Annotated in this window: 54 protein-coding genes and 1 riboswitch (1 of these 55 running past the window's edge); of the genes, 32 read left to right on the top strand and 22 right to left on the bottom strand. The window is 73.8% G+C overall.

Going from position 1 to position 54,823, the window contains the following annotated elements; translation table 11 throughout:
• Positions 1 to 80: 80 nt before the first annotated feature.
• Positions 81 to 1,313, bottom strand: coding sequence for a DUF6397 family protein (locus ACIQVI_RS06075; protein WP_403592286.1), 1,233 nt, complete (start codon positions 1,311 to 1,313; stop codon positions 81 to 83).
• Between the two features lie 175 nt (positions 1,314 to 1,488).
• On the bottom strand, positions 1,489 to 1,902 hold the full coding sequence (locus tag ACIQVI_RS06070; RefSeq protein WP_121828504.1) for a roadblock/LC7 domain-containing protein: 414 nt from the start codon (positions 1,900 to 1,902) through the stop codon (positions 1,489 to 1,491).
• Positions 1,903 to 2,054: 152 nt separating this feature from the next.
• Between ACIQVI_RS06070 and ACIQVI_RS06065 the strand changes: the two genes are divergently transcribed.
• The gene (locus ACIQVI_RS06065) at positions 2,055 to 2,480 is read left to right on the top strand and encodes a PPOX class F420-dependent oxidoreductase (protein ID WP_403591603.1); all 426 of its coding nucleotides are present in this window, start codon (positions 2,055 to 2,057) and stop codon (positions 2,478 to 2,480) included.
• Positions 2,481 to 2,510: 30 nt separating this feature from the next.
• Here ACIQVI_RS06065 and ACIQVI_RS06060 read toward each other — a convergent pair whose 3' ends face one another.
• From ACIQVI_RS06060 to ACIQVI_RS06040, 5 genes are all read right to left on the bottom strand, one after another.
• The gene (locus ACIQVI_RS06060; protein WP_351972387.1) at positions 2,511 to 3,128 is read right to left on the bottom strand and encodes an ATP/GTP-binding protein; all 618 of its coding nucleotides are present in this window, start codon (positions 3,126 to 3,128) and stop codon (positions 2,511 to 2,513) included.
• Complete coding sequence (locus tag ACIQVI_RS06055) at positions 3,109 to 3,525, bottom strand: DUF742 domain-containing protein (RefSeq protein WP_403591600.1); 417 nt, start codon at positions 3,523 to 3,525, stop codon at positions 3,109 to 3,111. The genes ACIQVI_RS06060 and ACIQVI_RS06055 overlap by 20 nt, the downstream gene beginning before the upstream one ends.
• Before the next feature lie 13 nt (positions 3,526 to 3,538).
• Positions 3,539 to 3,973 (bottom strand): roadblock/LC7 domain-containing protein, encoded by a 435-nt coding sequence (locus ACIQVI_RS06050; RefSeq protein ID WP_403591597.1) that lies wholly within the window; start codon positions 3,971 to 3,973, stop codon positions 3,539 to 3,541.
• The gene (locus ACIQVI_RS06045; RefSeq protein WP_403591594.1) at positions 3,970 to 6,657 is read right to left on the bottom strand and encodes a nitrate- and nitrite sensing domain-containing protein; all 2,688 of its coding nucleotides are present in this window, start codon (positions 6,655 to 6,657) and stop codon (positions 3,970 to 3,972) included. Before ACIQVI_RS06045 ends, ACIQVI_RS06050 begins: the two co-directional genes overlap by 4 nt.
• Positions 6,658 to 7,049: 392 nt before the next feature.
• Positions 7,050 to 7,889 carry an MHYT domain-containing protein gene (locus ACIQVI_RS06040; protein WP_403591591.1) on the bottom strand — a complete coding sequence of 280 codons (840 nt, stop codon included), beginning with the start codon at positions 7,887 to 7,889 and terminating at the stop codon, positions 7,050 to 7,052.
• Between the two features lie 196 nt (positions 7,890 to 8,085).
• Between ACIQVI_RS06040 and ACIQVI_RS06035 the strand changes: the two genes are divergently transcribed.
• The 3 genes from ACIQVI_RS06035 (at position 8,086) to ACIQVI_RS06025 (ending at position 10,130) form a co-directional block, all read left to right on the top strand.
• The gene (locus ACIQVI_RS06035) at positions 8,086 to 8,691 is read left to right on the top strand and encodes a class I SAM-dependent methyltransferase (protein ID WP_403591588.1); all 606 of its coding nucleotides are present in this window, start codon (positions 8,086 to 8,088) and stop codon (positions 8,689 to 8,691) included.
• Between the two features lie 118 nt (positions 8,692 to 8,809).
• Positions 8,810 to 9,121: a hypothetical protein gene (locus ACIQVI_RS06030; protein WP_351972381.1), complete on the top strand. Its 312-nt coding sequence runs from the start codon at positions 8,810 to 8,812 to the stop codon at positions 9,119 to 9,121.
• 172 nt (positions 9,122 to 9,293) lie between these two features.
• Positions 9,294 to 10,130 carry a hypothetical protein gene (locus tag ACIQVI_RS06025; RefSeq protein ID WP_403591586.1) on the top strand — a complete coding sequence of 279 codons (837 nt, stop codon included), beginning with the start codon at positions 9,294 to 9,296 and terminating at the stop codon, positions 10,128 to 10,130.
• 31 nt (positions 10,131 to 10,161) lie between these two features.
• Here ACIQVI_RS06025 and ACIQVI_RS06020 read toward each other — a convergent pair whose 3' ends face one another.
• Positions 10,162 to 10,758: an HD domain-containing protein gene (locus ACIQVI_RS06020; RefSeq protein WP_403591583.1), complete on the bottom strand. Its 597-nt coding sequence runs from the start codon at positions 10,756 to 10,758 to the stop codon at positions 10,162 to 10,164.
• A gap of 159 nt (positions 10,759 to 10,917) precedes the next feature.
• Here ACIQVI_RS06020 and ACIQVI_RS06015 point away from each other — a divergent pair, with 159 nt between their 5' ends.
• Positions 10,918 to 12,294 carry a tannase/feruloyl esterase family alpha/beta hydrolase gene (locus tag ACIQVI_RS06015; RefSeq protein WP_403591580.1) on the top strand — a complete coding sequence of 459 codons (1,377 nt, stop codon included), beginning with the start codon at positions 10,918 to 10,920 and terminating at the stop codon, positions 12,292 to 12,294.
• A 55-nt stretch (positions 12,295 to 12,349) separates the two neighbouring features.
• Here the strand turns inward: ACIQVI_RS06015 and ACIQVI_RS06010 are convergent, their stop codons facing one another.
• Complete coding sequence (locus ACIQVI_RS06010; RefSeq protein ID WP_403591578.1) at positions 12,350 to 13,426, bottom strand: acyl-CoA desaturase; 1,077 nt, start codon at positions 13,424 to 13,426, stop codon at positions 12,350 to 12,352.
• A gap of 246 nt (positions 13,427 to 13,672) precedes the next feature.
• Here ACIQVI_RS06010 and ACIQVI_RS06005 point away from each other — a divergent pair, with 246 nt between their 5' ends.
• Both ACIQVI_RS06005 and ACIQVI_RS06000 read left to right on the top strand, forming a co-directional pair.
• Positions 13,673 to 16,702, top strand: a complete 3,030-nt coding sequence (locus ACIQVI_RS06005) for an SNF2-related protein (protein ID WP_403591574.1) — start codon at positions 13,673 to 13,675, stop codon at positions 16,700 to 16,702.
• On the top strand, positions 16,699 to 18,024 hold the full coding sequence (locus tag ACIQVI_RS06000; protein WP_403591571.1) for an SWF or SNF family helicase: 1,326 nt from the start codon (positions 16,699 to 16,701) through the stop codon (positions 18,022 to 18,024). The genes ACIQVI_RS06005 and ACIQVI_RS06000 overlap by 4 nt, the downstream gene beginning before the upstream one ends.
• 49 nt (positions 18,025 to 18,073) lie before the next feature.
• Here the strand turns inward: ACIQVI_RS06000 and ACIQVI_RS05995 are convergent, their stop codons facing one another.
• Positions 18,074 to 18,946 (bottom strand): hypothetical protein, encoded by an 873-nt coding sequence (locus ACIQVI_RS05995; RefSeq protein WP_403591568.1) that lies wholly within the window; start codon positions 18,944 to 18,946, stop codon positions 18,074 to 18,076.
• Between the two features lie 7 nt (positions 18,947 to 18,953).
• Positions 18,954 to 19,808: a bifunctional 5,10-methylenetetrahydrofolate dehydrogenase/5,10-methenyltetrahydrofolate cyclohydrolase gene (locus ACIQVI_RS05990; RefSeq protein WP_403591565.1), complete on the bottom strand. Its 855-nt coding sequence runs from the start codon at positions 19,806 to 19,808 to the stop codon at positions 18,954 to 18,956.
• Between the two features lie 28 nt (positions 19,809 to 19,836).
• Positions 19,837 to 19,944: riboswitch (ZMP/ZTP riboswitch) on the bottom strand.
• A 271-nt stretch (positions 19,945 to 20,215) separates the two neighbouring features.
• Between ACIQVI_RS05990 and ACIQVI_RS05985 the strand changes: the two genes are divergently transcribed.
• Positions 20,216 to 21,154, top strand: a complete 939-nt coding sequence (locus tag ACIQVI_RS05985; RefSeq protein WP_403591563.1) for a terpene synthase family protein — start codon at positions 20,216 to 20,218, stop codon at positions 21,152 to 21,154.
• Between the two features lie 48 nt (positions 21,155 to 21,202).
• On the opposite strand, the gene ACIQVI_RS05980 is transcribed toward ACIQVI_RS05985, so the two are convergent.
• On the bottom strand, positions 21,203 to 22,033 hold the full coding sequence (locus tag ACIQVI_RS05980; protein WP_403591559.1) for a DUF1206 domain-containing protein: 831 nt from the start codon (positions 22,031 to 22,033) through the stop codon (positions 21,203 to 21,205).
• Between the two features lie 186 nt (positions 22,034 to 22,219).
• Between ACIQVI_RS05980 and ACIQVI_RS05975 the strand changes: the two genes are divergently transcribed.
• Complete coding sequence (locus tag ACIQVI_RS05975; protein WP_403591556.1) at positions 22,220 to 23,029, top strand: alpha/beta fold hydrolase; 810 nt, start codon at positions 22,220 to 22,222, stop codon at positions 23,027 to 23,029.
• A 40-nt stretch (positions 23,030 to 23,069) separates the two neighbouring features.
• The gene (locus ACIQVI_RS05970) at positions 23,070 to 24,062 is read left to right on the top strand and encodes a glutathione S-transferase C-terminal domain-containing protein (protein WP_351973003.1); all 993 of its coding nucleotides are present in this window, start codon (positions 23,070 to 23,072) and stop codon (positions 24,060 to 24,062) included.
• 516 nt (positions 24,063 to 24,578) lie between these two features.
• Here the strand turns inward: ACIQVI_RS05970 and ACIQVI_RS05965 are convergent.
• Positions 24,579 to 25,787: a PP2C family protein-serine/threonine phosphatase gene (locus ACIQVI_RS05965; protein ID WP_403591552.1), complete on the bottom strand. Its 1,209-nt coding sequence runs from the start codon at positions 25,785 to 25,787 to the stop codon at positions 24,579 to 24,581.
• A 248-nt stretch (positions 25,788 to 26,035) separates the two neighbouring features.
• On the opposite strand from ACIQVI_RS05965, the gene ACIQVI_RS05960 reads away from it, so the two are divergent.
• The 7 genes from ACIQVI_RS05960 (at position 26,036) to ACIQVI_RS05930 (ending at position 31,838) form a co-directional block, all read left to right on the top strand.
• On the top strand, positions 26,036 to 26,569 hold the full coding sequence (locus ACIQVI_RS05960; protein WP_351973001.1) for a DUF6328 family protein: 534 nt from the start codon (positions 26,036 to 26,038) through the stop codon (positions 26,567 to 26,569).
• A gap of 121 nt (positions 26,570 to 26,690) precedes the next feature.
• Complete coding sequence (locus tag ACIQVI_RS05955) at positions 26,691 to 27,485, top strand: PepSY domain-containing protein (protein WP_403591549.1); 795 nt, start codon at positions 26,691 to 26,693, stop codon at positions 27,483 to 27,485.
• A gap of 329 nt (positions 27,486 to 27,814) precedes the next feature.
• Positions 27,815 to 28,351 (top strand): EF-hand domain-containing protein, encoded by a 537-nt coding sequence (locus ACIQVI_RS05950; RefSeq protein ID WP_403591546.1) that lies wholly within the window; start codon positions 27,815 to 27,817, stop codon positions 28,349 to 28,351.
• Complete coding sequence (locus ACIQVI_RS05945) at positions 28,348 to 29,511, top strand: isocitrate/isopropylmalate family dehydrogenase (protein ID WP_403591543.1); 1,164 nt, start codon at positions 28,348 to 28,350, stop codon at positions 29,509 to 29,511. The genes ACIQVI_RS05950 and ACIQVI_RS05945 overlap by 4 nt, the downstream gene beginning before the upstream one ends.
• Entirely contained in the window at positions 29,508 to 30,182 is a 675-nt protein-coding gene (locus ACIQVI_RS05940) for a cysteine hydrolase family protein (RefSeq protein WP_403591540.1), read from the top strand. Before ACIQVI_RS05945 ends, ACIQVI_RS05940 begins: the two co-directional genes overlap by 4 nt.
• The gene (locus ACIQVI_RS05935) at positions 30,149 to 31,102 is read left to right on the top strand and encodes an SAM-dependent methyltransferase (protein ID WP_403591537.1); all 954 of its coding nucleotides are present in this window, start codon (positions 30,149 to 30,151) and stop codon (positions 31,100 to 31,102) included. Before ACIQVI_RS05940 ends, ACIQVI_RS05935 begins: the two co-directional genes overlap by 34 nt.
• Before the next feature lie 76 nt (positions 31,103 to 31,178).
• A complete protein-coding gene (locus tag ACIQVI_RS05930; RefSeq protein WP_403591534.1) occupies positions 31,179 to 31,838 on the top strand; it encodes a hypothetical protein in 660 nt (219 codons plus the stop codon).
• A gap of 23 nt (positions 31,839 to 31,861) precedes the next feature.
• On the opposite strand, the gene ACIQVI_RS05925 is transcribed toward ACIQVI_RS05930, so the two are convergent.
• From ACIQVI_RS05925 to ACIQVI_RS05890, 8 genes are all read right to left on the bottom strand, one after another.
• On the bottom strand, positions 31,862 to 32,293 hold the full coding sequence (locus ACIQVI_RS05925; protein ID WP_403591531.1) for a gas vesicle protein K: 432 nt from the start codon (positions 32,291 to 32,293) through the stop codon (positions 31,862 to 31,864).
• Positions 32,290 to 32,505, bottom strand: coding sequence for a gas vesicle protein (locus ACIQVI_RS05920; protein ID WP_053648488.1), 216 nt, complete (start codon positions 32,503 to 32,505; stop codon positions 32,290 to 32,292). The genes ACIQVI_RS05925 and ACIQVI_RS05920 overlap by 4 nt, the downstream gene beginning before the upstream one ends.
• Positions 32,502 to 33,416: a GvpL/GvpF family gas vesicle protein gene (locus ACIQVI_RS05915; protein WP_403591528.1), complete on the bottom strand. Its 915-nt coding sequence runs from the start codon at positions 33,414 to 33,416 to the stop codon at positions 32,502 to 32,504. Before ACIQVI_RS05915 ends, ACIQVI_RS05920 begins: the two co-directional genes overlap by 4 nt.
• The gene (locus ACIQVI_RS05910) at positions 33,413 to 33,868 is read right to left on the bottom strand and encodes a gas vesicle protein (protein WP_403591525.1); all 456 of its coding nucleotides are present in this window, start codon (positions 33,866 to 33,868) and stop codon (positions 33,413 to 33,415) included. The genes ACIQVI_RS05915 and ACIQVI_RS05910 overlap by 4 nt, the downstream gene beginning before the upstream one ends.
• A gap of 18 nt (positions 33,869 to 33,886) precedes the next feature.
• Positions 33,887 to 34,135: a gas vesicle protein GvpG gene (locus ACIQVI_RS05905; RefSeq protein ID WP_121830905.1), complete on the bottom strand. Its 249-nt coding sequence runs from the start codon at positions 34,133 to 34,135 to the stop codon at positions 33,887 to 33,889.
• 99 nt (positions 34,136 to 34,234) lie between these two features.
• Positions 34,235 to 34,951 (bottom strand): GvpL/GvpF family gas vesicle protein, encoded by a 717-nt coding sequence (locus ACIQVI_RS05900; RefSeq protein ID WP_403591522.1) that lies wholly within the window; start codon positions 34,949 to 34,951, stop codon positions 34,235 to 34,237.
• Positions 34,952 to 34,954: 3 nt separating this feature from the next.
• Complete coding sequence (locus ACIQVI_RS05895) at positions 34,955 to 35,428, bottom strand: gas vesicle structural protein GvpA (RefSeq protein ID WP_121830907.1); 474 nt, start codon at positions 35,426 to 35,428, stop codon at positions 34,955 to 34,957.
• 28 nt (positions 35,429 to 35,456) lie between these two features.
• The gene (locus ACIQVI_RS05890; protein WP_403591519.1) at positions 35,457 to 35,825 is read right to left on the bottom strand and encodes a gas vesicle protein; all 369 of its coding nucleotides are present in this window, start codon (positions 35,823 to 35,825) and stop codon (positions 35,457 to 35,459) included.
• Between the two features lie 206 nt (positions 35,826 to 36,031).
• Here ACIQVI_RS05890 and ACIQVI_RS05885 point away from each other — a divergent pair, with 206 nt between their 5' ends.
• Both ACIQVI_RS05885 and ACIQVI_RS05880 read left to right on the top strand, forming a co-directional pair.
• Positions 36,032 to 36,904: a histone protein gene (locus ACIQVI_RS05885; RefSeq protein ID WP_403591516.1), complete on the top strand. Its 873-nt coding sequence runs from the start codon at positions 36,032 to 36,034 to the stop codon at positions 36,902 to 36,904.
• A 3-nt stretch (positions 36,905 to 36,907) separates the two neighbouring features.
• Positions 36,908 to 37,981 (top strand): SRPBCC family protein, encoded by a 1,074-nt coding sequence (locus ACIQVI_RS05880; RefSeq protein ID WP_403591513.1) that lies wholly within the window; start codon positions 36,908 to 36,910, stop codon positions 37,979 to 37,981.
• A gap of 82 nt (positions 37,982 to 38,063) precedes the next feature.
• Here the strand turns inward: ACIQVI_RS05880 and ACIQVI_RS05875 are convergent, their stop codons facing one another.
• Entirely contained in the window at positions 38,064 to 39,275 is a 1,212-nt protein-coding gene (locus ACIQVI_RS05875; RefSeq protein ID WP_403591510.1) for a S8 family serine peptidase, read from the bottom strand.
• Between the two features lie 637 nt (positions 39,276 to 39,912).
• On the opposite strand from ACIQVI_RS05875, the gene ACIQVI_RS05870 reads away from it, so the two are divergent.
• The 13 genes from ACIQVI_RS05870 to ACIQVI_RS05810 all read left to right on the top strand — a co-directional run.
• A complete protein-coding gene (locus tag ACIQVI_RS05870; RefSeq protein ID WP_403591507.1) occupies positions 39,913 to 41,934 on the top strand; it encodes an ABC transporter ATP-binding protein in 2,022 nt (673 codons plus the stop codon).
• Positions 41,931 to 43,001, top strand: a complete 1,071-nt coding sequence (locus ACIQVI_RS05865; protein ID WP_403591504.1) for an aminoglycoside phosphotransferase family protein — start codon at positions 41,931 to 41,933, stop codon at positions 42,999 to 43,001. Before ACIQVI_RS05870 ends, ACIQVI_RS05865 begins: the two co-directional genes overlap by 4 nt.
• A 42-nt stretch (positions 43,002 to 43,043) precedes the next feature.
• Entirely contained in the window at positions 43,044 to 44,090 is a 1,047-nt protein-coding gene (locus ACIQVI_RS05860) for an NUDIX domain-containing protein (RefSeq protein ID WP_403591501.1), read from the top strand.
• 210 nt (positions 44,091 to 44,300) lie between these two features.
• The gene (locus ACIQVI_RS05855; protein WP_351974091.1) at positions 44,301 to 45,293 is read left to right on the top strand and encodes a sporulation protein; all 993 of its coding nucleotides are present in this window, start codon (positions 44,301 to 44,303) and stop codon (positions 45,291 to 45,293) included.
• 226 nt (positions 45,294 to 45,519) lie between these two features.
• Complete coding sequence (locus tag ACIQVI_RS05850; protein WP_351974092.1) at positions 45,520 to 46,095, top strand: TerD family protein; 576 nt, start codon at positions 45,520 to 45,522, stop codon at positions 46,093 to 46,095.
• 64 nt (positions 46,096 to 46,159) lie between these two features.
• Entirely contained in the window at positions 46,160 to 46,420 is a 261-nt protein-coding gene (tatA, locus tag ACIQVI_RS05845) for a Sec-independent protein translocase subunit TatA (RefSeq protein WP_121830917.1), read from the top strand.
• A gap of 59 nt (positions 46,421 to 46,479) precedes the next feature.
• Positions 46,480 to 46,746, top strand: a complete 267-nt coding sequence (locus ACIQVI_RS05840) for a GlsB/YeaQ/YmgE family stress response membrane protein (RefSeq protein WP_351974093.1) — start codon at positions 46,480 to 46,482, stop codon at positions 46,744 to 46,746.
• Between the two features lie 63 nt (positions 46,747 to 46,809).
• Positions 46,810 to 47,205: a hypothetical protein gene (locus ACIQVI_RS05835; RefSeq protein ID WP_403591496.1), complete on the top strand. Its 396-nt coding sequence runs from the start codon at positions 46,810 to 46,812 to the stop codon at positions 47,203 to 47,205.
• 153 nt (positions 47,206 to 47,358) lie between these two features.
• On the top strand, positions 47,359 to 47,529 hold the full coding sequence (locus ACIQVI_RS05830) for a thiazolylpeptide-type bacteriocin (RefSeq protein ID WP_031128743.1): 171 nt from the start codon (positions 47,359 to 47,361) through the stop codon (positions 47,527 to 47,529).
• A 480-nt stretch (positions 47,530 to 48,009) separates the two neighbouring features.
• On the top strand, positions 48,010 to 49,929 hold the full coding sequence (locus tag ACIQVI_RS05825; protein ID WP_403591492.1) for a BTAD domain-containing putative transcriptional regulator: 1,920 nt from the start codon (positions 48,010 to 48,012) through the stop codon (positions 49,927 to 49,929).
• A gap of 125 nt (positions 49,930 to 50,054) precedes the next feature.
• Positions 50,055 to 52,385: a TOMM precursor leader peptide-binding protein gene (locus tag ACIQVI_RS05820; RefSeq protein ID WP_403591489.1), complete on the top strand. Its 2,331-nt coding sequence runs from the start codon at positions 50,055 to 50,057 to the stop codon at positions 52,383 to 52,385.
• Positions 52,375 to 54,327 (top strand): TOMM precursor leader peptide-binding protein, encoded by a 1,953-nt coding sequence (locus ACIQVI_RS05815; RefSeq protein WP_403591486.1) that lies wholly within the window; start codon positions 52,375 to 52,377, stop codon positions 54,325 to 54,327. Before ACIQVI_RS05820 ends, ACIQVI_RS05815 begins: the two co-directional genes overlap by 11 nt.
• Before the next feature lie 75 nt (positions 54,328 to 54,402).
• A protein-coding gene (locus ACIQVI_RS05810) for a nitroreductase family protein (RefSeq protein ID WP_403591483.1) crosses the window boundary here: on the top strand, positions 54,403 to 54,823 show its 5' end (the start). The gene runs 1,241 nt beyond the window's last position; only the first 421 of its 1,662 coding nucleotides appear in the window; its start codon is at positions 54,403 to 54,405; its stop codon lies off the right edge, out of view.

The raw sequence follows: 54,823 nt of genomic DNA, 5'->3' as shown, positions 1-54,823 counted from the left end.
GCCACCGCCAAGCACGCAACGATGTCGGGCTGTCTCCGTGACGACCTACCGGGCCGCTTCTCCCCCGGCCGGGGCCGGCATCAGGGCCACGACACCGGGCGCTTCCGGCGCCGGGCACGCGTCTCACCGCTCGCCCGCCCCCGCCGGAACCGGTCGAGGAACCGGGTGCGGGCCGGACGGGAGGCCGAGCGGGAGGCCGGGTCGAGGGCCGGGCCGGAGGCCGGACGGTCGGTCACGGCCGCCGACCGTGCGGCGGGGGCCGCTGCCGCCGGAGGCGGAGCCGGGGTGACCCCTTGCGGTGCCGGGGCCAGCGGCGGTGCCGCAGGCAGGGGCGGTAGCGCCGGGAAAGGCGGCGCCGTCGGCAGAGACCGCGCCGACAGGGCCCTCGGGCCGCCGCGTACCGTCACCGGCACGGCCCACGGATCCGGAACCCCGGGCCGTACGGAAGGCTCGGGAGCCGGTCGTACCGAAGGCACGGCATCGGTCTTCCGGGCAACCCGGACGGCCGGCGCGGCCCCGGCGGTCTCCCCCGGGTGCGGGGCCGGGTACGCGGCCCGCGCCTCGTCCAGGGCGAGCGCCAGGCTCAGCCGGTGCCAGAGGATCTCGTCCGGGTCGTCGGCGCGCGTGAGCCGCTCGGCGAGCTCGCGCGCGGCGACGGGCACCGGCATTCCCTGCGGTGGCGGCGGGCGCAACCGGTCGAGGTGGGCGCGCTCGTACGGATCGTCCACGACCTCGGCCACCTGGAGCGGGTCGAGCAGGGAGGCGATGGCCGAGGCCCGCGCCCACGGGTCGTCGGTGGCGCGGAGCAGCAGGGCGAGCCGTCGCGCCCGCCAGTTCCTCGGCCGCAGGTCCTCACGCGCGGCGAGGCGTTCGCGGAGTTCCAGCGGCAGCCGGCCCGTGAGCAGCGCCGGGCAGGTGCGGCCGAAGTCGGCGACCTCCTCGGCCAGATACGTCCACACCACCGCCCGGTAGCGGTTCAGCGAGAACCGCACCGGGCTGAGGTGCCCCGTCCGGACCAGCCTGGTGAACCGCTCCGGGGTGATCCCGAGGAGTGCGGCGGCCTCCCCGGTGCCCACCGCGCGCACCCGGTCGCGCAGGCCGGCGGGAAAGTCCGGCGCGGCCCTGAGGCGGTCGAGCTCGCCCTGCTCGACGCGCCGCCGTCCGCCCTCTCCGGCCGGTACCGTCCGTACCAGACCGAGCTGGACCGCGAGCCGGAACTCGTCGCGCTTCAGCTCCAGTTCCTGCGCGGCCCGCGCCGGCGTCACCGTGCGCGTCCTTTCGTCCGCCGTCCTGTCGTGGCCATCCGTCGTCATCACGCGGCCCTCCCCCGTGCGTTCGCATTCTCCGTGGCGCGGATCCGTCCGACCCGTCGAAGAGAACGTAACGCAGAGTGACGAACCCCGCACTGCTTGTGGAAAACCGCCTGTGGAAAACCACCCGTGAACCACGTGTGGCGGAACCTCGCGGTGGAACGTCGTCAGAGGGCCGTCAGAGCGGTCCGTCACCCGGATAGCCGGGCTGTCGCGCCTCCACCCCGAGGTGCTCGCCGACGCGGTTGACCAGCAGGGTCATCTCGTACGCCACCTGGCCGACGTCGGCCTCCGCCGCGCTCAGGACGCACAGGCAGCTGCCCTCGCCCGCGGCGGTCACGAAGAGCAGCGCCTCGTCGAACTCCACCATCGTCTGTCGCGCCCGGCCCGCGTTGAAGTGCCGACCCGATCCCCGGGCGAGGCTGTGCAGACCGGAGGAGACGGCGGCCAGGTGCTCGGCGTCCTCGCGCACCAGCCCGCTGCTCGCGCCCGTCACCAGGCCGTCGTTCGACAGCACCAGCGCGTGCCGTATGTGTCCGACCCGCTGCGTCAGGTCGTCCAGGAGCCAGTCCAGTGCCTTGTCCAACGCCATCAGTGGTCCTCCCCCTGCGTGGTGCGTCCCCGTCGACCCGGATTCCCGTGCTCCCCGTGTCACCGTGGTCCGCGTGTCGGCGCAAGCCTTACGCACTGTCGTGGACAGGGCAAGCACTGCACCACGCCCGCGTGTGCCGCAGGATGGGAAGCATGACGAGGATGACCGAGGAGCAGTGGCGGACCTTCGTGTCCGCGGGCACCCGCACCGGCAAGCTGGCGACCGTCCGCGACGACGGCAGTCCCCACGTCGTGCCGGTCTGGTTCGTGCTCGACGGCGACGACTTCGTGTTCAACACCGGCAAGTCCACCGTGAAGGGCCGCAACCTCGCCCGCGACGGGCGGGTTTCTTTGTGCGTGGACGACGACACCCCGCCGTTCTCCTTCGTCTCGCTGTTCGGGCGCGCCGAACTCAGCGAGGAACCGGACGCGTTGCGCCACTGGGCCACCCGCATCGGCGCCCGCTACATGGGTGAGGACCGGGCGGAGGAGTTCGGCGAGCGCAACGCCGTTCCCGGCGAACTCCTCGTCCGGGTGAGGATCGACAAGGTGATCGCCGAGGCCGGTCTCGCGGACTGAGGCGCCCGGCCGGGCGGATCCGGTCGTGGTTCAGCCGACGGTGTCGAGGAGCCGGGCGGTGTGCATCCGTCCGGCGTACTCGACCAGGCGGATCAGCACCTCCTTCCCCGAGTCCCGGTCGCGCGCGTCGCACAGGACGACGGGTGTGCCCCGGTCCAGGTCGAGCGCGCGGGAGACGTCGTGCGCCCCGTAGGCACGCGCGCCCGTGAAGCAGTTGACGGCGACCACGAAGGGGATCCGCCGGTGCTCGAAGTAGTCGACCGCCGGGAAGCAGTCCTCCAGACGCCGGGTGTCGGCGAGGACGACCGCCCCCAGCGCGCCCTGGGACAGTTCGTCCCACAGGAACCAGAACCGGTCCTGGCCGGGGGTGCCGAAGAGGTAGAGGGAGAGTCCGGAGCGGATCGTGATGCGGCCGAAGTCCATGGCGACGGTCGTGGTGGTCTTCCGGTCCACGCCACCGGTGTCGTCGACGAGTTCCCCTGCCCGGCTGAGCCGTTCCTCGGTGCGCAGGGGCCGGATCTCGCTGACCGCGCCGACGAGGGTGGTCTTGCCGACGCCGAATCCTCCGGCGACGAGGATCTTCAGGGCGAGGGCGGTGGTGTCCGCGTCGTCGTCCGCGCCGGTGCTCTCAGAGCGCTCGTAGGCCATCGATTACTTCCCTCAGGATTCTTTCGTCGGGGAGCCGCGCGGGCGGCACGGGTCGGCCGACACGGACGAAGCCGGATTCGAGGAGGTCGCCGAGGAGCACCCGGACGACTCCGACGGGCAGGTCGGCGTCGGCGGCGAGTTCGGCCACCGACTGGGTCTCGGCCCGGCACAGGGCGAGCAGGGACCGGTGCTCGGGGCCGAGGAGGGACTCCTCGGCCGGTCCGGGCGGATCGTCGTCCACGACGACGAGGGCGATGAGGTCGAACCGCACGTGGCCGGGTCCCGGTTTCGTCCGGCCGCCGGTCATCGCGTACGGGCGGACGAGCGGGCCGGCGTCGGAGTCGTACCACCGGCCGCCCGGCACGGACGGGCCGCCGCCGGTGCTGTCCTGGTTCATGGGGTCCTCCGGGTCAGCCGGCGGCCGGCGGGGTCACCGTGAGGCGGGGCGGGGTGTGCAGGTGCTCGCCGACGCGCTTGACGAGCCGGGCCATCTCGTAGGCGACGAGGCCGATGTCGGCGTGCGCGGAGCTGAGTACGGCGAGGCAGGAACCGTCTCCGGAGGCCGCCACGAAGAGGAAGCCGTCGTCCATCTCGACCATCGTCTGGCGGACCCCGCCGGTGCGGAACTGGCGGCCCGCGCCCTTGGCGAGGCTGTGGAAGCCGGAGGCGATGGCGGCGAGGTGTTCGGCGTCCTCGCGGCCGAGGCCGCTGGAGGACCCGACGGCGAGTCCGTCGCCGGAGAGCACCACGGTGTGGCGGACCTCGCGGACCCTCGCCACGAGGTCGTCGAGGAGCCAGTCGAGTTCGCCGGAGCGGTGGTGGGAGACCCTCTCGTGGTCGATCATGCGTCGTCTCCTTCGGAGTGAGGGGCGTGCGGGGAGGTGGGGCCGGGGCGTGCGCCGTCGTGGCCCGCGCCGGTGCCGAGCGGGCGTCTGCCGCCCGGGGCCGGGCCGCCGCCCCGCTGCCAGCCGTCCTGGTAGGCCGTCATCCGTTCCCGGACCCGCTCCGGGGTACGGGCGTCCGCGCCGGGCGCGGCCGGTACGGGCGCCTGCTCCCGGGCCGGCGCCTCGCGCAACTGCGGGACGAGGCTCGCCTGCCGTACGCGGCGGGGCAGCTCCCCGTCGGATTCGCCAGGGGTGCCGGGGCCGCCGGCCGGTGCTCCGGGCGGCTGCTCCCGCCGCGCCCCCTGCTCGGGCGTCGGCGGCGGTACGGAGGAACCCCGGGGACGCAGGGCGGTGACCCCGGCGGGTGCCGGCCCGGGTTCCGGACGTGCCGTGAGAGCGGGGACGGCGGTCGGGCGCGGCAGCGGCTGCGGACGGGAGGGGGCCGGGATCCGGGGGGACGGCGGTCGTGGCCCGTCGGGCTGCTGCGGCGGGCTTCCGTGCCGTCCCCCGCTCCCCTGCGGCTGGCGGGCGGTTCGGCGCGCGTCCTCGGCGGGGGCGGGGCCGAGCTGTTCTGAAGGGGAGCGGGGCGGCTGGATCCGGTCGAGACGGCGGACCTCGGCACGGGGCGCGTCCTCGCGCTCCCGCGTCGTGTGCGGTCCGTCAGTGCGCGGTCCGTCGGTGCGCGGTCCGTCGGTGCCCTCGGCGCCGGAGACACGCACCCGCGTGTCTCCCCCGTACGGGGTTCCGGTGCGGGGCGTCCCAGGGTCGTCCGCGGGTGCGCCGCGCCCCGGCGGGAGCGCGCCCTGGAGCACGTCGGTGGGGAGCAGGACGACGGCCGTCGTCCCGCCGTAGGGGGAGGTCCGCAGGTGGACCTTGATGTCGTGGCGGGAGGAGAGCCGACTGACCACGAAGAGGCCGAGCCGGTCGCTGTCGAAAAGGTCGAGGTCCTCGGTGCGGGCGATCCGGGCATTGGCCTCGGCGAGGTTCTCCTTGCCCATGCCGAGCCCGCGGTCCTCGATCTCCAGGACGTAGCCGTTGCCGACGGGTTCGCCGCTGACGCGCACCTTGGTGTGGGGCGGGGAGAACTGGGTGGCGTTCTCGATGAGTTCGGCCAGGAGGTGGGTGAGGTCGGCGACGGCGCCGCCGACGACGGCCGTCTCGGGGAGCCTCGGCACCTCCACGCGCGCGTAGTCCTCGATTTCGGAGACGGCGGCACGGACGACGTTGGTGAGGGGGACGGGCCTGCGCCAGGCGCGGCCGGGCGCGGCGCCGGAGAGGATGATCAGGCTCTCCGCGTGGCGCCGCATACGGGTGGTGAGGTGGTCCAGCCGGAAGAGGTCGTCGAGTTCGCCGGGATCGTCGGCGCGCCGTTCCATGGCGTCCAGGAGGTTGAGCTGGCGGTGGACGAGGACCTGGCTGCGGCGGGCGAGGTTGACGAAGACGCCGGAGATGCCGTCGGCGAGTTCGGCGCGCTCGACGGCGGCGGAGAGGGCCGCGCGGTGGACGGTGGCGAGGGCCTCGCCGACCTGGCCGATCTCGTCCTGGGTGTCGGGCCCGGTCGGGGCTTCGGCCCGGATGTCGATCTCCTCGCCCGCGCGCAGCCGGCGCATGGCGGCGGGGAGTTCGCGGCGCGCGATGCCGAGGGCGGTGTTGCGGAGGCCGACGAGTTCGACGACGAGGCCGCGCCCGATCCGTACGGAGACGAGGAGGGAGGCCACGACGGCCACGAGGCCGAAGGCCACCGCGGCGCCGCCCGTGGTGAGGGCGCCACCGGCGAAGGGGTCGGTGCGGTCGGCCGCCTCGGTGCGCGCGTCGGTCTCGATCGCGGCCAGCCCGCCGCGTACGGCGGCGAGGGATGCGTCCCAGTCGGCGGAGGTGGCCGCCCGGGCGGCGGAACGGCCGGGGCTCGCGGCCCGGATCCGGTCCTCCGCGAGGGTGAGCCGGGTGTGGTCGGCGCCGGTGGCGAGCCGGGTCCACGCGGCGCGTTCGGCGGCGGGCAGGTCGGCGGTGGCCGAGGCGATGAGGGCGCGGCGGGTCTCGACGGCCCCGGAGAAGGCGCGCAGCCGGTCGGCGGTGAACAGACCGGTGAGATGGGCGGAGCCGAGGAGCGCGTCCTCGCGGGACAGCATCTCGCCCGCCCGGCCGAATTCCAGGAGTACGCGCGCGTCGGCTCCCCGTTCGGCGTCCTGGACACCGGCGAGGGCGCCGCCGACGGCGAAGGCGGCGGAGATGGCCCCGGTGTACTCCGCGTACACCTGGTCCCGGTCGGCCCGTCCGTCGGCCGCGGCGGTACGCAGCAGGGCGAGGCCCTCGGCCTTGCCGACGAACGCGCTCACCCGGTCGGCGACCTCGTCGGGCAGGTCCCCGGTGTCGCCGACGGTGTGGTGTGCGTCCAGGCGGAGCCGGTCGACGGCCTCGTCCGTGCGGCGCATCCGGTCCTCGAGCTCGGCGGCCCGGTGGGCGCCGGGGGCCGCGGCCTGTCGTACGGCGGCGCGCCGTTCGGCCTGGAGCGCCGTGAGGGCGGCCGACACGGGCTCCCGGACCTCGGCGTCGAGGCGCTGGAGCTGACGGAGCCGGGCGACGTCCTGGGCGGTGGTGACGGTGGCGAAGCCCCACAGGGCGAGGAGCGAGACGACCGGAACCATCAGGAGCGAGACGATCTTGGCGCGGACCGTACGGGGGCGCAGCCCGGGACGCGGGGCGGTCCGGACGCGGTCGCCGCCGGGGGCGGAGGGATCCGCGGGGCCGGTGGGCCCCGCCGGACCGGAAAATCCTGTCGGGTCGGAGGATCCCGCCGGACCGATGAGGCCCGGGGAGGCAGTGGGTCCCGCCGGGGCGTGCGGCTCCGCCTCGTCGGCGGGCGGCCCCGCGTGAGCGCGCCGTCCGCGCGCGGCTGTCGGCGGTGCCGGTACCCCGGCGTCCTTGGTTCTGCGGGAAGTTCGCATGGCCTCCTCGTTCCGGCTGCGGCTGTCTCTGGTGCGGTGGGACGGGTGGGAGTGAGACGGGTGGGGTGGGCTGGGCCGGTAGAGATGCCGAATCAGTGCGTACGCGTGCGCGTGCGGGCGGCTTCGGCGGTGCGGGAGCCGCGGTGTTCGGCGTCCGCCGGATGCTCGTCCGGTGCGGTGGGGCGGCCCGCGGAGGCGTACGCGGCGCGTTCCCCGGCCGTCGGGGAGAGGGCGACGAAGGCGGCGGTGATGAAGAGGTACGAGCCGAGGCCGACGGCGAGCGGGAAGACGAACTGCATGACCGTGGCGCCGGGCAGGGCGGCGGCGGAGGGGACGACCTCGACGCTCACCGCGAGCATTCCGGTGTAATGCATACTGCTGACCGCCGCGCCCATGACCAGCGAGGCGACGGCCACGGACGCGGGCGCGTGGATGTGGAGGGCCGCCCACAGTGCCGCGGTGGCGGCGACGACGGCGATCAGGACGGAGAGACCGACGAGCAGGGGGTCGTACCGGACCTGGCCGTGGAGCCGGAGGGCGGCCATGCCCAGGTAGTGCATACTCGCCACGCCGACGCCCGTGGTCAGTCCGCCGATCAGCAGGGAGCGGACCCGGTCGCGTCCGTGGGCGACGGCGAACACGCCGACGCCGACGACGGCCATCGCGACGACGAGGCCGAGGACGGTGAGCGGAACGTCGTAACGGATGTCGGTGCCGGTCACGCCGAATCCGAGCATCGCGACGAAGTGCATCGTCCAGATGCCGCTGCCGATCGCGGAGGCGGCGGTGAGCAGCCAGTTCCGCCGTGACCGGCCGGTCGCGTCGAGCGCCCGTACGGTGCAGCGCAGTCCGAGGGCGGCGCCGATGCAGGCCATCGCGTACGACAGCACGGGGGTAAGCCAGCCGAAGGCGGCGTGGTCCAGGTGTCCCATGGCTCAGGGACGCTAGTGCGCATCGGGGGGCGCACCGGGGGCGCATTTCGAAAGCTGATGGAATGTGACAGAGAGCTGCCCCCGAACGATCGCGCCGGGTTCGAACGCTCACGCAGAAAGCCCGCGCCGCGCGTTCACCCCTCCGGGTGGCGTGCGTGCCCGGCTCTCACCTCTCCGGGTACGGGATCATGGGCGCATGAGCGATGACCCCACACGCGTCCGAGAGTTCTTCGGCGCCCGCGCCGCCGACTGGGACAGCCGGTTCCCCGACGACGGCCCCGCGTACGCCGCCGCCGTGGCCGAGCTCGGCCTGCGCCCGGGCGACGCGGTCCTCGACGCGGGCTGCGGGACCGGCCGCGCGCTTCCGCCGCTCCGTGCCGCCGTGGGCTCCTCCGGCACCGTCATCGGGGCGGACCTCACCCCGGAGATGCTCGAACGGGCCGTCCGGGCGGGGCGCGACGGCGCGGACGGCGGGGCGCTGTTCCTCGCCGACGTCGGCCGGCTGCCCGTGCGCGGGGGCGCGCTCGACGCCGTCTTCGGCGCGGGGCTCGTCTCGCACCTCACGGATCCCGCCGCCGGTCTGCGGGAGCTCGCCCGTGTCGTACGGCCCGGCGGTCGGCTCGCGCTGTTCCACCCGATCGGGCGGGCCGCCCTGGCGGCCCGGCACGGCCGCTCCCTCACGCCGGACGACCTGCGTGCCGAACCCCGGCTGCGGCCCCTGCTCGCCGGGACCGGCTGGCGGCTCGTCGACTACGTCGACGAGGACGCGCGATACCTGGCCCTGGCCGTCCGCGAGGACTGAGCCACCTTCGGCGTCCCTCCGGCAGGCCCCCGGGCGCGCCCACGCGCCCTTCTGCACCGGCACTCCACTGTCTACGGTGGACCTGCCGGGCAGCCGTGCCCGGGAAAGGCGGCGGGCCGTGACACAGGTACCGGAAAGACTCCGCAGACTCCTTCCCTTCGCCCGGAGGCCGCCCGGGGCCGCCGCGCCGGCGCGTCCCGCCCGGCAGGGGCACAACCTCTTCGAGGCGGCGGCGGTGTACGTGGCCGCGTGCGCCGAGGACGACCAGGGCCGGGCGGAGGAGGCCGCGAACCGCGTCTCCCCCGGCGCGCTCTCCTTCGGCGTGAACGAACTGGCCTGCCGGGCCCTCATCACCCTCGCCCGGGAGCGCAACGAGTCACCGCTCGCCGTGGCCCGCTCGCTGCTCGGCCTGCGCGACGAATCGGCGTGACACCGGACGGACACGAGAACCGGACGGACATGGACAGCGGCGGTATCCAGGAACGGCGTCGGGCCGACGAGCACGGCCTTCTCCGACGAGCACGGCCTTCCCCGGCGGGAACCCTCGACGCGTGGGTTACTCACTGGTTAAGGTGCGCCGACGACTGGATGGGGAGGCTGCCGTGGCTGGGACGGACCCGATCGCCGAGGGCGACGGCGACGCCGACGCGCTGTTCGTGCTGACCGCCGCGCTGCTGACGCCCGCGCGCTTCCCGAGCGTGCTCGGGGACGACTATCCGGCGGCCTGCGCGGCGCTGGGCATCGGGCCGCACCCGGAGGGGTACGGGCTCGTCTTCGGCCAGGACGGTCTGGGGGCGCGGTGGACGGTGGTCGTCGACGACGTGTCCCTGGTCGCCGTGGCCATCTCCTCCTGGGACTGCGGGATGGCCTACGACCTGTCTCCGGACGAGGAGACCGTGGTCACCGGGCTGCCGGGCTGGCCGCTCCCCGTGGCCACCGCCGCCCCGGGGGTGCCGGCCCCGCACGACCCGGTGCCCGAGGAGGGCGACCCCGCTCCGCTGACCCCTCCGTCGGGCGACGTGTGGGGACCGGCCCAGCGTCGTCTGGGCGCCGACCAGGTGGCGCTCCACTGGACCTCCTGGCGGTCCCGGATAGGCGACGACGGCACGTACGCGGAGAGCACCGAGGGCACGGAGGCGGCGTCCGCCGGAGCCGCCGGGAGCGACCCGTACGACGGCGTCCGGAGGGTCCTGGACGAGCTGCACGCCTATCTGGAGGAGGCCCCGCCGGTGGGACGGGTGCGGTCGGCCTCCGGCGCGGAGGCCGGTGCGCGGCTGCTGCGGGCGGACGGCCCCGGCTGGTCGTTCGTGGCGCAGGCCGACGACATGGCGTTCGTCCTGCTCGACGAGCTGCCGCGCGAGGTGCTGCCGGTGGTGCGGGGGGCGAGGCTCCCTGCGCTCCTCAAGGGCCTCGACGCGATGGCCGTGCGCCCGGCCTGATCCGGTACCGCTCCCCGGAAACTCCCGGGCCTCAGGTCAGGGCGTGTCCGTACGCGGCGGCCAGGCCGTCGAGCTCCGGGTCGCCGTACACCGCGCGCAGCGCCCCGAAGGCCGCGACCTTGTCCTGGCCGAACCGGGACACGGACACCGCGTAGGTCTCCGGGGACAGGAACCTCGGCGGTGTGCTCTTGCTGTGGAACTTGTCCGCGTACATGACGATCCGTTCCTCGGGGGTGACCGCGACGTAGTCGGCGGGCGGCAGCGGCAGCCCCTGCGCGAGCACGTCCTCCTTGGTCAGTCCGACGCCCGTGTGGCACGAGCAGAACCGGCACACGGTCTCCGGGAGGCCCTCGGCCGCCAGGAGCTCGTGGCCCAGGATCCCGTGCCGTATGTAGTTCCGGCCGTCCAGCCGTCCCCCGGCGTCGTACAGGCGGTACACCCCGATGTCGTGCAGCAGGCACCCCGCGCGCACGAGTTCCGGGTCGAGGTTCTCGCCCGAGCGCGGGAGCAGGCGCTCGGCGATCCGCCACACGATCTCGCAGTGGGTGAAGACGAGCTCGAACGCCTCCTCATGAGGAGCGTGTTTTCTGTGCAGCGCGCGGATCTCGTCGACCGAGGGAAGGTGCATCCCCGCAGCCTAACGAGCCGGGGACACGGCGGGTCCGGGGCGTGCCCCATAGGACGGCGGCCCGAGGTGTGGTCTCCGACCATGGCCCGGGGCAAGGGGCACACCGCACGATGTGGCGCCGATCCCCCCTTCTTTCCGCCGTCCCACCGGAGGCTCACCATGCGCCTGTTTCCGGGCGTCTCCCTGTTCGCCGCGTTCCTGGCCGGGGTCACCGTCCTCGCCCCCGCGTCCCCCGCCGGGGCCGAGCCGGAGGCCGCCGCGCACTGCGCGGGCCGTCACCGGCTCCACGTGCCCGGCGCCGAGCACCAGCGGTCCGTCTGTCTGGAGGACCTGACGACCACGGGGCTCGCGGGCACGCCATACACCGACATGGCGGACCAGGCCGGTCTCGCCGCGAAGGGGACCAGCAACCCCTCGGGGGTGCCCGGCGTTCAGATCGACGGCTACTTCCCCGACGACTCGCGGCTCAACGCCACGCACGGCTGGGGCCACGACGCGCAGTTCGTGATCCGGTTGCCCGACCGCTGGAACGGCGGCCTCGTCGTCACCGGCGCGCCCGGCACCCGCCGCCAGTACTCGACGGACGCGCTCATCTCCGACCAGGTGCTCGCCCGGGGCTTCGCCTACGCCTCGACCGACAAGGGCAACACCGGCCCGGACTTCTTCACCGACGGGCGGAGGCCCGGCGACGCGGTCGCCGAGTGGAACCGCCGGGTGACCGAGCTGACGCTCGCCGCGAAGAAGGCCGTACGGCAGCGGTACGGGCGGGCCCCGGAACGCACGTACATGACCGGCATCTCCAACGCCGGCTATCTGACGCGCTGGCAGTTGGAGAACCGGCCCGAGCTGTACGACGGCGGGGTCGACTGGGAGGGCGTGCTGTGGACCGCGCGCGGTCCGAACCTCCTGACGAGCCTGCCCGTCACCGTGGCGCGCTCGCTGGGGCGGGCCACCGACGAGGACCTGATCGGGGCCGGTTTCGCGGCGGACTCGCGCTTCCTCTGGCCGTACCACGAGCAGGCGTACTGGGGGCTGACGCAGAAGATCTTCCGGGCCGAGTTCGACCCCTCGTACGACCCGGCCTGTCCGGGCTCCACCGCCGGCCGGACCGTGGAGGAGATCTTCGCGCCCTGCGCCTCGGACGCGTCGTACGACTACGCCTCCCGGCCCGCGTCCGTCCACCGCGCCGTCGCGAAGGTCGCGCTCACCGGGCGGATCGGCAAGCCGCTCATCACGCTCCACGGCGACCTGGACACCCTGCTGCCCATCGCGACCGACTCCGACGTGTACGCGCGAATGGTCGACGACCGGGGGCGGGGCCGGCTGCACCGGTACTACACGGTGCGGGACGGGACGCACACCGACGGCCTGTACGACACGTATCCGGACCGGCTGCGGCCGATCCTGCCGTGCTACCGCTCGGCGTTCGACGCGCTGACGCGCTGGGTCGAGGAGGGCGTGAAGCCGCCCTCGGACCGCACGATCGCGCGGCCGGCGGGCGGTGACGTGGTCAACTCCTGCGCGCTGACGGGGTGAGCGCCCGGGCCGCCGGAGGGCCGCACCGCCCTCCGGCACCCGGCACCGGTCCCGTTCAGCCGCGCAGGGGCGCGCCCACCTCGTGCAGGTGTCCGAGGGCCTGGCGGTACGAGTCCACGAAGCCGGTCTCCGTGTACGGCACGCCGAGCGCGGCGCAGTGGGCCCGTACGGCGGGCTGGGCGAGCCGGAGGTTCGGGCGCGGCATACTGGGGAAGAGGTGGTGCTCGACCTGGTAGTTGAGACCGCCGAGGAACCAGTCGGTCAGGGCGCCGCCGCGGATGTTGCGCGAGGTGAGCACCTGACGGCGCAGATGGCCCCAGGTGTCGCCGTCCTCGTGCTCGTCCGGCCGGTCCATGCCCTTGTGGTTGGGGGCGAAGGCCATGCCCAGGTGGACGCCGAGGAGCATCTGGTGGAGCAGGGCGAAGACCAGGGCCTGCGCGGGCGTGAGCAGGGCGAGGAGCAGGGTCGCGTACCCGGTGAAGTGGGCGAGGAGCAGGCCGCCCTCGACGAGCCGTTCGCGCCGGGTGCGGCAGGGGCCGTCCTTCGCGAGCAGGGCCTGGATCCCGTACGCCTTGAGCGCGATGCCCTCCAGGGTCGTCAGGGGGAAGAACAGCTTGGCCTGGTGGCGGGTGAGGAAGCCGCGCAGGCCCGTGCGGCCCGCCGTCTGGTGCTCGGCGAAGACGAGGACGTCGGCCGCGACGTCCGGGTCCTTGTCGAGGTGGTTGGGGTTCGCGTGGTGACGGTTGTGCTTGTCGTTCCACCACTCCCGGCTCATGCCGAGGAGGAGGTTGGCGTGGACGAGCTGGACGGCGCGGCTCGCCCCGCGGTCGGCGGTGATCTGGGCGTGCCCGGCGTCGTGGGCGACGAAGGCGGCGCGCGCGGAGAGCAGGGCGAGGGGGACGGCGAGCGGAAGCGCCCACCAGGAGGGTCCGACGAGGGCGAGTCCGGCCACCACGGCGGCGATGCCGAGCAGGTTGAGGACGATGACGCGGGCGTACCAGCCGGGGCGGTGTTCGAGGAGGCCCTGTTCCCTGACCGTCCGCAGGAGCGGGCTGAACTCGCTGCCGCCCCTGACGCGGGCGGGCGCCGCGGGAGGTGCGGCGGCCGGGGGCAGGACGGTGACCTGAGACATGGTGGGCTCCGGTTTCTGTCGGTCGATGGGCGCCTGCCCGAACGTACGGACGCGCGACCCTCCGGAACCATGGCGTCACCACCCGTCCCGGGCGGGGGCGCTCCCGGGGGACCGGGGTGGGGAGAGCCCCACCCCATGAAGGAACGTTCACCCGTGACGCGCATCACTCGAATCGAGTACACATCGGGGATTGCGGTGGGGTAGCATCTGCGACTCGGTCTCCAGTAGTCAAATTTGAGGAATGCGTTGTCGTTGTCGCACGGAACCGATGATTCGGCCCGCGAACCCGCCCGGAAACTCTCCCGCCACTCCGCCGTCTTCCTCCCCGCCGATCCGCCCCGCGCCGGACGGATCGCCTTCTGGTCCCCGGACGGCGAGCCGCTGCCGGACCTTCCCGGCGTCTCGCTGCCCGACTTCCCCGACGCGCCCGTGGCCGTCTCCGAGCTGACGGTCGTGGACGGCGACACCCTCCGACCCGTGACCGTTCCCGCCCGCGCCCTCTCCGTACGGGACGCCCTGCCGCTGCTCGTGCGCGCCCGGTTCTCGGACGCCGCGTCGCCCGCGGCCGCCTTCTGGGGCGCCGCCGCGCTGCTCGCCCTGGACCTCGTGGCGCGCGGTCTGCTCCTGCCCGGTCTCACGCCCGGCGACCACGACGCGTGGCGGGCCGGGCCGCTCGGCCCGGAGGAGCTGGTGCGGCTCCGTACGCTCGCCGCGTCGATGCCGCCCACGGCCCATGCCGTACCCCTCGCCACGGTCTCTCCCGTCTCCCCGGATTCCCTCGGCTCCCCCGGTGTCCGGGACTCCTCCGGTGAATCGCCGCTGCTGCCCGAACCGGAGGCGCTGCTCCGGGCCTTCGTCGACGCCGTCACGGACACCCTGCCGCGCACTCCGGCGGCTCCGCGGGCGGCCGGTGGGCCCGCCTTCGCGGCCCGGGAGCCGCGGACGGTTCCCGAACAGCGGGCATGGGCGGCCGACGTGGCCGCCGTGCACGACGCGGGCGTCCGGCTCTCGCTCCGTCTCGAACTGCCCGGCTTCACCGCCGAGTCGCGGGAGGCGCCCGGCTTCCGGGCGGTGCTCCAGCTGCACGGCGTCGCCGATCCGACCCTGGTCGCGGACGCGGCCGAGGTGTGGTCGGGCTCCGGACCGGTCGGAGCGGCGTTCGGCCCCCGCGCCCGTATGGACGCCCTGCTCGCCCTCCGGCGCGCCGCCCGCGCCTGGCCCCCGCTCTCCCCGCTCCTGTCGGCGGCCGTGCCCGACACGGTCGAACTGGCCGACGAGGAGGTCACGGAACTCCTGGGCCCGGCGGCCGACGCCCTCGCGGCGCTCGGCGTCCGGGTCCACTGGCCGCGCGAACTCACCGACCGGCTGACGGCCAGGGCGGTGATCGGCCTGCCGGACGGGGGTGGAGACGGGGACGGAAGCTCGGCACACGACCCGCACGCCCCGCACGCCCCGGGCACTCAGAGCACCCGGAGCACCGACCACAACGCAGGGCCTTCCTCCCTCCCCTCCCTCCTCTCCGCCGGCTCCCTCCTCGCCTTCAACTGGCGTTTCGCCGTCGGGGACCACGAGCTGACCCGTACCGAGCTCGACCGGCTCGCCGAGACCGGGCGCCCCCTCGTACGGCTGCGCGACCGGTGGGTCCTCGTCGATCCGGCCGAGGTGCGCCGTGCCAGGACCCACCAGGACCGCAAGGTCACGCCGGTGGACGCGCTCTCGGCCGTGCTCACCGGGACGACCGAGATCGACGGGCGGACCGTCGAGGTGGCGGCGACCGGCCCGCTGGAGCGGCTGCGGGAACGGCTCGCGCGCCCCGAGGGCGACCGGCCCGAGGTGGCCCAGCCCGCCGCGCTCGCCGCGACCCTGCGCGACTACCAGCTGCGCGGGCTCGACTGGCTGCACCGGATGACCTCACTCGGTCTCGGCGGCTGCCTCGCCGACGACATGGGACTCGGCAAGACGATCACGGTCATCGCCCTGCATCTGCACCGGCAGACCGATCCGGCTTCGGCGGGTCCCACCCTCGTCGTCTGCCCGACCTCGCTCATGGGCAACTGGCAGCGGGAGATCGAGAAGTTCGCGCCCGGCACGCCGGTGCGCCGCTTCCACGGCGCCACCCGCGACCTGGAGGGGCTTCCCGACGGCGGCTTCGTCCTGACCACGTACGGCACCATGCGGCTCGACGCCGAGCGGCTCGCCGCACGGAACTGGGGGCTCGTCGTCGCGGACGAGGCTCAGCACGTCAAGAACCCGTACTCGGCGACGGCCCGCCGGCTGCGGACCATCGGGGCACGCGCACGCGTGGCGCTGTCCGGCACGCCGGTGGAGAACAACCTCTCCGAGCTGTGGGCGATCCTCGACTGGACCACGCCGGGGCTGCTCGGCGGTCTGGGCGCCTTCCGCACCCGGTTCGCCGCCGCCGTCGAGGGCGGTCGCGACCCGGCCGCCGCCGCGCGCCTTGCCGCGCTCGTCCGGCCGTTCCTGCTGCGCCGCCGCAAGTCGGACCCCGGCATCGCGCCCGAGCTCCCGCCGAAGACGGAGACCGACCGGACCGTGTCGCTGACGCCCGAACAGGCCGGTCTGTACGAGGCGGTGGTGCGGGAGACGCTTGCGGCGATCTCCGAGGCCGACGGCATGGCGCGCCGCGGTCTCGTCGTGAAGCTCCTGACGGGGCTCAAGCAGATCTGCAACCACCCCGCCCAGTACCTCAAGGAGGAGCGGCCGGAAACCGCGGGGCGGTCGGGCAAGCTGGAACTGCTGGACGAACTCCTCGACACGATCCTCGCCGAGGGCGCGTGCACCCTGGTCTTCACCCAGTACGTGGGGATGGCCCGACTCCTGGAGGCGCACCTCTCGGCGCGGGGCGTGCGGACGCAGTTCCTGCACGGCGGCACGCCGGTCGCGGAGCGGGAGGCGATGGTCGCCCGCTTCCAGAACGGCGAGGTCCCGGTCTTCCTGCTCTCCCTGAAGGCGGCGGGGACGGGGCTCAACCTCACCCGTGCCGAGCACGTCGTGCACTACGACCGCTGGTGGAACCCGGCGGTCGAGGCGCAGGCCACCGACCGTGCGTACCGGATCGGGCAGGACCGGCCGGTGCAGGTCCACCGGCTGATCGCGGAGGGCACGATCGAGGACCGGATCGCCGCGATGCTCGACCGCAAACGGGAGCTGGCGGACTCCGTCCTCGGCACCGGCGGGGACATGCCGCCGGAGCTGACCGAACTGACCGATGCCGAACTGGCGGAGCTGGTGCGACTGCGAGGGGACGGACGATGAGCGGGTACGGACACGGGGACGACCAGCGGACGTTCGCGGCGCTGCCGCCGGCGCCGGGCAGCACGGGCTTCACCCGGACCTGGTGGGGCCGGGAGTGGCTCAAGGCCCTGGAGGACACCGCGCTCGACGGTCAGCAGTTGAAGGCGGGGCGCCGCCACGCACGCGCGGGGGCGGTGGGCGCCGTGTCGGTGCGGCCCGGCCGGATCACCGCGGTGGTCAAGGACCGGGACGGCACGGCACACCGGAGCGACGTGCTGGTGCGGGAGTTCTCCGAGGAGGAGTGGGAGCGGCTGCTCGGCCTCGCGGTGGACAGCGCGGGCCACATCGCGGCGCTCCTGGACCGGGAGATGCCGCCACACCTGGTGGAGGACGCGGCGGCGGCCGGGCTCGATCTGCTGCCGGGCATCGGCGACCTGGATCCGGAGTGCGGCTGCGAGGCCTGGGACCACTGTCCGCACACGGCGGCGCTCTGCTACCAGGTGGCGCGGCTCCTGGACGAGGACCCCTTCGTGCTGCTCCTGATGCGCGGGCGCGGCGAGCGCACCCTGCTGAACCAGCTCCAGGAGCGCAGCGCCGCGCGTGCCGTCGCTCCTCCGGCGCACGACGGGGGCGGCGGCGCGGACGGCACCGGCGCTCCCGGGTCCACCGGCGGGATGCCGGGCGTGTCGGCCGAGGAGGCGTACGCGTCGGCGTTCCTGCTGCCGCCGCTGCCCGCTCCCCCGGTCGCTCCCGCCGCGCCGGGCCGGGCACCGTCCCTGGACACGGACACCGAGCCGGAGCCGGGGGTGGACCCGGCGGCCCTCGAATTCCTCGCGGCGGACACGGCGGACCGCGCGCACCGGCTGCTCGTCGAGGCGCTGGGCTCGGGCGGGGACGTGTCGCAGCTCGTAGAGGCGGGGCTGACGGACGCCCAGGACGCGGTACGGCTCGCCGCGGGCTCCCCGGCTCCGTGGATCGTGGCGCGGCTCGCCGCCGGTTCGGGCCGGTCGCGGGCGGACCTGGACCTCGCCACGCGCGCGTGGCGGTTCGGGGGCGCCGCCGCCCTCGCCGTACTGGAGGAGGAGTGGACGCCGGACGCCGAGGCGCTGGCCCGTGCCGGGGCGCGGCTCGCGGAGGCCTGGGAAGACGGCGAGCGGCCGGTCCTGCGGCGTTCGGGCGGCGCGCGGTGGACGGCCGTGGGCGCGGAGGCGCAGCTGCGGCTCGGCGAGGACGGCCGCTGGTGGCCGTACCTGAAGGCCGGTGGCCGCTGGGCTCCGGCGGGTCCGGCGGACCGGGACCCGGCGGCGGCCCTGGCGACGGCCTTCCCGGTGGGTGCCGTCTGAGCGGACGGTGCGACCCGGACCGCGAGAACGTCTCCCGAGCCGGTCGGCGCTATCTGAGCCGGTGGCTGATCCTGCCGCCGCTGGAGGAAGGGGCCGCCAGGCTGCAGGCGACGCTGTCCGAGCCGAGGAGGTGGCTCGTGCGGTACGGGTACTGGACGAAGGTCGTCCAGTGGGTACCGAGCGGCTGCCGGGCGGCCTTGCGGCGCAGCGGCTCGCGGCAGAGTTCCGCGGCCGCCTCGCGCACCGCCCGGTCCGTGGCGTAGCGGCCGGCCAGCCGGGGCCGGGCGACGAGTTCGGCGGAGTGCGGCGTGTCGCAGGGGCGCCGGACGGCGGTGCCCGGCGCGCCGCGGTCGATGTCGAAGCAGTCGCCCACGCGCAGCGCCTCGAAGGAGACGGGCCGCTCGGAGCGCCGGTCGCCCCTCGGCCCGCCGGAGGGGGCCGGGGCGGTCCTCGCGGGGGCGGTGTCCCCGGTCCTGGACGGTGCCGGTGACGTGCTCGTGCGCGGGGACCGGGCTTCGGGCTCCGTACGCGCCGGGGTGCCGCTCCGTGTCGTGCCGGGCGTCGGCGTGTCGGAGGTCCCGGCGCCGGGCGTGCCGGACACGCCGGGCGCGTCGGGTGAGCGGCCGCCGGTCGCGGGAGGGGCGGCCTCCGCGCCGGTGTCCTCGGTGGCGACGGGGGCCGGCGCGCCCGCCGGGTTCCCGTCGTTCTCCCCGCCTCCCCGGACGGCCAGGAAGGCTGTCGCCACCAGGGCGGCCGTGAGCAGCGGGACGAGCGGCGTGCCGAACCGGCGGGCGCGCCGCGCCGCCGGTACCGGCCGGGGCGCGGCGAGCCGTCCGGAGCGCCGGCGTTCGCGGTCGGCCGGGCCCCGTCCGTACGGCGTCGTGACGATTTCCGAACGCGCGCCCTGCCGCCCCTCCGTCATGACCGTCCTACAGACCGAGCTGGCGCTCGGCGCCCTCGACCGTCTGGGCGAGGAGCACGGCGATGGTCATGGGGCCGACGCCGCCGGGGACGGGGGTGATCAGGGAGGCGCGCTCGGCGGCCGACGCGAAGTCGACGTCACCGATGTTGCCGGGGTTGTAGCCGGCGTCGACGACGACGGCACCGGGCTTGATGTCCTCGCCCTTGATGAAGTTCGGCCTGCCGACGGCGGCGACGAGGACGTCGGCCTCGCGGACGACCGAGGAGAGGTCCCGGGTGCGGGAGTGGCAGTAGGTGACGGTGGCGTCGCTGCCGAGGAGGAGCAGGCCGGCCGGCTTGCCGAGGATGGCGCTGCGGCCCACCACGACGGCCCGCTTGCCGCTCAGTTCGACGTCGTACGCGTCGAGGAGGCGCATGATGCCGCCGGGCGTGCAGGAGACGAAGCCGGGGAGGCCGAAGCCCATGGCCGCGAAGGAGGCCATGGTGACGCCGTCGACGTCCTTCTCCGGAGCGATGGCCTCGAAGGCGGCGCGCTCGTCGATGTGGGGGCCGACCGGGTGCTGGAGGAGGATGCCATGGACCTCGGGGTCCAGGGAGAGGGCGGTGATCTCGGCGACGAGCTCCTCGGTCGTCGTGGTGGCGGGCAGCTCGACGTGACGGGAGCGGATCCCGGCCTTCGCACAGCGGTTCCGCTTCATCTTCACGTACGTCACGGAGGCCGGGTCCTCGCCGACCAGGACGGTCGCGAGACAGGGGGTGACGCCGGTGCGGCGGGTGACCTCGGCGGCGCGGGCGGCGGTCTCCTCGACCGTGCGGCGGGCGAGGGCCGTACCGTCCATGAGGGCGGCGGTGCTGGTGGACATGGCAACTCCTGGGCGTCGTCTCTGACCGCTGGTTCGCCCAGGCGCACGGCATTCGGCACGGTCGCGCCGGTGGGCGCGCCCCGTCGGGCCGCTCCCCGGTGGTGATCCACCTCAAGCGCCAGTCACGGCCCGGGCCCCACTCTACGTGAGGGCCGGGGGCGAGTCTCGGACAGGTCGAGACCGGGCTCCGGCAGGTGACAGTCGCCCGTCGGGGACGAATCGTCGCTGACCACTTCCGGACGCCGCCGTGCCGGTTGTCGAACCGGTTCCCGGTTGTGTGGATCCGGAATCGATCCCCTTGTTATTCCTGGCAGTTAGTGATCAATTCAAGTACTCTTCGATCGCGCCGGGGGGCGTTGGGGGCACCCGGGCCCAATGCCCTGGGGGTGCACGTGTTCCATGCCGCAGTGCTCGATCTTCCGTTTCCGCTGCACAGCCATCCGGACCGGGAGCCCGCCGCCCTCCTCCACCGGGAGTGGCTGCACCGCCACGAGGGGCTCGTCGGATCCGTGGACCGGGCGGTGTACGACCGGTGGGACGTGCCCCGGCTCGCGGCCTTCACCAGTCCCGACTGCGCCACCGGCGATCTCGCCCTCGCCGCGGACCTGCTCGGCTTCTACTTCCTCTTCGACGACGGCTTCGACACCGGTCTCGGCCGGGCCCCCGCGCGGGTGGCGGAGGTGTGCACCCGGTTGACGGCCCTCCTGCACGGGGACGGCCCCGCGCCCGGCGCCCGCACCCCCGTCGAGCGGGCCTTCGTCGACCTCTGGGAGCGCAGTGCGCGCGGCATGTCCGCCCGGTGGCGGGCCAGGAGCGCCTACAACTGGGAGTGGTACTTCGCCTGCCACCCCGCCGAGGCCGCCGGACGGCTCTCCGGGCGGCTCCCGGACCGGGAGGACTATCTGGCGCTCCGCCGGGGAACGGCCGCCATGGAGACGCTCTTCGACATGGTCGAGCGGCTCAACCGGTTCGAGGTGCCGCAAGAGGTGCTGCACCACCCGACCTTCCGCCTGATGCGCCAACTGGCCGCCGACATACCGTCGTTCACCAACGACGTGCACTCGTACGCCCAGGAGCTCGCCCGGGGCGACGTCGCCAACATGGTGATGATCGTCCGCGCGGAGCGCGGCGGCAGCCCCGAGGAGGCGGCCGCCGAGGTGATGCGCGAGGCCCAGGCGATGGTCGACCGCTTCGTGGAGCTGTCCGGCCGGGTCCCGGAGATCTGCGACCTCCTCGGGCTCTCCCCGGCCGGGCGCGAGGCCGCCCGGCGTTACGTCGACGGCCTCGCGTCCTGGATCGCCGGCTACCACCGCTGGGAGGTCGACACCGGCCGCTACGGCGACTGAGCGGCCCGCACGCGTGCGCGTGCGGGCCGCTCGGATCGGTCGCGTGGGTCAGACGTCGCGCCACTTCGCCTGGCCGAAGGAGAACACGCCGAAGAGGACGAGCCCGAGGGCCACGAGGACCAGCAGCCACGGTCCTGCGGGGGTCTGCGCGAACGAACGGATCGCGTCGTCCATGCCCTTGGCCTCGTCCGGGTCGAACTGGATGGCCGCCTTCAGGCCGAAGAAGCCGATCGCGGCGAAGACGAGCCCGCGCCCGACGCCACCGGCGATGCCGGTCACGTCCATGAAGCGCCGCTGCTTCTCGGACATCGTGGCCCACGTCAGGTGCTTGCGGTACTTCCGCATCACGGCCCGGCCGGCCATCCACAGGCCCGCGCCCAGGAAGCCCACGGCCGCCGCGCCGACCAGCCACTGCCCGGCCGGCAGGTCGAGGAGACGGCCGGTGATGTCATGGCTCTGCCGGTCGGTCGAACCGGCGCCGCTGTTCCGGTTCCCCGTCGCGAAGGACAGGACGAAGAAGGCCGAGACGGCGTAGAAGACGAACCGGGCGGCGGACACGGCCCGCTTGGCGGGCTTGTCGCCCTTCGGACCGGCGCTGCCGAACAGGGCCTCCGAAAGCCGCCACAGGGCCATGCCCACGAGTCCGATGCCGAGGGCCCAGAGGATCACGGCTCCGAACGGCGTCTCGGCGACCTGCGCGAGGGCCCCGCCCTTGTCGGCCTGCTCGCCCGTTCCGGTCAGTCCGATGCGTACGGCCAGGATCCCGATGAGCAGGTAAAGGACTCCCCGCGCGACGAAACCCGCCCGCGCACCCGCTCGCACCACGTCCCCACGGGCCGCTCTTCTCGCGACGGCCGTGGTCGACCCCCCTGCGCTCATGCCCACTCACCCCTTCTCTGATCGGAATGACCGGGTGCCCCGTCTTCTCCGTTCGAACCCCCGCGGCGCGTTCGAACGCCGACCGGTGTCCGGCGCGCGACCTGGCACGGGCCACCGTTTGCGGTCCTCCGGCGCCCGTCGGAGACTGGGCGGGGTCGGGGGACGATCCGGAGAGGGCATGGGCCGATGGGCGCATACGCTGACCTTCCTGGGGTCAGGACCTGGTACGAGACCGAGGGCGAGGGCGACCCGCTGGTCCTGCTGCACGGCGGCTTCTGCACCAACGAGACGTGGGGCGCCCAGCGCCCCGACCTCGCCGGCGCGTACCGCCTCTTCCTGCCCGAGCGGCGCGCCCACGGGCACACCCCCGACGTGGCCGGGCCACTGTCGTACCGGGACATGGCGGACGACACGGTGGACTTCCTGGAGCGGGTGGTCGGCGGCCCGGCGCATCTGGTCGGCTGGAGCGACGGGGGCGTCGTCGCACTGCTCGTCGCCGCCGCCCGGCCCGATCTGGTCCGCAGGGTCGTGGCGATCGGGGCGAACTTCCGCCCCGGCCCCGAGTGCTTCGTCGAACCGGCGATGCTCGACGGGATGACGCCCGACAGCCCGGACATGGAGTTCTTCCGCGAGATGTACGCGGCCGTCACGCCGGACGGCCCGGACCACTGGCCGGTGGTGGCGGCCAAGGTGGTCGACATGTGGCGGACCCAGCCGACACTCACCCCCGAGGACCTGGGACGGGTACGGGCGCCCACTCTGGTCGTGACCGGCGACGACGATCTGATGACGCTCGAACACACCGCCGCCCTCTACCGCGCGCTCCCGGACGCCCGGCTGGCCGTGGTGCCCGGCGCCTCCCACCTGGTGCCGCTGGAGCAGCCGGAGCGGATCAACCGGATGGTCCTCGACCATCTGGCGCGGGAAACCGCCGTCGAGACGATGATGCCGGTCCTGCGCGCGGCGCCCGGCGCCCCGGACGGCGCTTCCGGCTGATCGCGGGCGGAGCCGCGCGGGGCGGGCTACGCTCGTGGCCATGGCTGGTGACGGTGAGTACGAGCGCGACCGGAACTACATCACGACGCGGATCACGGCCGACGGCCGGGACGGGTATCCCGTGGAGCCGGGGCGCTACCGGCTCGTCATCGCCCGCGCGTGCCCCTGGGCGAACCGGGCGGCGATCGTGCGGCGCCTCATGGGGCTGGAGGACGTCCTGTCGATGGGCGTCGCCGGGCCCGTGCACGACGAACGCAGCTGGTCCTTCCATCTGGACCCGGACGGCAGGGACCCGGTCCTCGGCATCGAACGGCTCCAGGAGGCGTTCTTCCGAAGGGACCCCGAGTACGCGCGCGGGATCACCGTGCCCGCGATCGTCGACGTCCCCACCGGCGCGGTGGTGACCAACGACTTCGCGCAGATCACGCTCGACCTGGGCAGCCAGTGGACGGCCCATCAGCGGGACGGCGCGCCGGAGCTCTATCCGGAGAAGTGGCGCGACGAGATCGACGACGTGGCCGAGAAGGTGTACCGGGACGTCAACAACGGTGTCTACAAGTGCGGTTTCGCGAGCGGCCAGGAAGCGTACGACAAGGCGTACCGGAGGCTGTGGGACCGGCTGGACTGGCTGGAGGAGCGGCTTGGGAACCGGCGCTATCTGGTCGGGGACACCCTCACGGAAGCCGATGTCCGTCTCTTCACGACCCTCGTACGGTTCGACGCCGTCTACCACGGCCACTTCAAGTGCAACCGTCGGAAGCTGACCGAACTCCCCGCGCTGTGGGGCTACGCGCGGGACCTGTTCCAGACGCCCGGTTTCGGCGACACCATCGACTTCGAGCAGATCAAGACGCACTACTACGTCGTCCACCGCGACATCAATCCGACCGGGATCGTCCCCCTGGGCCCGGACACCCGGAACTGGCTCTCGGCGCACGGGCGGGAGGAGCTGGGCGGGCGGCCGTTCGGCGACGGCACGCCGCCCGGGCCGCCTCCGCCGTCCGAGCGGGTGCCGCTCCTCGGCCCGGGCTGAGCCGGACCCGCGCGGCCCCGTACATGCGTCGGCCCCCGCCCTGTCACGGGCGGGGGCCGACGTGCGGGACCGCTCAGGTCACCGGTTCGGGACCGGGTCCCGGCGGGGGCAGCGGGCCGGGCTGCGGGAAGGGGTCCGGGGGCGGCGTCGGCGCCGGCGGATCCGGCTCGGGCTGGGGCGGCGCGGGCGGAACGGGGTCCGGGCCGCCGGGTCCGGGGACGGGCCCCGGCAGCGGTCCCGGTCCGGGAGCGGGGCCGGGCCCGGGCGGGGGTGTGGGGCTCGGAGGGACGGGATCGTTCGGGGGCGTGCTCATGAACCCTCCTGACGGTTCGACGCGGTCTCGCTGTCGACCCGCGCCTACCCGCGTCCGGAGCGATCACTCACCCTCCGGGCCCGACCGCGTTCCCGCGGTCACCCGCTCTCCGAGTCCGGCCGTGCTTTCGCGGTCACCCACCTTCCGGGCCCCGCCGTGCTTTCGCGGTCACCCACGCTCCGGGCCCGGCCGTGCTTCCGTGGTCACGCTCCCCCGGAGTCCGGCCGTGTTCCTCCGCCGCGTCCACTCGGGTGCCACTCGGTCAGCAGGATGGTGGCGTCGTCACGCAGTTTGTGGCCCTGGTGCTGCCGCAGGCCCTGGACCAGGCGCCGGAGCGCCTCGGGGGCGGGGGCGCCGGCCGCCGTGGCGCGGATGACGGTGTCGGCCAGCCGTTCCTCGCCGTAGAAGTCGCCTCCGGGCGAGCGCGCCTCGGTGACGCCGTCGCTGTAGAGCAGGATCCGGTCGCCGGGCTGGAGGCGCGCGGTGTGTTCGGTGGGCGGCGTGTCCCTGAGGAAGCCCCAGCCGAGCGGCAGATCGGGTTCGCGGTCGAGGACGTGCGGGAGGACCCTTCCGTGGCGGATCAGCAGGGGCGGCGGGTGCCCGCAGTTGATCCAGGTCAGCCGTCCGACGGAGGTGTCCAGATGGGCGACGACGGCGGTCATGAGACGGTCGGTGAACCAGGTGTCCAGGATCTGGTCGATCGAGGTGACGATGTCGGTCAGCGAACCGCCGGACCGGCGGGCCGCCCGGCAGGCGGCGAGTCCGGCCGCGCTGGCTCCGCCGGAGGCGAGGTCGTGGCCCATGGAGTCGATGACGGTCAGGTGCAGGCCGCCGTCGTCCAGGGTGTGGTCGAAGGTGTCGCCGCCGATGTCGTAGGCCGGTTCGAGGACCGCCGAGGAGGTGACCTCCGACGTGCCGATGGTCCGCGGCGGCAGGAAGGCCCACAGGAGTTCGGCCTGCACCGTCATCGCCCGCGCGCGTTCCGTCTCGACCAGCAGGTCGCTGTGGGAGGACTTCGACACCACGAGCAGGGCGGCGACCCCGGCGAGCGCCTCGACGCGTCCGAGCAGGACGTCGTCCAGGGCGGACGCCGTCACCATCAGGACGCCGACGCGTTCGACCCCGTCGATCATCGGCAGCCAGGCGGTGGCCCCGTCCCTCGACCGCTGCGCCCGCTGCGTGCGGTAGGCCAGACCCGCCAGCGAGGTGTCGACGTCGAGCGTCGGCCGGTCGGCGACGTCCGGCTGGGGCAGCGGGATCAGCCGGATCTGCTGGAGGTCGGTGACGTACATGGCCGTCTCCCGGAGCCCCATGCGGCGGCCCGCGTCCTGGACGAGACCCGCGAGTTCCCGTACGGACCGCAGATGGGAGCCGGCCAGCAGATCGCCCAGGGCGTCCTCGTACGTCGACACACGACCTCCGCGGCTCTTCCCCGGCGTGGAGCGGCCCGTCCTCCCCCGGGTGCCCCCGGGGTGGCTCCCAGGCTACGCAGGCCCTCCGGTGATCGCACTCCTCACGCGCGCGTGCGTACGGACGCGCCCTCCCGGTCCCGGTCCGCCGAGGGGAGCTTCTCGCCGGGCAGGGACGGGGGACGGCGCGCACCCTGGGAAAAGGAAAACTCCAGGCGGATGGGATGCCGACCTGCGGGAAAGAGGACGCCATGGCTGAGGACGTGATACCCGACAGTGACCGGCGGACCAGAAGACGCGAGACGCCCGAGGAACGGGCGGACCGGCGCTGGACCGAACTCATCCAGGAGATCAGGGTCGCCCAGACCGGCGTACAGATCCTCCTGGGCTTCCTGCTCACCGTGGTGTTCACACCACATTTCCAGGGACTGGAGCCGACCGACAAGACGATCTACATCGTCACCGTCGTGCTCGGTTCGCTGGCGACCGGCGCCCTCATCGGCCCCGTGGCCTTCCACCGCATCGTGTCGGGGCGCCGCATCAAGCCCCAGGCGGTCGTCTGGGCTTCCCGGCTGACGTTCCTCGGGCTCATCCTGCTCCTCGCGACGCTGATCTCGGCACTCTTCCTGATCCTGCGCGTGGCCACGCACGACGGCTACGTTCCGTGGCTGGTGTCCGGCGTCTTCGCCTGGTACCTGGTCTGCTGGTTCCTCCTTCCGCTGTGGGCGCGGTTCCGCTACACGAACGGGGACGACAACGGGGACGACGCGTCGTCCGACCGGTGAGACGGCGTCCGGACGGGGTGGCGGGCCGGCTTCCCCCGTCCGGACCGGAGGAGGGCCGCGATCGGGTGGTTGGGCGGGCCGGTGCGTCAGGGAGCGGAGGACACGGGTCAGGAATAGGCGCATGAGTACCTCTCTGCGACATCGACTGCGCGGCCCGGCCGTCGCCTGCCTCGCCGCGTCCTGCGCCCTTCTGCTCGCCGCCTGCGGCTCCGAGCAGAAGGAGACCACCACCACGTCCGCCCGCATCGCGCCGGCCCAGACCGACGGCACGGCCTACCCGTCGGGTTCCCCTTCCGCTTCTCCTTCCACCTCCCCGTCGGGGTCCGCGTCGCCGCGGCTCACCGACGACCAGGCCGAACGCCAGCGGCTCGTCCCGGCCACGAAGGTCACCTGGGACAAGGCCACGCAGGCCGCCGTGGCCGCCGTCCCCCAGGGCAAGCTGGTCGAGACCGAGCTCACCTGGGCGCCGCCGAACGCCACCGCGAGCGGCAGCGCCACCGCCTCCGCGTCCGCTTCTCCGTCCGTGAGTGCCGACGCGTCCGCCAGTGCGAGCCCGTCGGCGAGTGCGGGCGGGCGCACGCCCGCGTGGCACACGAGCGTCGCCACGTCGGACGGCACCCTCCACGACGTCTGGGTCGACGGCGTCAGCGGCAAGGTCATCAGCGACAAGCCGGACGCGGACCAGGACGCCGAGGACAAGCAGGAACTGGCCGACCGGTTGAAGCGGGCCACCGTCACGCCGGAGCAGGCGGTCCAGACGGCCACCCAGGACAACAAGGGCACCGTGACGACCGTGGAACTGGACGACGACGCCTGGTCGGTGGACGTGGTCGACACCGGCAACTGGGACAAGACGACGTACGAGGTCTCCACGACCGAGCGCCGGGTCCTCCGTCAGGAAGTCGACCGCGACTGACCGTTCGTCCCGGCCCGTCTCCTGCGGCCCGTTCCTTCCGGCCTGTTCGCTAAGGCCCGTTTTCCTTCCGCCCGTTCCGGCCCGTCCGGCCGGAACGGGCGCCACCTCCGGCGAACGGTCACCGGTCACCGGTCACCGGTCACCGAGGGAAACCTTCTCCGATTTCCAGCTTTCCGGCATGTCATGCGCCGTCCGGCGAATTGCCTTCGATCGTGTACAAAACCCGGCTTCTGTACATCGATAGCACCTCGGCACCCCGATAGTGGATCAACAGCCGGGCACGTGTCCCGGCGTCATCCTCATCCTCACCGAAAGCCGGGTGCATCCCCATGCCCACCACCGAGGCCACCGACCGTGTGCAGCTCGTGTTCTCCCTCTTCGACGCCGACGGGAACGGCTTCCTGGAGCCCGCCGACTTCGAGCTGATGGGGAACCGGACCGTCGCGGCGCTGCCGACGGCCGACGAGAAGGCCGGGACGAGGCTCCTCCGCGCCTTCCGCCGGTACGGGGACACGCTCCTGTCCGAGCTGGACGCCGACGGGGACGGGCGGATCAGCCCCGAGGAGTTCACCGCCGTCGTGCTCGACCCGCAGCGGTTCGACGCCGCCGTCGACGAGTTCGCCGAGGCGCTGTCCGCGATGGGCGACGTGCACGGCGACGGCTTCGTCGCCCGCCCCGACTTCCTCTCCCTGATGACCGCCATCGGCTTCGACCGCCCCAACATCGAGGCGCTGTTCGAGGCCTTCGGCCCGGTGGACGGCGACCGTGTCCCGGTGGCCACCTGGGCGGACGGGATCCGCGACTACTACCGCCCGGAGAAGGCCGGCATCGCCGGTGACCGCCTCGTCCCCGGCGCCGCCCGATGACCGGGGAGATCGGGCAGGGGGCCACGGGGGCCTCGCCGTTAGGCCACGTCCGGCCCGCGATCGGCCTGGCCGTGGGCCACGGCACGGGCCCGGAACTGGCGGACGTCTTCGAGCGCGTACTGAACACCTTCGCCGCCAGTCGCCCGGACGGCGCGGGCGGTTCGGGCAGCTCGGGCGTGGACGTCGTCCGCTCGCCGCGTCTGTACCACTCCTACGTCTCGCTCCGCCGGGGCCACGACGTCGCCGCCACCCAGCGGCTGACCGCCGAGGACGCCGAGCACTACGAGGCGTGGTGCCGGGAACTGGCCGGGCGCGGCACCACGGCGGTCTTCCGCACCGCGATCAACGCCCAGTCGCTGTATCTCGTCCGGCGACGGCTGCGCGCCGTGAAGGTCGACCTGCTGACGGCCGACGGGCGGTCGCTGCTGCTGGTCCGGGACCAGGCCCAGGGCTTCTACACCGGTGAGAACACGCACGTCCCGGGCGAGGTCACCCGCACCCTGACCTTCAGCCACGAGATCACCGGCGCGGTCGTCGAGCACGCCCTGGAGCGGGCCCGGCGCACCTGGCCCGACGGGCGGATCGGCCGGATCGTCATGGCGTACAAGTTCCACCTGCTCGACGGCGCGTTCGACGCGTGGGTGGCCGAGCTGTCCGAGCGGCTCGGGGTGCGGATCGAGGTGTTCCAGCCGGACACGGTCAACCGCAACCTGCTCGCCCACGGGCTGCCCGACCGCACCCTGCTGATCGCCGGGAACGAGTGGGCCGACATCATGCACGTCATGCTCCTCGACCGGTACGGCTCCGACCGGCAGGAGAACCGCTGCACGGAGAACGTCTGTCTCGACCCGGCGCTGCGGGGCCTGGTGGAGTACCAGACCGTGCACGGGTCGGCCGACGACCTGGCGGGCCGGAATTTGGTCAACCCGGTGGCCACGGTCCGGGCCGCCGCGCTCGTCGCCGAGCACCACGCCGGGTGCCCCGGTGCCGTGGCGGCCACGGAGGCCGCCCTCGCGGTCCTCGACGAGCGGGGCGTGCGCACCCCCGACCTCGGCGGCCGGCACTCCACGAGCGATGTGGTCGACGCGCTGATCGACACGCTCGACGTCCCCGGGCCGGGCAGTGTGCTCCGGGACGCGGCCCTGGTGGGCGGCCCGTGACCGCGTCGGCGCGCACGGCCCTGGTCGTGGTGGACCTGCAGAACGACTTCTGCGCGAGTCCCCTGGCCAGGGCCCGGTTCCGCGGCGACCCCGCGACCCTGGACGCCGTCGCCTCCTCGACCGCCGGAGCAGTTGAGGAGGCCCGGCGCCGGGGCGTGGAGGTGGTGTTCGTCCGGTTCCTCGGCGATCCCTCCCACCAGGGGGCGAGCTGGCGGCTGCGGGACCGGGCCCGGGGCAGGCCGCCGAAGTGTCTGGAGGGCACCTGGGGCGCGGAGTTCCACCGCGTTCTGCCCGCCGCCGGAGAGTCCGTCTTCACCAAGCGGGCCTGCTTCGACGCCTTCCTCGCGACGGGCTTCGAGGAGCACCTGCGCGCCGGGGGCGTCGAACACCTGGTGTTCGCGGGCCTGTTCGCGGACGTGTGCGTGGACTCCACGGCCCGCACCGCGTTCCAGAAGGGCTTCCACGTCACCGTACTGGCGGACTGCACCACGTCCCTGCACCTGCCGTACGAGGAGGTCCTGGCGTTCATGCGCGTCCTCTACGGCGCCCGCACCCCCGCATCGGACGACCCGTCCGTGTGGTCCGTTCCCGGGGCGGAGCCTCGGCGGCAAGATGAGCAGGAAGAAGGGGAGGAGACGTGCGCACCGCAGCCGGTCCGGCTCCGGGGGTGACGGCGGGCGTGGGCCGCACCGCCCTCCTGGTGGCCGCCGCCCGCGCCGTGGAGACCCACCGTCCCGACGCCCTCGCCCGCGATCCGTTCGCCGCCGCCTTCGTCCGGGCGGCGCTGGACGCCACCGACTGGCCGCTCCATCCCGACGAGGTCCCCGGCGGTGCCTCGGACCCGCTGTGGGGCAGGCTCGGCCGGTACTTCGGGCTGAGGACCCGCGTCCTGGACGACCATCTGCTGGCGTCCGCCCGGTCGGGCGTGCGCCAGGTGGTGCTCCTCGGCGCGGGGCTCGACTCCCGGGCCTTCCGGCTCGACTGGCCCGCCGGGACCCTCGTCCACGAGATCGACTCGGCCGACGTGCTGGGTTTCAAGCAATCGGTGCTCGACGGCATCGGGGCCGAGCCCGTCGCCGAACGCCGCCCGTGCGTCGCCGACCTCCGGGACGACTGGACGGAAGCACTGCTCAGCTCCGGTGGCGGTGGCGGTGGCGTCTCCGGTTTCGACCCGTCCGTCCCGACCGCCTGGCTCGCCGAGGGCCTGCTGCTCTACCTCCCCGCCGAGGCCGAGCGGCGGCTGATGGACGACGTGGACCGGCTCAGCGCCGCCGGCAGCACGCTGGCGTACGAGATCAAGGAGGTGACCGCCGAGTCGGGGCGGGTGCGGAGCGGCCCCGTCTACACGACGACGCGCGAGCGGATCGGCATCGACCTGCCGGGCCTCTTCGCCGCGGGGCCGCGTCCCGACTCGGCCGGGTCCCTCGCCGCCCGTGGCTGGCAGGTGGCCGTGCACCGCCCGTACGACTTCACCGCGCTCCACGGCCGGGGCCCGCTCCCGGAACCGGACGACGCCTTGGAGGCCAACCGCTGGATCTTCGCCACGGCGGATCGTCCCGCTCCGGGACGGGGCCGCTCCTCGCGGGGTTGAAAGGGCCGAGCCGCATCCCGGAAGGCCCGTACTGTTGGTGTGATCATCATCGGGGCAAGGATTCACGGGGGCGTTCATGACCATCCACCGACCGGGGCTTCCGGAGGACCTTCCGCCGGGCGAGGCGCTGTGGGGCCGGTGGGCGCTGCTCGCGGCCATCGGGGCGACCACCGCGGAGGAGCAGCGCGCGAGCGGCTACCGCACCGGTCTCTGGGTCGACGCCGAAGGGCTCCACCACGACGACTCCGGCTGCACCTGGTGGACCATGTCCCGGAGCGGCGGGGGCCGCTTCGTGCTCTACGGCGAGGACGAGTCGAGCGGGGTGAAGTGGCATAGGACGCCGATCGACATGCTCGCGGGCGGGCCGGACTGGCTCCCGTACGACGAACTGCGCGACCGGATCGAGGGGGACGAGCTGGGCTGCGTCTACTGGTACGAGGACGGGGTCTGGGCCCGCGCGCCGTACCCCGAGGACCTTCGGGACGACGGTCTGGACTGCGGCATGAGCGGGTTCGTCGACCGGGAGCAGGTACTGGGAGAGCTGTCGGACCGCCTCGACGGCACGGACGGCGACGGGGCGGACGCGGCCGGTTTCCTGGCGGACGCCGAGGCGCACCGGCTGCGGCCGGAGCTTCTGCTCGAACGCCTGCGGCCCGCCCGCCACGACGACGCGCCGCTGGACCTGCCCGCCGTGGCCAGGGCCCTCGACCTGGCGGGCCTCACCGTCGCCTCCTGACGGCGCGGGCCGGAGCTTGGTGCTCAGTCCGCCCGGGGCAGCAGGGGGCCGAGCGGGCCGAGGTCGAGGTTGAGGTCCTGGAGCGTGTAGCCGTGCTCGGCGCAGAGGTCGGACAGGGCGTCGTGCAGGGCCATCAGGGTGGCGCCCAGCTCCTCCTCCTGGTCGTCGGTGAGGTCGCCCGCGTCGACGCGCCGCAGGGCCTGTCGCTCGATGAGCTGGCGCAGGAGTTCCACGACGGTGAGGACGAGTTTGAGCAGGTCCTCCTCGACCGATTCGTGGTCGGTACGGAGGCGGCGCGCAGGGCGCCGGGGTTCGTCGGCCGGGGTGGGCGGGGCCTGGAGGAGGCGGAAGGCGTCGTTCAGGGCGGTGCCCGCCCGGTCCAGGGGCGGGGGCGCCCCGGGGGACGGCCGGGAAGGGGTTCTCCGCTCCCCCGGTGCGGGGTCCGGCTCGTTCACGCCCGCTCCCGGTTCATCGGTGCCAGCGGGTCCGACTCCGAGTCGACGGACACGATCAGGGCACGGAGGGAGACGCGGACGAGGTCGATGTCCGCGATCGACAGGACGATGTCGCCGGAGAGGACCACTCCCCCGCTGAGCAGCCTGTCGAGCAGGTCGACCAGGGCGACCTGCCGGCCGGGCAGCGACTCGGTGGGCCGGGAGACGGTCACGGCGCACGCCCCTCCCCTGTTCCCCCGGTCTCCCTGGTCTCCCCGGTGGCTTCGGGCGCGGGCGGCGGTGACGGCGTGGCGAAGGAGTAGGGGGCCCACGGGCCGGTCACCTCGACGCGTACGCCGTCGAGGCCCTCCACCACGGCGGTGAGCGCCGTACGGAACTCCTCGGCGCGGTCGTACGGGACGAGATAGGCGTCGTTGAGGACGTTCTCCTCCGGGCCCGCCAGGGCCCCGCGCTGGGCGGGGTGGCGCACGCGGTGCGTACTGAACCGGGAGGCCAGGGCCTCGACGCGGTCGGCGGCCTCCTGCGCGTGCCGGTAGCGGACCTCCTGGGCGCTGTGCTGGGCCCGGCGGCTTCGCAAATAGGCCTTGCCGGGAGTGAGGGAGCCGTCGGCGGCGGTGCCTTCGCGGGGATCCGGGGGGCCGGTGGGGCTGAGGTACAGCTTGACGCCGAACTCGCTCCGGTCGCGGAGGAGGGCGATCCGTTCGGCGAAGACCCGGCGCTGGGCGGCGAGGGCGCGGCAGGCGCGGTCGTCGTTCTGGTAGACGGTCGCCAGGCGCAGCGGGAGGACGGTGTCGTGGCGGGCGACGGTCTGGACGACCTCGTGATGGGCGCGGGCGACGCCCTCCAGCCACTCCAGGTCCTCGAAGCGGGCCTTCAGCGTCCGCTCGTCGAACTCGTCCGGCGCGACCCGGCTGACGACGAACGCGACGGGGGCGGGTGGAGAGGAGGGCGCGGGATCGGATGTGGGCCCGGGATCGGGTTCGGGTCCGGGCGCAGGTTCGGGTTCGCCCAGGAGGGACACGGGAGCGCCCGACACCCCCCGGAGGCCCTTGAGGGACGCGCGTACCTCCCGCGTGTCCGGAGCCACGGCGTACACATAGGTGAGGTCCCCGGGGCCGTTCATCTGCTGCGCTTCCGTGGTGTCCTCGCCCCCGTCCCACGCCGAGGGGCCGCTTCCTCCTCGGGTTCTTCCGCCTCCTCCGCGTCTTCCACGTCCTCGACGACCTCCCCGGTCACGAGCCTCTCGCGCCGCAGTGCCTCCAGCTCCGCGCGGAGCCTGCGGTTCTCCTCCGCCAGCGGGCCGCCGGTGTGCTTGGAGGAGAGCGAGGGGTCGTGCTCCCACCAGTCGATGCCCATCTCCTTCGCCTTGTCCACGGAGGCGACCAGGATCCGCAGTTTGATCGTCAGCAGTTCGATGTCGAGCAGGTTGATGCGGATGTCCCCGGCGATGACGATGCCCTTGTCGAGCACCCGCTCCAGGATGTCCGCGAGGTTGGCGGAGGAGCTCGGGCCGTACGGCGACGGCGCCGCCCGGGAGGGGACGGATCCGAACCGGTCGGGCAGGGGGTCAGACACGGCGGCCTCGATTCCGGGTCACGGCAGCCCCCGCCGGTAGGCGTCGATCTCGTCCAGCCGGTCGAGCAGCCCGTCCTCGTACCGGTCGAAGGTCTCCTGGTCGATCTCCCCCCGTACGAGCCGGCCCTCCAGTTCCCTGAGCTCCCGCCAGACAGGGGCCGGGTCGTAGTACTCCTCCTCGGCCTCCTCCACGACCCTCCGGGCGATCCAGACGGCGCCGCGCACCGGGGCGACGGGAAGCGTGAGCAGCTGCGTCAGCAGTCCCATCCGCCACGTCTCCTTCCTTGTCTGCCCCCGTCTCCATTCCTGCTCCCGCTGCTCCCGTTCTCGCTTCCGTCTCCGCTTCCGCTTCCGTCTCCGTTTCCGTTACTGGACGAAGCTGTACGGAGGGAGGGGGCCGCTCAGGCGGAACTCCACTCCGTCCCCGAGCTGCCGGACGAGGCCCGACTGCGCCGAGAGGAACTCCTCCTTCCGGTCGTCGGAGATCAGCAGCGAGAGGTTGAGGAAGTCGTCGCCGGACGCCGGCCGGACGTTGTGCTCCCTGGCGTACGGGACGAGCGCGTCGGCCAGTCCGGCCGCGAGCGCGTCCTGCCGTTCCCGCACCTGTGCGGCGACCGTCCGGCCGAGGGTCAGCGGGAGCTGGGGGTCCGGGTCCCCGGCCCGGATCCGTTCGTTGAGCTCCCGGGTCTCGGGGGTCTCCCGCAGGATCTGGCGCAGGAGCTCCTCCTCGTTCTGGGAGGCCCTCACGTGGTACTCGGCGCAGCCGTCGAGCCGTTCCAGGTTGGCGAGGTAGCCGTCGGCGTCCTCGCGGAGCGCCCGTTCGACCGTCGCCTCGTCGGCGGCGGTGTAACCGAACTGGAGGGGCAGGACGGGACCGCCCTCCATCAGGCGTTCCTGCACCTCCTGGTGGATCAGCAGGTCGCGCCGCTTGGGCCGGATCTCCTCGGAGACGTCGCTGACCACGGCGTACAGCGGTCCGGACGCGAGGGCGCGCACGGGGGACGGCTCGGCTCCGACGCCGGTCAGGTCCTCGACGGCGAGGGGGTGGTCCTTCCCCGTGATCGCGTAGACGTAGAGGGCCATCGGTCACTCCTTCTCCCGGCGCGCCGCGCGTCGGGCGGGAGGCCGCCGGCGTCGGGGTGCGGGCTCCTCCTCCGCTTCCTCCTCCTCGTCCGGCTCGTCGTCGTCGCGGGACTTCCCGGTCAGGGACTCGGTGACGGCGTCGACCGCCCCGCTGAGGGCTCCCTTGGACTTGCCGTGGGCCCCGCCCTCCATCATTCCGCCGACGACCTCGGGGAGCTGTGCCGGAGCCTTGCGGCCGGATTCGAGGTCGAGCCGGTTGCAGGCCTCGGCGAAGCGTAGGTAGGTGTCCACGCTGGCCACCACGATCCGGGCGTCGATCTTGAGGATCTCGATCCCCACCAGCGAGACGCGGACGAAGACGTCGATCACGAGGCCCCGGTCCAGGATGAGCTCCAGGACGTCGTAGAGGGTGCCCGAGGACCCCCCGCCCCCGCCCCTGCCGACGGCGCTGCCGCCGCCCTGCGGCACCATCGTCATGGTGCCTCCCTTCACGGCCGAACCGTTCTCAGAACGGCCGATCGATCATCCCGCGGCTGTAGCGGCGGGTGCGTTCGAAGGAGATCAACGCGCCTTCCTCGTCGAGTGAGACCTTGTAACTGGCCAGCACGCTGGTCGTGTCGGGGATGCGTTCCAGCTCCACCACTTCCACCTGCGCCTCCCACCCCGAATCGGTGGGTCTGAGCGAGGAGACCGACTCGGGCGGTCTGCCGAGCAGCTTCGCCAGCTGCTCGGCGGCCGAGCTCATGGCCGAGCCCGCGTCGACGGCTTTCGCCCTGCGCGGCGCGGGTCGGCGCCGGGCGGGCGGGCGTTCCCGCCGCTCGTCGTCGGCGCGCGGGGCGGCCCGCCGGGGGCGGTCCGGATCTGCTGAGGCCATATGGCACTTCCAGAGGACGTACAGCCGGTTAAGGCTAGAATTTCATGATATAGGGACAAATGCCATGCCCGGGAGAGCAGGCTCGTTCCCCACCGCCCGAACGGGGCGTCCTTCACGGGGGCAACAAGCGGAGGTACGGCCCGGTACGGAGAGTTCCGTACGGGGCGACGGCGAGGCCGCGGACGCCCGGTGAAGGGACAGAGGTCATGGAGGACACGTCCAAGATCGCCCTGGCGGCCGCAGTGGCCGGGGGCTACGTACTGGGGCGGACGAAGAAGGGGCGCCTCGCGTTCACCGTGGCGACCTACCTGGCGGGGCGGCGCTTCGGCCTCGAACCCCGGCAGCTCGTGACGGAGGGCCTGAGCAAGCTCAAGGAGATCCCCCAGGTCGCGGAGATGGGCGACCAGCTGCGGGGCGAGGCCCTGGACGCCGGCCGTCAGGCGCTCAGGTCGGCGGCCGACCGCAAGCTCTCCGACCTCGCCGACTCGCTCCACGAACGGACGCTGGCGATCGGCAGCGGCGGGAAGGCGGACGACGAGGACGAGGACGGTCGCTACGAGGACGAGGAGGAGCAAGAGGACTACGAGGACGACGAGTCGGAGCCCGAGGAGTACGACGAGGAAGAGGACGCGTGGGAGGAGGAAGAGGAGCCGGAAGAAGAGGAAGAACCGGAGGAGGACGAGGAGGAACCGGAGGAGGACGAGGCCGAGGAGGAGGAGTCAAGGCCGCGCCGCTCCTCGCGTTCGTCGGCCCGGGCGGGCAGCACGTCCCGGGCACGCGGTACGGCCGCTTCCGCCGGGAAGGGCGCGCCCGCCAAGAAGGCGGCGGCGAGGAAGCCGGCCGCGAAGAAGAGCACTCCCGCGAAGAAGACCGCTTCCGCCCGGAAGAGCGCGCCCGCCAAGAAGGCCGCTCCCGCGAAGAAGAGCGCGCCCGCCAAGAAGACGACGGCGCACAAGGCGACGGCGAAGAAGACCGCCCCCGGGAGGACCGCGGCCAAGAAGACCACGGCACGCAAGCCGGCGGCGAAGAAGACCGCCTCGAAGAAGACGGCCGCGCGCAAGCCGTCGGCGCGGAGGTAGGTCATGGCATCCGAGAACCGCACGTCCGGCAAGGAGTCGGGATCCGGGATGGACCGGCTGCTCGGCGAACTCGGCGACTACCTCTCCGCCCAGACCGGTCAACTGGCCGAGAAGGCCACGGACAAGCTCGGGGACGTCACCGGGCAGCTCCAGGACGTGGCCGACAACGGCGGCAGCCTCGCGGACATCGGCGGGCGCATGATCCAGGGGGACTCCCCCGTCAAGGCGATGGTGGGGCATTCCCTCGGCGGCCTGAAGGACAAGGTCACCGACGCCGCGTCGAACCTGTTCGGCAAGGGGAAGGGCAAACGCAAGAGCGGGACCCAGAAGATCACCAGCATCGTCGAGACGATCGACGTGGGCGCCCCGATCCGGAGGGTGTACGACCACTGGGCCCAGTACGAGGACTTCAGCGGTTTCACGAAGGGCGTGCGCAACGTCTCCCAGGGCGACGAGACCTCCAGCGACTGGAAGGTCAAGGTGGGTCCCTCCACCCGGAGCTGGAAGGCGACGGTCCAGGAGCAGGTGCCGGACGACCACATCATCTGGACCTCGGACGGCGCCAAGGGGTCGACCCGGGGCTGCGTCAGCTTCCACGAGCTGGGCCCGTCGCTCACCCGGATCCTGGTCACCGTCGAGTACTACCCCTCCGGGCTCTTCGAGAAGACGGGCAACGTCTGGCGCGCCCAGGGCCGTCGGCTCCGCCTCGACCTGAAGCACTTCCGCCGTCACGTGACCCTCACCGACGACGAGCCGGAGGGCTGGCGCGGCGAGATACGCGACGGCGAGGTGGTCCGCACGCACGAGGAGGCCCTGGAGGAGGAACAGGAGGAGGGGGAGGAGCAGGAGCCGGACGGGGTCGACGAGGAGGAAGAGGAAGAAGGGGAGGGAGAGCCCGAGGAGGAGTACGAGGAGGGCGGGGAGTACGAGCCCGGGGAAGAGAACGAGGAGTCGTACGAGGACGAGGACGTCGAGCCCGGCCAGGAGTACGACGAGGGTTACGAGGAAGGGGACGAGGACGAGGAAGGGGAGGAAGCCGACTACGAGTCCGCCGGCCGAGGGCGGCGCGGGCGCTGATCCCCACCGGTCCCCGGACGCGAACGGGCCCGCCGCGCCCTCTTGAGAGAGGGCGCGGCGGGCCGTCGCCGGTCGGTTCCGGTTACTCCACGATCTTCAGGAGCTTGTTGGCGGTGCCGGGAGAAGCGTTGCCGATCTTGTCGGCGCTGGCGCCGCCGACCAGGGCCTCGGCGACCTGGGCCGGAGTGGCGTCGGGGTGGCCGGCGAGGTAGACGGCGGCGGCGCCGACGACGTGCGGGGTGGCCATGGACGTACCGGAGATGGTCTTGGTTCCGGTGTCGCTGTCGTTCCAGGCGGAGGTGATGTCCGAGCCGGGGGCGTAGATGTCCACGACGGCGCCGAAGTTGGAGAAGCTGGACTGCTGGTCGTCCTTGGTGGAGGAGGCGACGGTGATCGCCTCGGCCACGCGGGACGGGGAGCCCTGGCCGGCGTCGGAGGACTCGTTGCCGGCGGCGACGCCGAAGGTGACGCCGGAGGCGATGGCCTTCTTGACCGCTTCGTCGAGGGCCGGGTCGGCGCTGCCGCCGAGGCTCATGTTGGCGACGGACGGGCCTTGGTGGTTCTCGGTGACCCAGTCGATGCCGGCGATGACCTGCTCGGTGGTGCCCGAGCCGTTGTCGTCGAGGACGCGGACGGCCACGATCTTCGCCTTCTTGGCGACGCCGTGGGCGCTTCCGGCGATGGTGCCGGCGACGTGGGTTCCGTGGCCGTTGCCGTCCTGGGCGGTGTTGTCGTTGTCGATGGCGTCGAAGCCGTCGGAGGCGCGGCCGCCGAAGTCGCCGTGGCTGACGCGGACGCCGGTGTCGATGACGTACGCGGTGACGCCCTCGCCCGCGGCGTCGGGGTAGGTGTACTTCTGGTCGCCCGCGGTGTCCGCCTGGTCGACCCGGTCCAGGCCCCAGGAGGGCGGGTTCTCCTGGGTCTCGTTGATGCTGAAGGTGCGGTTCTGGACGACCTTCGCGACGGACGGGTCGGCGGCGAGGCGCTTGGCCTCGGTCTCGGTGAGGTTGTTGACGGAGAATCCGTTGACCTGGGAGTCGTAGCTGCGGCGCAGCGTGCCGCCGTACTCCTTCGCCAGCTCGGTCTTGCCGGCCTTGTCGGTCTTCTCGTCGAGCAGGACGACGTAGCTGCCCGCCACGGCGTTCTCCGCGCCGAGGCCGTAGACGGTTCCCTCCGCGGGGGTGGGGGCCGCGCCGGCGAACGGGCCGGCGGCGACGGTCACTCCGGTCGCAGCGGCGATCGCGGTCGTGACGGCGATGATCCTGAACTTGCGGGCACGCTTGTGAGTTGCCATGAAAGAGGGCTCTCCTCGTCAGGATTTGTGGGGGGTTGGGCCACCGGAAGGAAACTCTCCGGCGGCTCGCTCGAAACCCTGACCGATTGACGAGTGCAAATCAACGGGCCTTCACAGAGCTATGACTTTCTCAACAAGGTTTCTTAAAAAGTGAAGGGACAAGTCACCGCAACTCGCCCGCACGAGTCGGCTCCTCCTCGTCCGCACGACAACAACGGGCCGCTCCCGGAAGGTCGTTGACGGTTCACGTAGTGGAACGGATCGACCACCACACACGGCCGCTTCCCCGCCTCGCATTCGAAACAGCCACACTCGAAGCGGCCGTACTCGAAGCGTTCGGGCGGGGACATTCCTCTTTCGGCCATGTGGACGGCGAGGCACGACCCCCGCGCCGCAGGGATCGGTGTACCCGGCACGAACACCCATTCGCCCACCCTGGCGGTTCACGCCGCGTCCGAAACACATGTGTTCGACACGCCCGGCGGTCTCGTTGAACCTCGTGACACCCCACCTCCTCGCTTCCGGAGGCCGCCATGCGTCCCGTACCGATCTCCCCGACTCCCCTGCCCGCCGTCCCTCTGGGTCGCCGCGCCGCCGGCACCTTCCCCCCGGTGCGTCCGGAGACGAGGGGGACGGCATGAGCCACGACGACGGCCCTCCGGGAACGGCCGCGGCAGAGGGCACCTCGGCCTCCGAGCAGCTCCTCTTCGGCGGCGAACTCACCTACGACTACGGCTGGGGTGCCCACAACGGCGCCTGGCTCAAGCTCAGTCTCCGCTCCATGGCCGCCTCGCTGCCCCGGCAGGTCGCGGTCGCCGTCCGGCTGGCCCGCCGGGCGGATCCACGGGCCCTCACCACCGTCGCCGTCGGCGAGGTCGTGCGCGGCGTCACCCAGGCCGTGTCCCTGATCGCGGTCAACGCCCTGCTCGTCGAGCTGCTCGCCCCCGGCGACATCACCGGCCGACTGCGGGCCGCGCTGCCGTCGCTCGTCCTGGTGGCCGTCCTCGCGGTCGTCGGGTCGGCCTGCAAGTCGGCGTCGACCGCCGCGACCGGTGTCCTGGAGCCGAAGGTCCAGCGGGCGGCGACCGAGCGCTACCTCGGCCTGGTGGCCCGGGTGGAACTGGAGGCGATCGAGGACGACGCCTTCCACAAGCTGATGGACTCCGCCCAGTGGGGAGCCGAGTCGGCCCGGCGGATGGTCGTCTACTGCACCGCCGTCGTCACCTCCGCGATCTCCCTCGTCGCCGCGGCCGGTGTCCTGACCGTGCTGCACCCCGCGCTGCTCCCCCTGCTGATCTGCATGGCGCTGCCGAGTGCCTGGGGGTCGCTGACGATGGCCCGTCACCGGTACGTCAGCTGGCACCGCTTCGTGCAGCACGTGCGGGCCGGCCAGCTCATCAGCCGGCTCCTGATCGACCAGCAGGCGGCGGCCGAGGTCCGCGTCCACGACGTGGCGCCGTTCCTCCTGAAGCACTATCGGCAGATGGCGGAGACGAGCGAGCGCGAGCAGACCCGGCTCGCCTGGATCGGCGCCCGCACGGGCCTGTTCTCGGACTCGGCGCGCGGAATCGCGACCGTCGCCACCTACGGCGTCCTCGGGCTGCTGCTGTGGAACGGGCGGATGGACCTGGCCGTGGCCGGTACGGCCGTACTGGCGATCCGCACCGGATCGGCGAGCATCACCGACCTCGTCCTGCGCGTCACCGAGGTCCAGGAAGAGGCCCTGTTCGTCGCCGACCTGGAGACCCTGTGCGACGAGGCCGTACGGCGCGCCATTCCCGCAGGCGGGCTCGACCTGCCCGAGCGGTTCGACGAGATCCGGTTCGAGAAGGTGTCCTTCACCTATCCCGGCGCGGACAAGCCGTCCCTGCACGAGGTGGACCTCGTCATCCCCCGGGGCCGGACGGTCGCCCTCGTGGGCCGCAACGGCAGCGGCAAGTCGACCCTCGTCCGGCTGCTGAGCGGGGCGCGGCTCCCCGACGCGGGCCGGGTCCTCTGGGGAGGCGTGGACACGGCCGAGGCCGACCGCGCGCAGGTCTTCGACCGTGTCGCGATGGTCGCCCAGGACTTCTACCGCTGGCCCTTCACCGCGCGCGTCAACGTCGGCATCGGCCGCCCGGGGGCCGCGATGGACGACACCGCGATCGGGGCCGCGGCCAGGTACGCGGGGGCGGACGAGGTCGTCGGGAGCCTCCCTCGCGGTCTGGACACCCTGCTCTCGCGCGGCTACAAGGGCGGGCAGGAGATCTCCGGCGGCCAGTGGCAGAAGATCGGCCTCGCCCGCGCCCGATACCGCGACGGGGCCGTCCTGATCGTGGACGAGCCCACGAGCGCGCTCGACCCGGCGGCCGAGCAGCGGGTCTTCGACCAGATCCACCGGCTGGCGGGCACCGGGCAGACCACGGTCCTGATCACCCACCGCCTGCACAGCGTGCGCCACGCGGACCTGATCTACGTCCTCGACGAGGGCCGGGTCGTCGAGCAGGGGACCTTCGAGCGGCTCATGGACCCGGCGACGGGCACGGGCGCGTTCCGGACGGCGTACGAGCTGCAGGCCCGTCAGTTCACGTCCCCGGCGGTGCCGGCGCAGCCCGCCCCGGCGGCGGACGGCGCGGACGGGTCCGCCGCCCCGCTCGGCGAGGGGACGGCACTGTCGTGACGCCCGCTCCTTCCGAGGCCCGGACCTCCCGGGTGGCCTTCCTGCTCCGCGACGCCTTCGGCATCGTGCCCGTCGCCGTCGAGACGGGCCCGGCGGGGACCGACACCCTGAACTTCGTCGTCACGGGGGACGACGGACACCGCTGGTTCGTGAAGACCTCCCCGCACGGTGCGGACCTGTCGGAGGCCGAGGGCGCTGCCGCGCTGGCCGCGTACGCGGGGCGGTGCGGGGTGCCGGTCGCCGCCGCCCGTCCCATGGTGGGCGGGGACCGGTTCGTCGCCGCTCACCGGGGCACGGCCGTGTCGGTGACGGAGTACGTCCCCGGAGCTGTGACGGCGGACGGGCGGCTGGACGGCGGGCTGTGGGAGGAGGTCGGCGACGTGGTCGGCCGGCTGCACCACGGCCTGGCCCGGCACGCGTTCGGGCCGCCGGAGCTCGGGCCGAGGGACAAGACCGTCGACCTCGCGCGCAACCCCGCGCGGCTCGCCGACCTCGTCCGCCGGTACGAGGCCGCTCCCCCGGCCACGGAGTTCGAACGGTGGGCGGTACGGACGGCCCGCGAGAAGCCGGCGCGGCTTCCGGAGGTCGAACGGCTCCTGGAGAAGGTCCCGCCGAGGATGCTGACGCAGCTGGTGCACGGGGACCCGTCGGGTCCGAACGTCCTGTTGAAGGGCCGCCGGGTGGCCGCGCTGATCGACTTCCGTCCGCCGGGCCGGCGGGGACCGGTGTGGGAGCTGGGCCGGCCGGCGCTCGCCCCCCGCACGGTCCTCTCGCGGCCGGACTGGCCGGGCGGCCTGGGCCGGCTCGCCGCCGCCTATCACGCGCGGTACCCGGCGGTGGGGGTGGAGGAGCTGGTGTGCGTGGCACGGGTGGCCGCCGTCGCCCTCGCGCTGTCCGTGTATCCGCTGAACGCGGTCGTGGCCGGTCTCGGCCCGGCCACCGACTCCCCGGAGTCGTACGCCCGGGACCGGCACCGGGCCGCCGCCGTGCTGCGGGAGCGGCTGGACGAGGCCGGGGAACTCCTGCGCGAACACCTCCGACGCACCGCTCCCGTGGGCAGTCCATGATGACCGCGGTCTCCCCGCTCCCGAACTCTGCGAGGTTCTGACATGCCGCTCTCCCTTTCCCACCTCGGTGACCTGCTGGCCCTGTACCTGGAGCGGCACCCCGGCGAGCGGGGCGCCCTGGGGCCGCTGCGGGCCGCGCTCGACGCGGGCGGCGATCCGGCGAGCCGCGCCGTCCTCCCCGGGGACCTCGCGTACAGCGCGGTCGTGATCGACCGCGACCGGCGGGTCCTGCACGTACGCCACCGGACGACCGGGCGGCTGCTCGTCCCGGGCGGCCGGTTCGAGGACTCCGACGGGACGCTGTCGGCCGCCGCCCTGCGGACGGCCGAGGAGGAGACGGGGCTCCCGGCCTCCTCCTTCGCGCCGATGCCGGGTTTCGGGGCCGGGCCGATCGACATCGACGTCGCCCCCGCCCGCACTCCCACTCCCACTCCCACTCCCACGGGAGAAGAACCGGCCCACCCGCAATACGACTTCCGCTTCGTCTTCCGCCTCGCCGACGACGCTCCGGAGCCCGTCCCGAGGGCCGAGGAGGCCGACGGAACGTGCTGGCTGCCCTTCGACCAGGTGTCCTCGCCCGGCCTGCGGGCCAAGCTGAACGGCTCGGGGCCGACCGACGGGGCCGTCCCGCCGTCCTCCTTCCCGTCCGGGAGCGTGCCGCAGATCGTCGGGGTCCACCTCTGGCTGGAGCGCGACGGGAAGGTGCTGCTCGGCCTGCGGCACCCGGACTCGGCGTACGCGGGGAGCCTGTGGCACTTCCTCGCCGGGCACTGCGAGACGGAGTCGGCGACCGCCTGTCTCGCCCGTGAGGCGTACGAGGAGGCCGGGCTCGTGATCGACCCGGCCGACCTCGACCTCGTACACGTCGTCCACCTGCTGCACCGGCCCGGGGTTCCGCCGCGCGTCCAGTTGTTCTTCCGCGCCCGCCACTGGGAGGGGGTTCCGGAGCTGCGCGAACCCGACAAGTGCGCCGCGTGGCGGTGGTGGGACCCCAAGGACCTTCCCGACGCCCTCGTCCCGTACGCCCGCGCGGCGATCGAAGGAATCGGGACCGGCCGTCTCTACACCGAGGCGGGGTGGTCGCGTTGACCGGTGGCCGTACCGTTCCCGCGATCCACGATCCGCGATCCGCGATCCACGGATGGCAGAGGTGCGTCATGCGCCCGATCCGGTCATCCCCGCACGGGACCTCGGGCCCGGTGCGGAGTTCACCCCCTATGCTTCTACACGCATGTAGACAAGAGAGCGTCGCAGCTCAAGTGCTGCGTCGCGCACGTGACATGAAGGAGTGAACGCCCGATGGTGTTCAAGCGTCTGCTCGGCTCGCTCGGCGTGGGGGGTCCCTCGGTGGACACCGTGCTCGATCCGGGCGCGGTGGCGCCGGGTGGTGTCCTCGGCGGGCAGGTACACCTCCAGGGAGGCGATGCCGATTTCACCGTCGAGCACATCACCCTGGAGCTGGTGGCCCGGGTGGAGGCCGAGCACGACGAGGGGGAGTCGGAGGGCACGGTCGTGTTCCACCGGCACGTGGTCGGCGGAAACTTCCGCCTCGCGGAGCACGAGCGGCGCAGCGTGCCCTTCTCCTTCCCGCTGCCGTGGGAGACCCCGGTCACCGAGCTGTACGGGCAGGACCTGGGCATCGTCCTCGGGGTGCGCACCGAACTCGGGATCGCCGGGGCGCGGGACAAGGGCGACCTGGATCCGCTCGCGGTGCGCCCCCTGCCCGCCCAGGAGGCGATCCTGGAGGCCTTCGGCCAGTTGGGGTTCGGCTTCAAGTCGGCCGACCTGGAGCTGGGCCGCGTCAACGGCACCGGGCAGCAGCTGCCCTTCTACCAGGAGATCGAGATCACCCCGGCTCCCCGGTACGCGCATCAGGTCAACGAGATCGAGTTGACGTTCCTGGCCGGGCCGGCCGGTCTGGAGGTCGTCCTGGAGGCCGACAAGCGCGGCGGCCCCTTCTCCGAGGGCCACGACGTGCTCACCCGTTTCACCGTGAGCCACCACGAGGTCGAGGGGGTCGACTGGAACGCCCGGGTCGAGGAGTGGGTCGGCGGCCTCGTGGACCACCACGCCTCGTACCACCCCCAGGGCTCGTACCTCGACCACGGCCACGGCCATGGGCACGGGGGTGGGCACCGCTCGGGGCCCGGCGTGGGCACCGCGGTCGCGGCCGGTGCGGCCGGACTGGCCGTCGGGGTGGTCGGCGGCATGGTCGCCGCCGAAGTCGTGGACGAGGTGGGCGACTTCTTCGAGGGCGACGACGAGGACGAGGGCGAGGGCGACGAGGAGTAGGGCGACGAGGAGTAGGGCCTTCCGCCGCCGGGGGCTCGTGGCCGGGACCCGTGGCCGCGTATGGTCGCGGGCCCCCGGCGGAGCGGGCACGGTCGCGGGCCCCCGGCGGAACCGGGAGGGCACACGGGCACATACCGTAATTTTCTACACTGCTGTAGATTTCTAGGCACTGGTACTCGATGATCCGGGGCCGGGCCCGGCCCGGTCCCGTACGAAGGGATGCGGCATGGGTGTGAGCCTGGCCAAGGGTGGCAACGTCTCGCTGAGCAAGGAGGCCCCGGGACTGACCGCGGTCGTGGTGGGTCTGGGTTGGGACGTGCGGACGACCACCGGCTCCGACTACGACCTCGACGCCAGCGCGCTGCTCCTGAACGAGGCCGGCAAGGTCCTCTCCGACCGGCACTTCGTCTTCTACAACAACCTCACCAGCCCCGACGGTTCGGTCGAGCACACCGGCGACAACCTCACGGGCGAGGGCGACGGCGACGACGAGAGCGTCAAGGTCGCCCTGTCCGCCGTTCCCGCCGAGATCCAGCGGATCGTCTTCCCGGTCTCGATCCACGACGCCGCGAACCGCGGCCAGAGCTTCGGCCAGGTCCGCAACGCCTTCATCCGCGTCGTCAACCAGGCCGACGGCGCCGAACTCGCCCGCTACGACCTCTCCGAGGACGCCGCCACCGAGACGGCCATGGTCTTCGGCGAGCTCTACCGGCACGGCGCCGAGTGGAAGTTCCGCGCGGTGGGCCAGGGATACGCCTCCGGCCTCGCCGGCATCGCGGCCGACTTCGGCGTGAACGTCTGACCCCCGCCCGGCCCCGCCGCCCCGCACCCACGCCCCTCGCCTCACCGAAGAGGACACGGACACCATGTTCGGCATCAGCGAAATCGCCATCCTGCTCATCGTCGTCATCCTGCTTCTCGGCGCCAAGAAGCTCCCCGACCTCGCCCGTTCGATGGGCAAGTCGGCCCGGATCCTCAAGAGCGAGGCCGCCGCGATGAAGGCCGAGGCGACACCGCCGTCCACGACCGAGGGGCCGACGGTGATCACGGGAATCGTCCACCCCGCCCCGGGCGACACCACCCGTCCCCCGGCGGGCCCCGCCGGCCCCGACGCGCCCCGCGCCTGAGCCGGCGGACACCCCGACCGACACCGTCCCGACGCCGTACGGAAGGCAGCCTCCCCTCCATGAGCATCATCAGCTGGATCGTCCTCGGACTCCTGGCCGGAGCCATCGCCAAGGTCCTCCTGCCGGGCCGCGATCCGGGCGGGTTCATCGGCACCACCCTCATCGGCATCGCCGGTGCCTTCCTCGGCGGCTGGCTCTCCGCCCGGTTCCTCGACCGGCCGATAGAGAACCAGTTCTTCGACCTGGCCACCTGGGGCGCCGCCATCGCCGGGTCGTTCGTCCTCCTGGTCGCGTACCGGCTGCTGTTCGGCAACTCCCGCGACTGACCCGGCGGCGGAGGGCGCCCCGCGCGGGCGGCGTTGTCACACCCCCGCCGTACAGTCCGTCGCATGAGCGTTTCCCTGTACTACAACGCACACCGCGCGACGCCGCTGACGGAGGCCGAGTCGGCTTCCGTCGCGCGCGTCGTCGCCGCGCACACCGCGTCGTTCCCGTACGACGACGAGGAGAGCCTGTACCTGTACGACGGCTCCACGGGCGGGCCCGGCGAGATCCTCGCCGGGTCCACCAAGATGCCGATGGACCCGGGCCGCCTGCTGCCGGTGATCGCCCACGTCCTGGACTCCGTGACGGAGCTGCGCCGGGCCCTCCCGGACGCGGAGTGGCACGTGCACCTGGACGACGGCGACGTCCCCTGGGACGAGGCCGAGGGGTACGCCCTGCCCGGGATGCGCGACGCGGACCTGATCGCGGAGCTCGCGGCGGTCCGCGACGCCGACGGGTAGCACGGCGCGTGTCGGCGGCGTGCCAGCGAACCGTCAGCGGTGTGCCAGCGGGAGACGTGCCCGGCGGTGAGCGGAGGGCGGTGGAATGGTTCCGTACCGGTACCCACGAGGTCACCGGCCGCGGCGATCCGCCCTGACTCATCGGGAGGCACCATGAACAAGGACCTGAGCACCCTCGCGGACGAGATCCTGGAGCTCGAGGCCGAGACGTTCGAGATCTCGGACTACTCGGACGCCAGCGAGGTCGTGCTGGCCGGCTGCACCAGCACCAGCTCCACCTCGACCTCCAGCTCCACCTGCAGCACCACCTCCTGCTCCGCCTGACCCACGGTCGGGGCGACAGCGTCCGCCGGCCCCCGGCCGGCGCGGACCGCGCCCGGTCGGCGCCCTTCTCCGCGAGGAGACGCGCCGGCCGGGCCTTCGCCATGCCCGCACGCCGTTTCCCCCCGCCGTCCCGTCCGGGCGCGCGTGAATACCGCGACAACGCCCGGGAAACGCCGTACGGATGTCAAATCGCCTACGAGGTGGGCGAGTTCGTCCGGAAGGCGGCGGGGCCTCCCCCACCAGTGACGCTGCCGCCGCGCGCCCCGTCCCGCGCTCCCTCCGTGCCCCTCCGGCATTTCACGGCCCCCTTGACCGTGCGATCTACGCAGGTAGACACTCACCACTGCCACACGGCCGAACCACGCGTGAAGACGGCTTCACAGGCGCTCCGTCCTGCCTGCGGCCGTGAAGCGCGTTTCCCGGAAGTGCCGTGGCACATGCCGTTCCGGTAGGGGTTCAACCGTCAGCGGAGGGAACTCAGTGCGCTTCCAGTTGCTCGGTCCGCTCAGCATCACCGACGGGCGTGACGTGGTGGTCCTCCCGCCGGCCAAACCGACGTCGCTGCTCGCCGCGCTCCTGGTCCGCCCCGGCGAGGTGGTGCCGACGTCCCGCCTCCGGCAGGCCGTCTGGGGCGAGGAGCAGCCGGCGACGGCGAAGGCGGCCCTGCAGAGCTGCGTCCTGCGGCTGCGGCGGCTCTTCGCGAAGTACGACATCGAGGACCAGGCGGTGGTCGCGGTCGCCGGGGGTTACCTCCTCCCGGCCGACGGCGACACCCTCGACCTGCTGCACTTCCGCCGTCTGACCGCCCGGGCCGAGGGGGCCGGGGAGGACGAACTCCCCCTGCTGCGCAGGGCCCTCGACCTGTGGCGGGGCCCCCTCCTCACCAACGTCCCCTCCGAGCTCCTGCACCGCGACGAGGTGCCCCGGCTGGTCGAGGAGCGGTTACGCGTCCTGGAGCGCGTCTGCGAGATCCAGCTGGCCCGGGGGCGATGTCGCGACGTCCTGGTGGACCTGTGGGAGGCCACCCGGGCCCGCCCCCAGCACGAGGGGCTCGCCGCCCAGCTGATGCGGGCGCTCTACCGGGTGGGGCGGCAGAACGAGGCGCTGGCCGAGTACCGGAGGATCAGGACGCACCTCCGGGAGGAGCTCGGCGTCGACCCCGGCGCGGAACTGCAAGAACTGGAACTGGCCATTCTGCGCGGCGACGAGCCCCGGGGGCCGGTTCAGGACACCGCGTCGACCGTGTCCCTGTCACCCGCGCCGGCACCGCCCGCACCTCTGCCGCTCGTGCCCGCACCGCCCGCGTCCGCGCCGCCCGCACCCTCCGCACCCGCGCACGTACACGCACCCGCACCCGCACCGACGCCGCCCGTCGAGAGCGGCCACCCGGGGCCGCGCCTGCCCCACGTCCCCGGCTTCACCGGCCGCACCCGGGAGACCGCCGCCCTGGTGGGCCATCTGAGCGGGGACCGGCAGGACGGCTCCGCCCCGGTGCTGGCGGTGGTCTCGGGCGGTCCGGGCATGGGCAAGACCGCGCTGGCCCTGCACGCCGCGCACCTGGTGGCCGACCGGTACCCGGCGGGCGCCGCCCTGCTGTCGCTGAGCGGGCCCGACGGCACGCCCCGGTCCGCCGACGAGGCCGCCGTGGAACTGCGGGCGCTGCTTCCCGCCGCGGCCTCCCCCGGCACCTCGCCCGGCGCGTCCCTGGTGATACTCGACGACGTCGTGCACCCGGACCAGGTGCGGCGGTTCCTCGACGCGACCGGCTGCGGCGCCGTCGTCGTCACCAGCCGCATGGGCCTGGCCGCCCTGGTCGCCACCCACGGACCGGCGGTGCTCCAGCTCGCCGCCCTGACGCCCCCGGAGTCCCGCGCGCTCCTGACCGCCGTCCTGGGAGAGGAGCGGGTGGCGGCCGAGACCGCCGCCGCGCACACCCTCACGGAGGCCTGCGGGCACGTGCCGCTCGCCCTGCGGATCGTCGCGGCCCGGCTGCTCACCCGGCCGAGGATGCGCCTGGCCGACCACTCCGCGTGGCTGCTGCGGGACCTGCCCGCCCGGCTCGCGCTGCCCGACGACCCCCGGATGTCCGTGCCGCTCGCCCTCGACGGGGCCCTGCGCCGCCTTCCCGCCCCGCTCGCCGACGCGCACCTGCGGCTGGCGCGCCTCGACGGGCGGATCACGGCGCCGGACGCTGCCGGCGCCCTCTCCGTCCCCGAGACGGACGCCGAGGAGGTGCTCGAACGGCTCCTCGACACCGGACTCATCGAGGAGGACCAGCCCGGCGCCCTCCGGATGAACCCGCTGTTCCGCGCCCACGCGCTGCACCGCTCCGGCCGTTCCGGCGGCCCGCAGGCCGTCGTCGCCACGGTCCGGCACGCGCTGCCGTCCGGGGCCACCTGACCGGCCCGCCCCACCCCGCCCCACGGCGGAGGGCGGCTACCCGGCCCGTCCTCCGCGCCCCCGTACGTCCCGCCTTTCAGTTCCGCGCGGCCCACGAGGCCCCGACCCGGAGGTGCGCTTCCCCCATGCCCACGACGCCGTACGAGGAGACCGCCGGCACCCGGCCCAGGGTGCGCCGCGACGTGCTGTTCACCGAGACGCCCAAGGGCGTGATCTTCCACAACGCCGACGGCGGCTTCCAGGTCGCGTCTCCTTCCGCCTACCGGTTCGCCACCCTCCTCGTGCCCCACCTGGACGGCGGCCGGACCGTGGCGGAGATCTGCGAGGGCTTCAAGGAGCCGCAGAAGGCGATGGTGGGCAGCCTGGTCAAGGCGCTGTACGCGCGTGGCTTCGCCCGGCCCGTACCGGCCCCGGCCGAGGGGGACGCGCCCGTGGAACCGGCGGTCGCCGCCCGGTTCGCGCAGCAGATCGCGTACGTCGACCACTACGCCGACGGCGCCGAGAGCCGGTTCGCCGCATTCCGGAACACCCGCGTCGCCGTGCTCGGCGAGGGCCCGGTCGCCCGCTGGTGCGCGCTCTCCCTGATCCGCAACGGCTGCGCCTCCGTCGGCGTCGAAGCCGCCCTCGCCGAAGGGCCCGCCACGGCGGCGGAGTTCGGCGCGCTCCGGGCGGAGGCGGAGGAGCTCACCGCCGGGGGCAGCCCCGCGGAGGTGACGGTGCTGCCGGACGCCGGGTCCGGCGCGGTCGGCTGGGACGCGTACGCGGGGTACGACGTGGTGGTGGCCGCCGCGGGCCGCGACGCCTTCGGGACCTCGGTCGCCCTGCTGCGGCAGGGCGTCCCGGAGGGCCGTCTCCTGCTCCCCGCCTGGGTCTTCGGCGGGCGGGTGGTGGTCGGGCCGGCCGGTACGCCGGACGCCGAGGGCTGTGTGGCCTGCGCGGCCCTGCGGCTCGGCGCGACGGGGGACGCGGCGGTGGCGGCCGACCTCTGGAGCGGCCTCGCCCTGAACGGACCCGCCTCGCACGGGGGTTCCGGGGCCGCTCCGCGCGGTCCGCTGGCCGCGATGGTCGGGAACCTGCTCGGGTACGAGGTGTTCCGGCTGGTCACGGAGGCGCTGCCGGCCGAGACGCGGGGGCAGGTGCTGCTCCAGGACACGGCTTCCTTCGACGTCCTGGCGGAGCGGCTGCTGCCCCATCCGCGCTGCCCGTTCTGCCGGGCACGGGCCGGGGCGGAGGCCGTCGCCGCCGAGCCCGTCGACCTCGCGGAGGCCGCCGGGCGGCCCGTCTTCCGGCCGGTGGTCGCCGCCGCCCCCGAGGACGGCGCGACCGAGGGGCCGCTCGCGGACCTCGACCGCCGTTCGCTCGCGGTCAGGCCGTCCGTCGGGGTTTTCACCCGGTACGCGGACGAACCGGTGACCCAGACCCCGCTGAAGGTCGGTGCCGTGGAGGTCGGCCTCGGCGCGGCCGGGACGCGGACCGTCGTCGCCTTCGACGTCCAGCACACGGCGGGCGCCCGGCTGCGGGCGCTCGACGCCGCCGCCGCGGTGTACGCCGAGCACGTCGTCCCCACCCCCGCCCGCACAGGAGCCGACTCCCCCTCGGACCACGGGCAGGCGTCCGGCCGGGTGGATCCGGACGCGCTGACCACGGCCAGCGGCGCCGGTGGCGATCCGGTGGCCTCCTGGGTCCTGGCCACGTCGCTCCTGACCAAGGAGCCGGTCCTGGTGCCGGCCGGTGCGGTCCGCCCGTTCGGGCCGGACAACCCCGACCGCCGCTTCGAGCCGTCCCGCGCCGGGGCGGGCGCGGGTCCCGGTCTGCCGGAGGCCTCGGCGGCCGGTCTGCTGTCCGCGCTCGCCCACGAAGCGCTGCGGCGGTCCGTACGGGGGGCCGGGCGTACGGCGGTGATCCCCCCGGCCGTGTTCGACGAGGCCCCCGAGACCCGCTTCCTGCTGCGGTCCGCCGGGCACCTGGGCCTGGACGTCGAACTCCTCGACCTCGGGGAGGAGGAGCACACGGGAGTGTCCGTCGTCCTCGCCAGGACCCGGACGGCGGAACGGGGCGGGAAGGACGGGCACGCGGGGCCGGACGGACCGGGCGGGTGGGCCGTCGGCGCCGCCCTCGACCGGGCCGACGCGGCCACCGACGCCCTGCGCGACCTGCTCGGCGCGGCCCAGCTCACCGCGGAGGGCGTCCTGGGCACGGAGGACGCGTCCGGCTCGAAACGGGTGCCCGACACCGGCGACCCGCTCCTCGCGGACCTCGACCCGGCCCTGGTCCCGGTGACGGCCGACGCTCCCGTGCCCGCGCTCCCCGCCGTGACCTGGGCGGACGTGCTGGAGCGCCTCGCCGCCGCCGGCCGGGACGCCCTCGTGGTGCCCACGCACGCCGCCGACCTGCCCGCCGCGGGCATCCACACGGTCCGGGTCCTGCTCACCAGGGCGGCCGGCGATGACCGCTGACCTCGTCGAGGCCCCGGTCGACGGGACCGGGGAACCGAGACGCGAGGCGTGCCGGCTCTTCGCCGAGGACCTGCGCCGCGCCCTGGCGGAGCTGCCGTCCGCGCCCGGCCGCCCGGTCCCGGACCTCGCCGTCTCGGCGCTGGGCGTGCGGGACGCCTTCCGGGTGCGGCGGGAGGGGACGGCCCCGCGCTCCGCGCTCCCCGTCCACCTGTACGGCGGCCAGGCGCTGGTCGGCCCCTGGCCCGTGGCGGACCGGCCCGGCTGCGGCACCTGTCTGGAGCGCCGCTGGCAGGGCGTGCGCTCGGTGGGGCTGCGGGAAGGGCTCGAACTGCGCGGCGGCACCCGGGAGGCGGGCCCCTGGCCGCACCGGACGCCGTTCGCCGCGCGGGCCGTCGCCGCCCTGGTCGCCGGGCTCGCCGCCGCTCCCCCGGACGGCCGGAGCCCCTTCCCCGACGTGTGGCTGGTGGACCTGGAGCGGCTGACCGTACGGCACCATCCGCTGGTGCCGGAGCCGGACTGCCCCGGCTGCGGCGTCCCGGAGCCGGTGACGGCGGAGGCGGCGGCGCTCGTCCTGCGTCCCGCGCCCCCGTACCGGCCGGGCGCCGGGCGGGTGCGGCCGGTGGAGGCGTACGGCCTCCCGGTGGACGCGTTCGCCAACCCGCACTGGGGCGCGGTGGGTCCGTCGGTGGTGTGCGACGTGACCTCGCCGACCACCTCGGCCACCGTCGGCTGCTTCTCCAGCCGTTCGGGGGAGTACCTGCGGGAGACGTTCTGGGGCGGTCACGCCGACGCGTACCGCGCCAGCACCCTGATCGGCGTCCTGGAGGGGCTGGAGCGCTTCGCGGGGATGCGGGCGCGGGGGCGTGCCGTCACCCTGACCGCGACCCTGGACGAGCTGGGGCCGACCGCCGTCGACCCCCGGGAGACCGGTCTCTACGCGGAGGAGTTCCACCGGGCCAACCCGTGGGTGCCGCCGTTCGCCCCGGACCGTCCCGTCCCGTGGGTGTGGGGCTGGTCGCTGCGGGACGGGGTCCCCCGCGCCGTGCCCGAGGTGCTCGCGTACTACCACAAGCCGGGGATCGAGCACCGGTTCGTGCAGGAGAGCTCCAACGGCTGCTCCTCCGGGGGAAGTCTGGAGGAGGCCGTGCTCGGCGGTCTGATGGAGGTCCTGGAGCGGGACGCCTTCCTGCTCGCCTGGCACGGGCGGCAGCCGCTCCCCGAGATCGACCCGGCGACCAGCGCCGACCCGCGCACCCGGGTGATGGTGGAGCGGATGGCCCTGTACGGCTACCGGGCCAGGTTCTTCGACACCCGGATCACCTTCCCGGTGCCCGTGGTGACGGGCGTGGCCGAGCGGTTCGACGGGGGTCCGGCCCGGATGTGCTTCGGGGCCGGGGCGTCCCTCGATCCGGAGGCGGCGCTCGCCGCGGCGCTGTGCGAGATCGCCACCGACTCGGTGCAGCTCCTCCAGCGGTTCGAGCGGAACGAGGCCGGATACCGGTCCATGGCCGAGGACTTCGGGCGGATCACCGGCCTGCACGACCACCCGCTGGTGTACGCGGTGCCGGAGATGGGCCGCCACGCCGACTTCCTGCTCCGCAGGCCCGCGCCCCCGGAGCCGGTGGCCGTGGCCGGGCTGCGTCCGCCCGGGTTCGACCGGACGGGGGCGGACGTGCGGGACGACCTGCTGGTGGCGGTGGAGGCCGTGACCGCCGCCGGGTTCGACGTGGTCGTCGTCGACCAGACCGCGCCCGAGCAGCGGGCCCTGGGGCTGCACACCGTGAAGGTGCTCGTGCCCGGTCTGCTGCCGCTCGACTTCGGCTGGACGCGGCAGCGCGCCCGGCACATGCCCCGCACCCGCACCGCGCTGCGCGAGGCGGGACTGCGGGCGGACGACCTGACCGCGGCCGACCTGAACCCGGGCCCGCACCCCTTCCCGTGACGCCCCGACGGGCAAGGCCATCCGACCGGGCGAGTACGCCCGACGCCCGGGGAAACCCGGAGAAAGGGGGATCCCATGGGGTACGCCCATGAGTACGCGCACGCCGTCCTGCACCGGGGCCGCGTTCCGATGGAGCCCACCGACCACGTCGTGAACTGGGCCGACGGCCCGCGCCGGGGCAAGTTCTACCCGGACGCGGAGGCGTTCGCGCTGCCGGACACCGAGGACCTCGCGGACGTCCCGGTCGCGCCCGGTCTGCTGCCCGGCGCCGCCGGGGTCCCCGCGCCCGGGGCGCGTCCGGGGTTCGGCCTCCCGCTGCTCTCGGCGATGCTGAAGGACTCGTACGGGCTGACCGGCCGCCGTCTCGGCGTGCAGGCCAACACCGATCTGGCCGGGCTACCGTTCTACCCCCACGCCAACTGGTCGCGCGGCACGGCCGGCGGCGGCGGGCTCTACCCGGTGAGCGTCCACTGGGCGTCCGGCCCCTCCGGGCCCC

Source organism: Streptomyces sp. NPDC098101, assembly GCF_044760185.1.
GTDB lineage: Bacteria > Actinomycetota > Actinomycetes > Streptomycetales > Streptomycetaceae > Streptomyces.
The sequence above is the reverse complement of the archived record's forward strand: the minus strand, read 5'-3'. Positions and strand labels throughout refer to the sequence as shown.

Bases quoted from the DNA above. Each gene is read 5' to 3' on its own strand.
- ACIQVI_RS06075 (WP_403592286.1), bottom strand. From the start codon at position 1,313: ATGACGACGGATGGCCACGACAGGACGGCGGACGAAAGGACGCGCACG.
- ACIQVI_RS06070 (WP_121828504.1), bottom strand. From the start codon at position 1,902: ATGGCGTTGGACAAGGCACTGGACTGGCTCCTGGACGACCTGACGCAG.
- ACIQVI_RS06065 (WP_403591603.1), top strand. From the start codon at position 2,055: ATGACGAGGATGACCGAGGAGCAGTGGCGGACCTTCGTGTCCGCGGGC.
- ACIQVI_RS06060 (WP_351972387.1), bottom strand. From the start codon at position 3,128: ATGGCCTACGAGCGCTCTGAGAGCACCGGCGCGGACGACGACGCGGAC.
- ACIQVI_RS06055 (WP_403591600.1), bottom strand. From the start codon at position 3,525: ATGAACCAGGACAGCACCGGCGGCGGCCCGTCCGTGCCGGGCGGCCGG.
- ACIQVI_RS06050 (WP_403591597.1), bottom strand. From the start codon at position 3,973: ATGATCGACCACGAGAGGGTCTCCCACCACCGCTCCGGCGAACTCGAC.
- ACIQVI_RS06045 (WP_403591594.1), bottom strand. From the start codon at position 6,657: ATGGTTCCGGTCGTCTCGCTCCTCGCCCTGTGGGGCTTCGCCACCGTC.
- ACIQVI_RS06040 (WP_403591591.1), bottom strand. From the start codon at position 7,889: ATGGGACACCTGGACCACGCCGCCTTCGGCTGGCTTACCCCCGTGCTG.
- ACIQVI_RS06035 (WP_403591588.1), top strand. From the start codon at position 8,086: ATGAGCGATGACCCCACACGCGTCCGAGAGTTCTTCGGCGCCCGCGCC.
- ACIQVI_RS06020 (WP_403591583.1), bottom strand. From the start codon at position 10,758: ATGCACCTTCCCTCGGTCGACGAGATCCGCGCGCTGCACAGAAAACAC.
- ACIQVI_RS06015 (WP_403591580.1), top strand. From the start codon at position 10,918: ATGCGCCTGTTTCCGGGCGTCTCCCTGTTCGCCGCGTTCCTGGCCGGG.
- ACIQVI_RS06010 (WP_403591578.1), bottom strand. From the start codon at position 13,426: ATGTCTCAGGTCACCGTCCTGCCCCCGGCCGCCGCACCTCCCGCGGCG.
- ACIQVI_RS06000 (WP_403591571.1), top strand. From the start codon at position 16,699: ATGAGCGGGTACGGACACGGGGACGACCAGCGGACGTTCGCGGCGCTG.
- ACIQVI_RS05995 (WP_403591568.1), bottom strand. From the start codon at position 18,946: ATGACGGAGGGGCGGCAGGGCGCGCGTTCGGAAATCGTCACGACGCCG.
- ACIQVI_RS05990 (WP_403591565.1), bottom strand. From the start codon at position 19,808: ATGTCCACCAGCACCGCCGCCCTCATGGACGGTACGGCCCTCGCCCGC.
- ACIQVI_RS05980 (WP_403591559.1), bottom strand. From the start codon at position 22,033: ATGAGCGCAGGGGGGTCGACCACGGCCGTCGCGAGAAGAGCGGCCCGT.
- ACIQVI_RS05975 (WP_403591556.1), top strand. From the start codon at position 22,220: ATGGGCGCATACGCTGACCTTCCTGGGGTCAGGACCTGGTACGAGACC.
- ACIQVI_RS05970 (WP_351973003.1), top strand. From the start codon at position 23,070: ATGGCTGGTGACGGTGAGTACGAGCGCGACCGGAACTACATCACGACG.
- ACIQVI_RS05960 (WP_351973001.1), top strand. From the start codon at position 26,036: ATGGCTGAGGACGTGATACCCGACAGTGACCGGCGGACCAGAAGACGC.
- ACIQVI_RS05955 (WP_403591549.1), top strand. From the start codon at position 26,691: ATGAGTACCTCTCTGCGACATCGACTGCGCGGCCCGGCCGTCGCCTGC.
- ACIQVI_RS05950 (WP_403591546.1), top strand. From the start codon at position 27,815: ATGCCCACCACCGAGGCCACCGACCGTGTGCAGCTCGTGTTCTCCCTC.
- ACIQVI_RS05945 (WP_403591543.1), top strand. From the start codon at position 28,348: ATGACCGGGGAGATCGGGCAGGGGGCCACGGGGGCCTCGCCGTTAGGC.
- ACIQVI_RS05930 (WP_403591534.1), top strand. From the start codon at position 31,179: ATGACCATCCACCGACCGGGGCTTCCGGAGGACCTTCCGCCGGGCGAG.
- ACIQVI_RS05915 (WP_403591528.1), bottom strand. From the start codon at position 33,416: ATGAACGGCCCCGGGGACCTCACCTATGTGTACGCCGTGGCTCCGGAC.
- ACIQVI_RS05905 (WP_121830905.1), bottom strand. From the start codon at position 34,135: ATGGGACTGCTGACGCAGCTGCTCACGCTTCCCGTCGCCCCGGTGCGC.
- ACIQVI_RS05900 (WP_403591522.1), bottom strand. From the start codon at position 34,951: ATGGCCCTCTACGTCTACGCGATCACGGGGAAGGACCACCCCCTCGCC.
- ACIQVI_RS05895 (WP_121830907.1), bottom strand. From the start codon at position 35,428: ATGACGATGGTGCCGCAGGGCGGCGGCAGCGCCGTCGGCAGGGGCGGG.
- ACIQVI_RS05890 (WP_403591519.1), bottom strand. From the start codon at position 35,825: ATGGCCTCAGCAGATCCGGACCGCCCCCGGCGGGCCGCCCCGCGCGCC.
- ACIQVI_RS05885 (WP_403591516.1), top strand. From the start codon at position 36,032: ATGGAGGACACGTCCAAGATCGCCCTGGCGGCCGCAGTGGCCGGGGGC.
- ACIQVI_RS05880 (WP_403591513.1), top strand. From the start codon at position 36,908: ATGGCATCCGAGAACCGCACGTCCGGCAAGGAGTCGGGATCCGGGATG.
- ACIQVI_RS05875 (WP_403591510.1), bottom strand. From the start codon at position 39,275: ATGGCAACTCACAAGCGTGCCCGCAAGTTCAGGATCATCGCCGTCACG.
- ACIQVI_RS05870 (WP_403591507.1), top strand. From the start codon at position 39,913: ATGAGCCACGACGACGGCCCTCCGGGAACGGCCGCGGCAGAGGGCACC.
- ACIQVI_RS05860 (WP_403591501.1), top strand. From the start codon at position 43,044: ATGCCGCTCTCCCTTTCCCACCTCGGTGACCTGCTGGCCCTGTACCTG.
- ACIQVI_RS05855 (WP_351974091.1), top strand. From the start codon at position 44,301: ATGGTGTTCAAGCGTCTGCTCGGCTCGCTCGGCGTGGGGGGTCCCTCG.
- ACIQVI_RS05850 (WP_351974092.1), top strand. From the start codon at position 45,520: ATGGGTGTGAGCCTGGCCAAGGGTGGCAACGTCTCGCTGAGCAAGGAG.
- tatA (WP_121830917.1), top strand. From the start codon at position 46,160: ATGTTCGGCATCAGCGAAATCGCCATCCTGCTCATCGTCGTCATCCTG.
- ACIQVI_RS05840 (WP_351974093.1), top strand. From the start codon at position 46,480: ATGAGCATCATCAGCTGGATCGTCCTCGGACTCCTGGCCGGAGCCATC.
- ACIQVI_RS05835 (WP_403591496.1), top strand. From the start codon at position 46,810: ATGAGCGTTTCCCTGTACTACAACGCACACCGCGCGACGCCGCTGACG.
- ACIQVI_RS05830 (WP_031128743.1), top strand. From the start codon at position 47,359: ATGAACAAGGACCTGAGCACCCTCGCGGACGAGATCCTGGAGCTCGAG.
- ACIQVI_RS05820 (WP_403591489.1), top strand. From the start codon at position 50,055: ATGCCCACGACGCCGTACGAGGAGACCGCCGGCACCCGGCCCAGGGTG.
- ACIQVI_RS05815 (WP_403591486.1), top strand. From the start codon at position 52,375: ATGACCGCTGACCTCGTCGAGGCCCCGGTCGACGGGACCGGGGAACCG.